Source organism: Aeromonas diversa CDC 2478-85, assembly GCF_000819805.1.
GTDB lineage: Bacteria > Pseudomonadota > Gammaproteobacteria > Enterobacterales > Aeromonadaceae > Aeromonas > Aeromonas diversa.
In genome coordinates this window covers 102924-154920 of the sequence record NZ_CDCE01000011.1, presented here as the reverse complement: position 1 = coordinate 154920, position 51997 = coordinate 102924, and the positions used below count along the sequence as shown (strand labels likewise).

General features: G+C 60.9%; 44 protein-coding genes, 2 tRNA genes and 1 riboswitch. Of the genes, 28 read left to right on the top strand and 18 right to left on the bottom strand.

From position 1 onward, the window contains the following. Positions 1-114: 114 nt before the first annotated feature. A complete protein-coding gene (locus BN1121_RS03235) occupies positions 115-2295 on the bottom strand; it encodes an ExeM/NucH family extracellular endonuclease (protein ID WP_005347621.1) in 2181 nt (726 codons plus the stop codon). 280 nt (positions 2296-2575) lie between these two features. Next, positions 2576-2662, top strand: a riboswitch (cyclic di-GMP riboswitch). A 110-nt stretch (positions 2663-2772) separates the two neighbouring features. On the opposite strand from BN1121_RS03235, the gene BN1121_RS03230 reads away from it, so the two are divergent. Further along, positions 2773-5808, top strand: coding sequence for a glycosyl hydrolase family 18 protein (locus tag BN1121_RS03230; RefSeq protein WP_005347618.1), 3036 nt, complete (start codon positions 2773-2775; stop codon positions 5806-5808). 142 nt (positions 5809-5950) lie between these two features. Continuing rightward, positions 5951-6889, top strand: coding sequence for a chemotaxis protein CheV (locus tag BN1121_RS03225; protein ID WP_005347610.1), 939 nt, complete (start codon positions 5951-5953; stop codon positions 6887-6889). 26 nt (positions 6890-6915) lie between these two features. Here BN1121_RS03225 and BN1121_RS03220 read toward each other — a convergent pair whose 3' ends face one another. After that, the gene (locus BN1121_RS03220; RefSeq protein ID WP_005347608.1) at positions 6916-7524 is read right to left on the bottom strand and encodes an arylesterase; all 609 of its coding nucleotides are present in this window, start codon (positions 7522-7524) and stop codon (positions 6916-6918) included. Between BN1121_RS03220 and BN1121_RS03215 the strand changes: the two genes are divergently transcribed. Together BN1121_RS03215 and BN1121_RS03210 are read left to right on the top strand one after the other, a co-directional pair. After that, positions 7523-8209, top strand: a complete 687-nt coding sequence (locus BN1121_RS03215) for an ABC transporter ATP-binding protein (protein WP_005347605.1) — start codon at positions 7523-7525, stop codon at positions 8207-8209. The genes BN1121_RS03220 and BN1121_RS03215 overlap by 2 nt on opposite strands. Beyond that, the gene (locus BN1121_RS03210; RefSeq protein ID WP_005347603.1) at positions 8206-10641 is read left to right on the top strand and encodes an ABC transporter permease; all 2436 of its coding nucleotides are present in this window, start codon (positions 8206-8208) and stop codon (positions 10639-10641) included. Before BN1121_RS03215 ends, BN1121_RS03210 begins: the two co-directional genes overlap by 4 nt. A 20-nt stretch (positions 10642-10661) precedes the next feature. Here the strand turns inward: BN1121_RS03210 and BN1121_RS03205 are convergent, their stop codons facing one another. The 3 genes from BN1121_RS03205 to BN1121_RS03195 all read right to left on the bottom strand — a co-directional run bounded on the left by BN1121_RS03205 (position 10662) and on the right by BN1121_RS03195 (position 15417). Then, positions 10662-11558 (bottom strand): TIGR01777 family oxidoreductase, encoded by an 897-nt coding sequence (locus BN1121_RS03205; RefSeq protein WP_005347602.1) that lies wholly within the window; start codon positions 11556-11558, stop codon positions 10662-10664. A 420-nt stretch (positions 11559-11978) separates the two neighbouring features. Then, positions 11979-14144 (bottom strand): phosphate acetyltransferase, encoded by a 2166-nt coding sequence (gene pta / locus BN1121_RS03200; protein ID WP_005347600.1) that lies wholly within the window; start codon positions 14142-14144, stop codon positions 11979-11981. 70 nt (positions 14145-14214) lie between these two features. Further along, positions 14215-15417 (bottom strand): acetate kinase, encoded by a 1203-nt coding sequence (locus BN1121_RS03195; protein ID WP_005347597.1) that lies wholly within the window; start codon positions 15415-15417, stop codon positions 14215-14217. Positions 15418-15716: 299 nt separating this feature from the next. Here BN1121_RS03195 and yfbV point away from each other — a divergent pair, with 299 nt between their 5' ends. After that, on the top strand, positions 15717-16154 hold the full coding sequence (gene yfbV, locus BN1121_RS03190; protein ID WP_005347596.1) for a terminus macrodomain insulation protein YfbV: 438 nt from the start codon (positions 15717-15719) through the stop codon (positions 16152-16154). A 50-nt stretch (positions 16155-16204) separates the two neighbouring features. Here the strand turns inward: yfbV and BN1121_RS03185 are convergent, their stop codons facing one another. The 3 genes from BN1121_RS03185 to BN1121_RS03175 form a co-directional block, all read right to left on the bottom strand. Then, the gene (locus tag BN1121_RS03185; protein WP_005347593.1) at positions 16205-16705 is read right to left on the bottom strand and encodes a YfbU family protein; all 501 of its coding nucleotides are present in this window, start codon (positions 16703-16705) and stop codon (positions 16205-16207) included. Between the two features lie 284 nt (positions 16706-16989). Further along, positions 16990-17454: a thioredoxin-dependent thiol peroxidase gene (bcp, locus tag BN1121_RS03180; RefSeq protein ID WP_005347592.1), complete on the bottom strand. Its 465-nt coding sequence runs from the start codon at positions 17452-17454 to the stop codon at positions 16990-16992. Positions 17455-17475: 21 nt separating this feature from the next. Next, positions 17476-18009 (bottom strand): glycine cleavage system transcriptional repressor, encoded by a 534-nt coding sequence (locus BN1121_RS03175; RefSeq protein ID WP_005347590.1) that lies wholly within the window; start codon positions 18007-18009, stop codon positions 17476-17478. A 115-nt stretch (positions 18010-18124) separates the two neighbouring features. On the opposite strand from BN1121_RS03175, the gene dapA reads away from it, so the two are divergent. The 3 genes from dapA to BN1121_RS03160 are packed head-to-tail and all read left to right on the top strand — an operon-like array spanning position 18125 to position 21281. Continuing rightward, entirely contained in the window at positions 18125-19012 is an 888-nt protein-coding gene (dapA, locus tag BN1121_RS03170; protein WP_005347587.1) for a 4-hydroxy-tetrahydrodipicolinate synthase, read from the top strand. Continuing rightward, positions 19005-20120: an NlpB/DapX family lipoprotein gene (gene bamC / locus BN1121_RS03165; protein ID WP_043157099.1), complete on the top strand. Its 1116-nt coding sequence runs from the start codon at positions 19005-19007 to the stop codon at positions 20118-20120. The genes dapA and bamC overlap by 8 nt, the downstream gene beginning before the upstream one ends. A 60-nt stretch (positions 20121-20180) precedes the next feature. Next, a complete protein-coding gene (locus BN1121_RS03160; RefSeq protein ID WP_005347583.1) occupies positions 20181-21281 on the top strand; it encodes a phosphoribosylaminoimidazolesuccinocarboxamide synthase in 1101 nt (366 codons plus the stop codon). A gap of 74 nt (positions 21282-21355) precedes the next feature. On the opposite strand, the gene BN1121_RS03155 is transcribed toward BN1121_RS03160, so the two are convergent. Further along, positions 21356-21961, bottom strand: coding sequence for a short chain dehydrogenase (locus BN1121_RS03155; RefSeq protein WP_005347581.1), 606 nt, complete (start codon positions 21959-21961; stop codon positions 21356-21358). A 111-nt stretch (positions 21962-22072) separates the two neighbouring features. Here BN1121_RS03155 and BN1121_RS03150 point away from each other — a divergent pair, with 111 nt between their 5' ends. Further along, positions 22073-22975, top strand: coding sequence for a LysR family transcriptional regulator (locus BN1121_RS03150; protein ID WP_005347579.1), 903 nt, complete (start codon positions 22073-22075; stop codon positions 22973-22975). 51 nt (positions 22976-23026) lie between these two features. Here BN1121_RS03150 and dxs read toward each other — a convergent pair whose 3' ends face one another. From dxs to xseB, 3 genes are read right to left on the bottom strand one after another with little or no spacing between them, the layout of a single operon-like run. Next, positions 23027-24886: a 1-deoxy-D-xylulose-5-phosphate synthase gene (dxs, locus tag BN1121_RS03145; protein WP_005347577.1), complete on the bottom strand. Its 1860-nt coding sequence runs from the start codon at positions 24884-24886 to the stop codon at positions 23027-23029. A gap of 23 nt (positions 24887-24909) precedes the next feature. Further along, complete coding sequence (gene ispA, locus BN1121_RS03140) at positions 24910-25800, bottom strand: (2E,6E)-farnesyl diphosphate synthase (RefSeq protein WP_005347575.1); 891 nt, start codon at positions 25798-25800, stop codon at positions 24910-24912. Beyond that, the gene (gene xseB / locus BN1121_RS03135) at positions 25801-26052 is read right to left on the bottom strand and encodes an exodeoxyribonuclease VII small subunit (protein WP_005347572.1); all 252 of its coding nucleotides are present in this window, start codon (positions 26050-26052) and stop codon (positions 25801-25803) included. 212 nt (positions 26053-26264) lie between these two features. Between xseB and pomA the strand changes: the two genes are divergently transcribed. The 3 genes from pomA (at position 26265) to greA (ending at position 28525) form a co-directional block, all read left to right on the top strand. Beyond that, complete coding sequence (pomA, locus tag BN1121_RS03130; protein ID WP_005347553.1) at positions 26265-27023, top strand: flagellar motor protein PomA; 759 nt, start codon at positions 26265-26267, stop codon at positions 27021-27023. Between the two features lie 5 nt (positions 27024-27028). Next, complete coding sequence (locus tag BN1121_RS03125; RefSeq protein WP_005347531.1) at positions 27029-27937, top strand: flagellar motor protein MotB; 909 nt, start codon at positions 27029-27031, stop codon at positions 27935-27937. 111 nt (positions 27938-28048) lie between these two features. Next, positions 28049-28525 (top strand): transcription elongation factor GreA, encoded by a 477-nt coding sequence (greA, locus tag BN1121_RS03120; protein WP_005347527.1) that lies wholly within the window; start codon positions 28049-28051, stop codon positions 28523-28525. Between the two features lie 337 nt (positions 28526-28862). Here greA and yhbY read toward each other — a convergent pair whose 3' ends face one another. Further along, positions 28863-29159 carry a ribosome assembly RNA-binding protein YhbY gene (gene yhbY / locus BN1121_RS03115; RefSeq protein WP_005347524.1) on the bottom strand — a complete coding sequence of 99 codons (297 nt, stop codon included), beginning with the start codon at positions 29157-29159 and terminating at the stop codon, positions 28863-28865. 97 nt (positions 29160-29256) lie between these two features. Here yhbY and rlmE point away from each other — a divergent pair, with 97 nt between their 5' ends. The 14 genes from rlmE (at position 29257) to pnp (ending at position 43923) form a co-directional block, all read left to right on the top strand. Then, on the top strand, positions 29257-29886 hold the full coding sequence (rlmE, locus tag BN1121_RS03110; protein ID WP_005347519.1) for a 23S rRNA (uridine(2552)-2'-O)-methyltransferase RlmE: 630 nt from the start codon (positions 29257-29259) through the stop codon (positions 29884-29886). 45 nt (positions 29887-29931) lie between these two features. Continuing rightward, positions 29932-31872: an ATP-dependent zinc metalloprotease FtsH gene (gene ftsH, locus BN1121_RS03105; RefSeq protein WP_005347515.1), complete on the top strand. Its 1941-nt coding sequence runs from the start codon at positions 29932-29934 to the stop codon at positions 31870-31872. A 66-nt stretch (positions 31873-31938) separates the two neighbouring features. Beyond that, a complete protein-coding gene (folP, locus tag BN1121_RS03100) occupies positions 31939-32784 on the top strand; it encodes a dihydropteroate synthase (protein ID WP_005347512.1) in 846 nt (281 codons plus the stop codon). A 16-nt stretch (positions 32785-32800) separates the two neighbouring features. Next, a complete protein-coding gene (gene glmM / locus BN1121_RS03095) occupies positions 32801-34135 on the top strand; it encodes a phosphoglucosamine mutase (protein WP_005347507.1) in 1335 nt (444 codons plus the stop codon). Positions 34136-34345: 210 nt separating this feature from the next. Beyond that, positions 34346-34672: a preprotein translocase subunit SecG gene (secG, locus tag BN1121_RS03090; protein WP_005347504.1), complete on the top strand. Its 327-nt coding sequence runs from the start codon at positions 34346-34348 to the stop codon at positions 34670-34672. An 8-nt stretch (positions 34673-34680) separates the two neighbouring features. After that, positions 34681-34765: transfer RNA gene (locus BN1121_RS03085), tRNA-Leu, on the top strand. A gap of 89 nt (positions 34766-34854) precedes the next feature. After that, a tRNA-Met gene (locus BN1121_RS03080) sits at positions 34855-34931 on the top strand. A 163-nt stretch (positions 34932-35094) separates the two neighbouring features. Further along, positions 35095-35553, top strand: coding sequence for a ribosome maturation factor RimP (gene rimP, locus BN1121_RS03075; RefSeq protein WP_005347502.1), 459 nt, complete (start codon positions 35095-35097; stop codon positions 35551-35553). Between the two features lie 14 nt (positions 35554-35567). After that, entirely contained in the window at positions 35568-37064 is a 1497-nt protein-coding gene (gene nusA / locus BN1121_RS03070) for a transcription termination factor NusA (RefSeq protein ID WP_005347498.1), read from the top strand. A gap of 25 nt (positions 37065-37089) precedes the next feature. Next, positions 37090-39783, top strand: a complete 2694-nt coding sequence (infB, locus tag BN1121_RS03065; RefSeq protein WP_005347495.1) for a translation initiation factor IF-2 — start codon at positions 37090-37092, stop codon at positions 39781-39783. 54 nt (positions 39784-39837) lie between these two features. Next, complete coding sequence (gene rbfA / locus BN1121_RS03060; RefSeq protein ID WP_005347492.1) at positions 39838-40266, top strand: 30S ribosome-binding factor RbfA; 429 nt, start codon at positions 39838-39840, stop codon at positions 40264-40266. A 1-nt stretch (position 40267) separates the two neighbouring features. Then, positions 40268-41221: a tRNA pseudouridine(55) synthase TruB gene (truB, locus tag BN1121_RS03055; protein WP_005347487.1), complete on the top strand. Its 954-nt coding sequence runs from the start codon at positions 40268-40270 to the stop codon at positions 41219-41221. A gap of 122 nt (positions 41222-41343) precedes the next feature. Continuing rightward, positions 41344-41613 (top strand): 30S ribosomal protein S15, encoded by a 270-nt coding sequence (gene rpsO, locus BN1121_RS03050; protein ID WP_005347484.1) that lies wholly within the window; start codon positions 41344-41346, stop codon positions 41611-41613. A gap of 156 nt (positions 41614-41769) precedes the next feature. After that, a complete protein-coding gene (gene pnp, locus BN1121_RS03045; RefSeq protein WP_005347480.1) occupies positions 41770-43923 on the top strand; it encodes a polyribonucleotide nucleotidyltransferase in 2154 nt (717 codons plus the stop codon). Positions 43924-44018: 95 nt separating this feature from the next. Here pnp and BN1121_RS03040 read toward each other — a convergent pair whose 3' ends face one another. The 5 genes from BN1121_RS03040 to BN1121_RS03020 all read right to left on the bottom strand — a co-directional run bounded on the left by BN1121_RS03040 (position 44019) and on the right by BN1121_RS03020 (position 49389). Continuing rightward, positions 44019-46103, bottom strand: a complete 2085-nt coding sequence (locus BN1121_RS03040) for an alpha-amylase (RefSeq protein ID WP_005347455.1) — start codon at positions 46101-46103, stop codon at positions 44019-44021. A 158-nt stretch (positions 46104-46261) separates the two neighbouring features. Further along, the gene (locus BN1121_RS03035; RefSeq protein WP_043157097.1) at positions 46262-47407 is read right to left on the bottom strand and encodes a membrane protein; all 1146 of its coding nucleotides are present in this window, start codon (positions 47405-47407) and stop codon (positions 46262-46264) included. Further along, a complete protein-coding gene (locus BN1121_RS03030; RefSeq protein WP_005347449.1) occupies positions 47407-47778 on the bottom strand; it encodes a GtrA family protein in 372 nt (123 codons plus the stop codon). Before BN1121_RS03030 ends, BN1121_RS03035 begins: the two co-directional genes overlap by 1 nt. After that, complete coding sequence (locus tag BN1121_RS03025) at positions 47775-48758, bottom strand: glycosyltransferase family 2 protein (RefSeq protein ID WP_005347446.1); 984 nt, start codon at positions 48756-48758, stop codon at positions 47775-47777. Before BN1121_RS03025 ends, BN1121_RS03030 begins: the two co-directional genes overlap by 4 nt. A gap of 97 nt (positions 48759-48855) precedes the next feature. Beyond that, on the bottom strand, positions 48856-49389 hold the full coding sequence (locus BN1121_RS03020) for a hypothetical protein (protein WP_005347443.1): 534 nt from the start codon (positions 49387-49389) through the stop codon (positions 48856-48858). Positions 49390-49590: 201 nt separating this feature from the next. On the opposite strand from BN1121_RS03020, the gene BN1121_RS03015 reads away from it, so the two are divergent. Together BN1121_RS03015 and BN1121_RS03010 are read left to right on the top strand one after the other, a co-directional pair. After that, positions 49591-50376, top strand: coding sequence for a substrate-binding periplasmic protein (locus tag BN1121_RS03015; protein ID WP_231552990.1), 786 nt, complete (start codon positions 49591-49593; stop codon positions 50374-50376). 45 nt (positions 50377-50421) lie between these two features. After that, positions 50422-51897, top strand: coding sequence for a L,D-transpeptidase family protein (locus BN1121_RS03010; protein WP_043157096.1), 1476 nt, complete (start codon positions 50422-50424; stop codon positions 51895-51897). Positions 51898-51997: the final 100 nt, after the last annotated feature.

The following is a 51997-nucleotide window of genomic DNA, read 5'->3' as shown; positions in this document are numbered from 1 at the left end:
ATCCCGCGTAGCTCCACCATATCGAAGGCCACCGCATTGCGGTGGCCTTTTTGTTTATCCGCACCTCGCTCAATGAAAGACCCGCCAGATGGCGGGTCTTGTTTTACTGCTTACTTAACGGCGACGGCGCCAGAAGGCCAGCGGCAACAGGGCCAGCATGCCCAGGCCTATGCTGCCACCCCCGCTGCTCTGGGGCTGTTGGGCCTCTTCCAGCTTCAGATCGACGATGATGGGGTCGTGGTCAGAAGCGCTGAAGGGGTTGTCGGACTTGGCCAACGAGCCGGTGTACTTGGTGCCGTATTCGAACAGGTTGCTTTCGAACGAGTTGATATGCCAGTCGGCCACGCCGACGACGCGACGGGTCAGGGCCGGGTTGCCCAAGGCATAGTCCAGGGTACCAAGCTCGCCATCATAGCTATAGGAGATGGCCTTCTCCTTGTTGAACCTGACGTTGAGATCGACAAGACCATAGCTCTTGGTCACCTCGCGGCCCGTTTGTTCGTAGGGGTGCTCGCCGATAAAGGTACGGGATGCAGAGACAATCTTGCGCTCGCTGGTGGCCGGGTTGTAGTCGGTCAGGACGCGGATCGGGTCTTCCTTGGCGTAGGAGTTGAAGTCACCCACCAGCAGTACCTGTCCGGGCAGCTTGCTGACCGCCTCACCCAGCACCTTGGCGGCGGAGACGCGGAACTCGGTGCACTTGCCTTGCAGATCGGCCGGCTCGCTCTTGCCATCGCCGTTTTCAAAGCAACCGGACCCCTTGGACTTGAGGTGGTTGACCACCAGGGTCAGGGGATCCTTGCTGCCCGTAACCATGAAGCTCTGTACCAGGGAGTCGCGCTGGCCGGCGCTCTTGGCGACGCCACCGACCGTGTAACGCTGCTCCGGCATCTTGACGATGGCGGCATCCCCTGCTGGCGTGAGCTTGGCTGGGCGATAGAGCATGGCCACCATGATGGCGTCGCCGCCGAAGAATTTCTCGCCGGTCAGCAGGGCGGCAGGCAGGCGAACATAGGCATAGTGCTTGCTGGCATCCTTCTGCTGTTCGTTGAGACGGGTCACCAGGTTATTGATGGCAGAGTTATCGCCAAAACCGTTGTTCTCCATCTCCATCAGACCGAGCAGATCGGCATCCATCTCTGTGATGGCGTTGGCGATCTTGGTGCGTTGCTTCTCGAACTCGGCCTGAGTCTTGGCGCCGCGGTTACAGCCTTTATCCGTGCCGGCATCCGCCTGGTCCTTGCACAGCACGTTGAGATCGCCGCCAATCTCGGGCGCACTGGTGAAATAGTTGAGCACGTTGAAGCTGCCGACCCGCAGGTCGCTGCCGGGAGCTCGTGCCGGGGCGGCCTGACGGTCCTCTTCCTGGCTACGTAGCAGATTGCCGGCGGTCAGGGTCATATCGTTCGGCACGACCAGGCGGAAGGCGTTCTTGTTGTAGATAACGACCCCTTCCAGGCCATCGAGCTGATCGCCGATACGCAGATAGCCCTGATCCGCATCCAGAGCCGGGAACCAGGGGATAATCCCATCCGGTGCTTTGTAATCAGACTCGACCACCAGGCGGTTGGCACCATTCTTGGCAGCCAGTGCCACGGCATCGGCACCGCTGGCCACATGCAGCTGGGTCGGTTTGATCAAGGGAGCCTTGTGGGAGAGCTCTACGTTGTTGCGATAGACCTTGTAATCGAAACTAAAGTTGCGGGTCAGGCGCAGATCGCTGGTGCTATCGAGGCGAACCCGCATTCCCTCATGGCGATTGAGGGCCTGGGCCAGGGTTTCGCCTTCATTGACTTGCAGTACAGAGGTGGGGATGTTCGCTCCCTGAGCGGTCACTTGCAGGCGGGCTTTGCTCGCTTCGAAGGTCGGCTTGAGCTGAGTGCCGCCGTAATACTCTTCGACATTCGCTTCGAGGCAGAGCTCGGCACCCGGTTTGATGTCCGGATAGTTGGTCGCGAACTTGCTGTCGTTGAGGTACACGAAGATGCCATCGGAGGTGGCCGGATTACCATCGCCTACCGGGTCGGTCAGGTAGAAACCTTTGGTCAGACTTTGACCCAGCGTGGTCACGACACCGCGCACCATGACAGTATCCGGACTGATGGCTCCGGTAATATTGCCATTTTTGTCCGTCACCGTCTTGGTTGCCAGCGCGCTGCTGGAACCCGTTCCCTGGATAGTTGGGATGGTGGTGAGTTGTGCCGGATCAGAAGGGCAGACAAAGGCGGCGTGAGCGCTGGGGGCGGCCAGGGCCAGCCCCACCGCCAGTGAGAGCAGGGTTCGAGTTGCTTGCATGATGATTTCCTTTAATTTTTTCTTAGCATTTCCGTAGCCCTGCCGGAGCAGGGGCGCGAATTGTCACATGACCGTCAGCTCTGACCAGTGATGGGCTGCACACTTTTGCAAGATGGGGAGGTGCTGACCACCTGTTTTATGATGAAGCCAACACTCTGATTTTTATTGCTAAATGGCTTGGGTTTCGAATGAGGAGTGACGGTTTTGGTTGTTTCTTGCCGCGAATAAAGATTGTCGGTGATGTGGACAATTTCTATACTCGATTCGTTCCTGACGGAACCCAGGTTAAGGGCAAACCGATCGAAAGATCGGGACGCAAAGCTTCCGGCCTACCGGTCATATGACCCAGGGTAGCGGGGCCTCCCAGGATCTCATCGGGTGCAGTGGCACAGTCCAATGCCAGTTGTCTGCCTCTGCGTGGACCTGCCGCGTCTGTCCTTGCCTTGGATAACCATGCCAAGAAACAAGGAAGAAAAAATGCAAAACCACTTTGTCCCTACCCGCCTGGCGGCGCTGGTCGCCGTGGCTTTTCTGCCTGCCTGGGCGCAGGCTGCCTATCCTCCCTATGAAGCCGGCAAGAGTTACAGCGCCGGTGACGTGGTCAGCAATGCCGGTGCTCTCTACCAGTGCAAGGAGTTCCCCTACTCCGGCTGGTGTGGCGCCTCTCCCTACCACTACGAGCCTGGGGTCGGCGTCACCTGGGGTGATGCCTGGCGTCTGTTCAATGATGGAAGCCTGCCACCGGCGATTGGTCTGAGTGTCAGCTCACCGGTCAGCGGTGCCAGTGTCAGCGAAGGGGCCGATGTCGCTCTTGCCGTGACCCTGAGCGGGAGTACCACTGGGCTGACCCGGGTGGAGTACCAGATCGATGGCAAGCTGGTGGCGACGGCCACCAGTGCTCCCTGGGGGGCTGCCTGGAAGGCCGTGGGTGGCGGCAGCCATGATCTCAAGGCGCGGGCATTGGACAAGGATGGCAAGGTGCTGGCCGAGAGCAGCAGTCGCTTCACTGTGAGTGCGGTAACGGCTCCGGAAGCCCCCAAGGTGGCGATCGCCAGCCCAGCCGCCGGAGCCAAGGTGACCCTGGGACGCAGTGTGGCGGTTAGCGCCAACGTGACCGATGCCAACAATGACGTGGCCAAGGTGGAGCTGTTCGTGGGTGGCAAGCGGGTCGGCGAGGATACCTCGGCCCCCTGGCAGGTGAGCTGGACTCCGGATGCCAAGGGGAGTGCCGCCCTCAAGCTGGTGGCGACCGATCAGGCCAATCTCTCCGGTGAGTCGGCCGTGGTGACGGTCAACGTCGAAGAGGCCGCCTTACCCCCGACCGGCGGTAACCTCTCCTGCGATATCCGTCAGGTTTATCGTCCCGATGGCTACGAGTGTATGGGGGACGATCATGCCCGCCGGGTCATCGGTTACTTCACCTCGTGGCGTACCGGCAAGAATGGCTTGCCCGCTTACCTGGTGAGCGACATCCCCTGGGGCAAGTTGACCCACATCAACTACGCCTTCGCGGCGGTGGATGAGCAGAGCCACCTCATCAAGGTCGATGATGCCGCAACCAAGATGACCTGGGAGGGCGTGCAGGGTGCCGAGATGGATCCCGAGTTTGCCTACCAGGGCCACTTTAACCTGTTGTCGAAGTACAAGAAGCAGTTTCCGGATGTGAAGACCCTGATCTCGGTTGGTGGTTGGGCCGATACCCGTGGCTTCTACAGCGCCACCACCAAGGGAGATTGCACCGTCAACACGGCGGGGATCAACGCCTTCTCCGATTCGGCGGTGAGCTTCATTCGCCAGTACGGCTTCGACGGCGTCGACATCGACTACGAATATCCCACCTCCATGAAGGATGCGGGCAATCCCAACGACTTCCCCCTTTCGAATCTCTGTCGTGGCAAGCTGTTCGGTAACTACAAGGTACTGATGCAGACCCTGCGCGAGAAGCTTGATGCCGCCGGTGCAGAGGACGGTCGTAAGTACATGCTCACCATCGCCTCGCCGGCCTCGGCCTACCTGCTGCGCGGTATGGAGAACTTCCAGGTCACTCAATACCTCGACTACGTCAATCTGATGAGTTATGACTTCCACGGCGCCTGGAACCACTTTGTCGATCACAACGCCGCCCTGTTTGATAACAAGCAAGACTCCGAGCTGGCCCATTGGGGTGTCTACACCCAGAGTCAGTTTGGCGGCATCGGCTACCTGAACTCGGCCTGGGCGGCCCATTACTTCCGCGGTGCCCTGGCGGCCGGCAAGATCAACATCGGCGTGCCTTACTACACCCGCGGTTGGCAAGGGGTCACGGGCGGTACTCACGGCCTGGGAGGCAAGGCGGCGCTGCCGAGCCAGAATCAATGTCAGCCCGGGACCGGCGGCGGCAATATTCCGTGTGGTAACGGCGCCATGGGTATCGACAACATCTGGCACGATCTCGACAAGAGTGGCAAGGAGATAGGTGCCGGCGCAGTGCCCATGTGGCATGCCAAGAACCTGGAACATGCGGCCGACCTCGGTATCACCAGCATGCCAAGCTACGGTCAGGCCTGGGGACTCGATCCCAACGATCCTCAGGATCTGATCCAGGGCCAGTATGTGCGCTACTTCGACGACAAGGCCAAGGTTCCCTGGCTTTGGAACGAGCAGAAGAAGGTGTTCCTCTCCACCGAAGATGAGCAGTCCATGGGCCACAAGCTCGACTACATCGTCAAGCAGGGCCTGGGTGGCGTCATGTTCTGGGAGATGGCCGGTGACTATGCCTTCGATCCGGTCAAGAAGGAGTATGTGATTGGGGATACCCTGACCACCCTGGCCTATGAGAAGTTTGCCAAGGCAACTCCCTACAACCCCCGCCAGAACGCGCTGCCGGCACCCACCACTCAGCTTGATATCGGCGTCAGCCTGACTGGCTTCAAGGAGGGGGACTCCAACTATCCCATCAACCCGACCCTGAAACTGACCAACCGCTCGACTCAGACCATACCGGGCGGCGCGCGCATCGAGTTCCTGGTTCCCACCTCGACCTCGGATACCATCACAGATCAGAGTGGCATGGGTCTGAAGGTGGTAGAGAGTGGCGGTAACAAGAACTCCGACGGTATCGCCAATGAGAAAGACTTCCACAAGGTAGCCATGACACTGCCGAGCTGGAAGGCCTGGACTCCGGGCAGCGATGTGGAAGTGGCGATGACCTATTATCTGCCGGCCGCCGGCGTGCCGAGCGGAGTTCGGATCGTGAGCGGTAGCCAGACCATCGGTCTCAAGAGTGACTTCCCGGGCTTGCCTGAGGCGGTCATGGGGAGCAGTGGTGGTGGTGAAACCCCGGGTGGTACCACCTGTAGCAGCCAAAAGATCGATCCTGCTGCCTACAAGGCATATCCCAACTGGCCAAGTGGGGATCATGCCAACAGTGGTGACCGTATGACCAACGGCAAGGCGGTCTGGCAGGCTAACTGGTGGACCAGCAGTGAACCCAAGGCCGGCGACGGCAGCTGGAAACAGCTCTGCACTTATTAATAGTTAAATCAAATAGATAGGCGGGGACTTTGTCCCCGCTTTTTTTTCATGGCGCAGGGGAGATGATGGAAAAAGCGTCTGACTTTCGTGCGCAGGGGACTCTATACTAGAGACTGTCATGAGCCCGGATGGAAGTGATTGTATGGCAAGCATATTGGATTCAGTGGATCAGCGAACTCAACTGGTCGGGGAAAATCGCCTGGAACTGCTCATGTTCCGGCTCGGCTCTCACCAGATGTTTGCCATCAACGTCTTCAAGGTGCGTGAGGTGGTCAAGCTTCCCCCGCTCAACAAGATGCCCGGTTCTCATCACAACATCTGTGGGGTGGCCAATATCCGGGGGGCCTCGATCCCCGTCATCAATCTGCGCGGCGCCATCGGTCTGCGTCCCATGCAGACCGATACCGAGTCCAATCTGATTATCACCGAGTACAACCGGACCGTGCAGGGCTTTCTGGTCGGCCAGGTGGCCCACATCGTCAACATGACATGGAAAGACATCCTGCCTCCACCGCGCACCGCTGGCCGCTCTAACTACCTCACCGCGATCACGCGGGTGCGAGAGGGAGACAAGGAGCAGATCGTCGAGATCATCGATGTGGAGAAGGTGCTGGCCGAGATCCTCACCTATGACGTCACCATCTCCGAAGAGGTGCTGGATCGGGAGATCCTGCCCGAGATGAATGGCCGCAAGGTATTGATCGTGGATGATTCGAGCACGGCGCGGGCCCAGGTGCGTGATACCCTCAGCCAGCTGGGGCTACAGGTGATCGAGTGCCAGGATGGGCGGCAGGCGCTCGACTTGCTCAAGGGGTGGTGCGACAGCGGCAAGAAGGTGACCGACGAGATCCTGCTGATGATCACCGATGCCGAGATGCCCGAGATGGATGGCTATCGCCTCACCGCCGAGGTGCGCGGCGATCCCCGCATGTCCGATCTCTTCATCACCCTCAACACCTCACTAAGCGGTAGCTTCAACGAGGCCATGGTCAAGAAGGTGGGGTGTGATCGATTCATCTCCAAGTTCCAGCCCGACCTGCTGGTGCAGGTGGCGCAGGAGCGGCTGCGGCAGATCATGTGAAGAGGGGGCGATAAGCCCCCTTCGTTTTATGGGGCCAGAAGGGGAGCAAGAAACTCGGCGACCCTGTCCCTTATCTGTGGCTGTGCCTCGGCCTTGGGATGGATGCCGTCATTCATCATGAGTTCAGGCCTTAATGCTATTTCATCGAGGAAGAAGGGGAGGAGCGGGAGGCGGTAAGCCTGTGCCAGCTCGGGATAGAGCTGTTCGAATTGCCGGGTGTAGCGGGCACCATAATTGGGCGGGAGCCGGATCTGGGTGAGAACAACCTGGGCACCGGATTGTTGGCTATCCCCGATCAGCGTCTTGAGGTTGCGCCTGGTCACGGGGGGAGGGAAGCCGCGCAGGCCGTCGTTTCCGCCCAGCGCGATCAACACCCAGTCCGGTTTGTGCTCCTCGAGCAGGCTTGGCAGCCGGGCCACGGCCCCCTGAGTGGTCTCGCCACTGATGCTGACATTGATGACTCTATGGGCCAGCCCCTCGCTCTGCCAGCGGCTCTGGAGCAGGGCTGGCCAGCTCTTCTCCACGGGCATCTGATAGCCGGCACTCAGGCTGTCCCCCAGAATCAGCAGACTCTGCGCCTGGACCAGTGCGATGGATCCCCAATAACAGAACAAGGCAATCAGGATACGCCCCATGACATTGACTCCCATTATCGAAGCTAGACGTGTTGAAAAGACGGTCTCCCTCGGGCAGGAGCGCCTCACCATCCTTGAGGGGATCTCCTTGCAAGTCAAGGCAGGAGAGACGGTCGCCCTGCTCGGGGCCTCCGGCTCGGGCAAGTCGACGCTGCTCGGGCTGCTGGCGGGGCTGGATCTGCCGAGTCGGGGTGAGGTGCTCATCAAGGGGCAGGACCTCGGCGCCCTTGACGAGGAGGGGCGGGCGCGCCTGCGCGCAGAGCAGCTGGGATTTGTTTTTCAGTCCTTCCTGCTGCTGCCGACCCTGACGGCCCTCGAGAACGTGATGCTTCCCGCCGAGCTACGGGGGGAGCGGGATGCCGAGCCCCGGGCTCGCACCCTGCTCGAACAGGTGGGCCTCGGCGCCCGCTTGCATCATTTGCCACCACGCCTATCCGGCGGGGAACAGCAGCGGGTCGCCCTGGCGCGCGCCTTTATCGGCCAGCCAGAGCTGCTGCTCGCCGACGAGCCGACCGGTAACCTCGATAGCAAGACGGGCGAGCGCATCATAGATCTCCTGTTCGAACTTAATCGGCAACACGGCACCACCCTGTTGGTGGTGACCCATGATCCCGCGTTGGCGCAGCGTTGTGGCCGCCGTCTGGAGATTGCAGCCGGCCGACTCGTCGCACAGGAGGGAGCATGACCCAGCCGTTGGCCTTGCGTCTGTTGTGGCGAGAGGGGTGGCAGGGAGAGCTGCGCTGGTTTGTGTTGGCGCTGGCCCTGTGTGTGACCTGCGTGGTGAGCGTGGCGCTCCTGGCCGACCGGCTGGATGCGGGTCTCAAGGCCTCGGGACGCGAGTTTATCGGGGGCGACAGAGTGCTGGTCAGCCCCAGAGCACTCCCTCAGTCGCGACTCGATGGTTGGCAGCAGGCGGGGACTCGGGTGCAGACCACGGTGAGCTTCAACACCATGCTGTTTCACCAAGAGGCGTTCCAACTCGCCTCTCTGCGTGCCGTACCGTCAGGATTCCCATTCTACGGCTCGCTCAAGCGGGACCCCGTCGTCACGCTCGCACCGGGAACTATCTGGTTGTCGCCCCGCCTGATGCCGCTGCTCGGTGCCCGCGTGGGCGATCGGGTCGAGGTAGGCAATGCGACCCTTACGGTGGCGGCCACCCTGCTGGAGGAGCCGGATCAGGGCTTCAGCCCCTTCCAGTTGGCGCCACGTGCGCTGGTGCATGAGGCCGACCTGGTGCGTATCGGCGCCCTGCTGCCGGGAAGCCGTCAGGAGTGGCGCTATTTGCTACAGGCCGGGCGTGACCAGCTGCCCGCACTGGATCGAACGCGGCCCAAGGAGGCAGGGATAAGCTGGCTCACACCCGAGAGTGGCGATAGCCGCAGCGGCAGAACGCTCGCCAATGCCGAACGCTTCTTTCGTCTGGCCGCTCTCACCGGTGTCTTGCTCGGCGCACTGGCCATGGCCATCGCCGTCCGCCACTTCGCCGAGCGCCAGACCGGCATGGTGGCCCTGCTCAAGACCCTGGGGGCAACGCGCGCCACCTTGTGGCGCCTGCTCGGCGCTCTGTTGCTCGGCCTGACATTGATCGGCGGTGGCATAGGGTTGTTGCTCGGGCTGGTGGTGCAGGGGATAGCGCTGATGACGTTGCAGGGGCTGCTGCCTGCCGAGCTGCCACCGCCCTCGTGGCGGCCCTTCGCCCTGGCCATGGCGGTGGCGCTCTTCATCACCCTGATGCTCTCCCTCATTCCCTTCTTGCGCCTGCTGCGCATTCCCCCGCTACGGGTGCTGCGTAAAGAGGTCGAGGCCGACATCGCGGGCCATTGGGCCATCCCGGTGGGACTGCTCGGCCTGTTCCTGTTGGTGTGGGGATTGATGGGAGACGGTCTGCTTGCGCTGGGTCTCATCGGTGGCATGGCACTGCTGATGGGACTGCTGGCTCTGCTGGGGCTGCTATTGCTGCGGTTAGGGCGAGGGGTCGGTGGGCCGCGTTCTCTGCGCCTGGCGGTGGGGCGCATGGCTCGCGAGCGCGGACGCGGCCTGTTCCAGTTGGCCGGTTTCTCCCTCGCCCTGCTGCTGCTGGGGCTGCTGTGGGCGGTGCGCAGTGACCTCATCGGTGACATTGACCGCCATCTGCCGGCCGATGCCCCCAACCGCTTCCTGGTCAACCTGATGCCAGAAGAGCGCATCCCTGTGCTGGCTCTGCTCAAGGAGGCCGGCGCCAAGACCTCAGATTTCTACCCCATGGTGCGCGGCCGCCTGACCAGCATCGCCGGCGAGGCGGTGGCCTCGGGGGGCAAACCCGGGCGCGAGGGTATAGAGCGCGAGCTTAACTTCACCACCACAGAGACCCTGCCATTTGGCAATCGCATCACGGCCGGGGAGTGGCGACATGGCCCAGGCCAGGTGTCGGTGGACGCCGAGGTGGCGGCCAGGCTCGGCATCCGGCTGGGGGATACTCTCGGCTTCACCATAGAGGGGCGTGCCTTCACGGCCACAGTGACCAGTTTGCGGGCCATCCGCTGGGATTCCTTGCGTCCCAACTTCTTCATGATCTTCTCACCGGATCTGCTGGCGCCCTTCAACCTCACCTGGATGGGCAGCTATCGGTTACCCGCTGGAGCGCAATCGGCGGAGCTGGAGCTGGTGCGCCATTATCCGACCGTCAGCCTCATCGATGTGGAGGATCTCATCACGCGGCTCTCTGCGGTCTCGGCTCAGGTGAGCCGGGCCTTGGCGCTGATGCTGGGGTTGGTGACGGTCGCCGCCTTGCTGGTATTGCTGGCCCAGACCCAGGCATCCCTGGCGGCGCGGCGCGGTGAGCTCATCCTGATGCGCACGCTTGGTGCGTCGGGGCCCTTGCTCTCGGGCATGCTGAGTTGGGAGTTGATGATAACGGGCGCCGTTGCAGGACTGTGCGCCGCCCTGATTGCCGAGGGCGGCGTGCTCTTCCTGCAGGTGTGGTGGTTCTCTGGCTCGGCCACCTGGCACCCCGAGATCTGGATGGGATTGCCCCTGCTGGGGGCGCTGCTGGTGACCCTGGTCGGTCAGGGGTGGCGCCGCCATCTGCTCGGCGGCACCCTGAGTGGACGATTACGTACTATGGGACAGCCGCTCTAACTGCGCGGTCTCTACCGGGTTCAGGCCAACAGCTCGGTGAGGGCGGGTGCCAGCTCGGGATAGTTGAAGCGAAACCCCGCCTCCTGCAGCCGGGTTGGCAGCACAGCCTGACCGGTCAGCAGTAGATCGCTCGCCTCGCCCATGGTCAGGCGCAGCAGGGTGGCCGGCACGTGCAAGAGGTGGGGACGGTGCAGCGCGGTGGCCAGGGTCTTGCTAAATTGTCGATTGCTCACCGGATGGGGCGCCGTGCCGTTGTAGATCCCCTGGCACTCCTCGTGCTCGAGCAGAAACAGGATGGCACGTACGAGATCCAGCTGGTGGACCCAGCTCATCATCTGCTCCCCCGAGCCCATGGGGCCGCCCAGTCCCAGCCGGTAGGGTAGCAGCATCTTGGCCAGCGCCCCTCCCTCTTTGCCGAGCACGATACCGATCCGCAGCACACAAACCCGGGTCTGCCTGCTGCGCGCCTGCAGGGCAAGGGATTCCCAGCGTTGGCAGAGCTGATGGGTGAACTCGAGGTGAGGCTGCTGGCACGACTCATCGATGGGGGCTGCGCCTTGTCGGCCATACCAGCCGACGGCAGAGGCGTTGATCAAGACGCGAGGGGGGATCTCGGAGAGCTGGATCAGATCGATCAGCTGCTCGGTCAGCAACCAGCGGCTGTCACACAGCAGCTGCTTGCGCTCTTCACTCCATCGCCCGGCGGCGATGGGTTCACCGGCCAGGTTGATCACGGCGTCGAAGCCATCCAGATTGTCGAGGCGATCCAGGTTGTCGATGATATCGAGATCGTGGCCGAGTAATTGCCAGGCGCGTGGGCGATCCCGACTCAGGATCACCAGATCGTGCTGTTGCTTGAGTAGGGCGACCAATTTACGGCCAATAAAACCGGTTCCTCCGGTGATCAGGATCTTCATGTCGGCTCCTTTACCTCTGTGCCCATTACTCTAGTCATTCCCAAAAAAGGGAACAAGTTGTTGTATTACTTGAGCTTGTTTGGCTCTGACCGAGGTGGCGGGCGGGGCCTTGGTGCGAGGCTTGTTGACGTTATTTTCTTTCAAAAGATCTGAAAACTATCCACAAAATCTGTGGAAAACTCTGTAGATTAGCCGTGTTTCTCTTTTTATTTGTATGATTTATATGAAGATTTTATTTCTGTTTCAGAATGTGGCCTCCTTGTGCAAGGGATTGCCGGTGGGTGAGTGATTGCTCTTTCCTTAGGCCTCGGGGGACAAGGGGGCGCAGGATCCTCTCGCGGATCCACCATGTTGATCCCTGAGATCAAACGAGCATAAAAAAACCCCGCCGAAGCGGGGTTTATACCGTCACTGAGGTGATCAGGCCTGGGCTGCGTCCTGTTGGGCAGCCTGGATCCCGGTCAGGGCGATGGTGTAGACGATATCGTCTACCAGGGCGCCACGGGAGAGGTCGTTGACCGGCTTGCGCATGCCTTGCAGCATGGGACCGATAGAGACCAGCTCGGCGGAGCGCTGTACCGCCTTGTAGGTGGTGTTGCCGGTGTTCAGATCCGGGAACACGAACACGGTGGCCTTGCCGGCAACCGGGGAGTTCGGAGCCTTGGACTTGGCCACGTTCTCCATGATGGCCGCGTCGTACTGCAGCGGGCCATCGATCACCAGATCCGGGCGCTTCTCCTGGGCGATGCGGGTTGCTTCGCGTACCTTGTCCACATCGGCGCCGGCGCCAGAGGTACCGGTCGAGTAGGAGATCATGGCCACGCGTGGCTCGATGCCGAAGGCGGCGGCCGATTCGGCGGACTGGATGGCGATCTCGGCCAGCTGCTCGGCGCTCGGGTCCGGGTTGATGGCACAGTCACCGTAGACCAGCACCTGATCCGGCAGCAGCATGAAGAAGATCGAGGAGATCAGGGAAGAGCCCGGGGCTGTCTTGATGATCTGCATCGGCGGACGGATGGTGTTGGCGGTGGTGTGTACCGCGCCGGAGACTAGGCCGTCGACTTCGTTGCGCTCCAGCATCATGGTGCCCAGCACCACGTTGTCTTCCAGCTGCTCGCGGGCGACCACTTCGGTCATGCCCTTGTTCTTGCGCAGCTCGACCAGGCGGCTCACGTAGCGCTCGCGCACTTCTACCGGATCGAGGATCTCGACGCGATCGGTCAGGATCACGCCTTGCTGATCGGCGACGCGACGGATCTCTTCCGGGTTACCCAACAGCACCGGACGGGCGATGCCACGCTCGGCACAGATGGCGGCGGCCTTGATGGTCCGCGGCTCTTCCCCTTCCGGCAGCACCACGCGCTTGTTGGCCTGGCGAGCCAGCTCGGTCAGCTGGTAACGGAAGGCCGGCGGGCTCAGGCGGCGGGAGCGGGTTGACTTGGCGGAGAGAGACTCGATCCAGTGCTTGTCGATGTGACCGGCCACATAGTCCTGCACCAGCTCGATACGCTCGCGGTCATCTTCCGGGATATCGACGTTGAAGTTCTGCAGGCTGACGGCGGTCTGCCAGGTGTTGGTCCCAATCATCATGATCGGCAGGCCGGTGGCCATGGCCTGTTGGCACAGGGCCATCACCTGCGGCTCCGGATGGTAGTTACCGGTCAGCAGCAGAGCGCCCAGCTTGGTGCCGTTCATGGCGGACAGGCAGGCGGAGACGATCACGTCGGAGCGGTCGCCGGAGGTCACCAGCAGACTGCCCGGACGGAAGTGCTCGACCATGTTGTGAATGGAGCGGGCGCAGAAGGTCACGGTCTGCAGGCGGCGAGCGTCGAGCTCACCCTTGTTGATGATCTTGGCGGCCAAGTGCTTGGCGAGATCCTTGGCGCGCGGGGCGATCAGCTGGGTGTTCCAGGGGATGCAACCCAGGATGCGCAGCGGGCTCTTGCCGAAGACTTGCAGCACTTCCAGGTTGTGCGCCGGATCGGCACCCTGGTGGTGAGCTTCGAACATCTCGGTCAGATCGGGGCGGGTTACGCCGTGCTCGTCAACCGGTGCACCGACCTTGTTGATGATGCAGCCGACGATGCGCTTGTTGGCGACGCCGCCGAAGTTGGAGCAGGCCAGCTCGATGCGCTCTTTGAGCTTCTGGCTGGAGTCGTTGCCCGGATGGGTCACGAATACCATGTCGGCGTCCAGCGCCTTGGCGACATCGTAGTTCAGCTTGTTGGCAAAGGGTTGCTTGTCGGTCGGAACCAGGCCTTCGACCACCACCACTTCCGCGCCGCTGGCTTTCACGTGCTCTTCGAAGCGGGCCACGATCTCTTCCAGCAGGATATCGGTGTTGCTGGTGGTGATCATGTTCTCGGCGTAGGAGAGAGCGAACGGCTCGGGCGGATTGATGTTGGCGGCGGCGCGGATGACGGCGCTGGAGCGCTCGGGTCCGGTTTCGCCCGGACGCGGTTGGGCGACCGGCTTGAAGAAGCTCACGTTGACACCGTGACGCTCCATGGCGCGAACCACGCCGAGGCTCACGGAAGTCACGCCGACACCGGTGCCGACCGGGATAAGCATAATAGTGCGTGCCACTTTATACCCCTTGATTGTTTTGGGATCAGGAAAAGGCCGCCCTGAGGCGGCCTTGCTTTACAGCTAAATCTTAGGCGCCGACCAGTTCCAGCGCGTCGTGGGCGATGACCCACTCTTCGTTGGTCGGGATAACCAGAGCCTTGGTGGAGCCAGCCTTGGTGATCTCGCCGCCCTTGCCGAAGCGTGCGGCCAGGTTGGCGTCGTGGTCGACGTCGAAGCCCAGCAGGCCCAGCTTGCCCAGGGTGATCTCGCGGATCGGGGCGGAGTTCTCACCGATACCACCGGTGAAGACCACGGCGTCGAGACGACCGTCCATGGCGGCGGCGTAGGCACCGATGTACTTGGCCAGACGGTAGCAGTACACGTCCATGGCGCGCTTGGCTTCTTCCTTGCTGTCGTAGTTGTCTTCAACGAAACGGCAGTCGGAGGTGACTTCGGTCAGACCCATCAGGCCGGACTCCTTGGTCAGCATGGCGTTGATCTGATCGACGCTCATGCCCAGCTTGTCGTGCAGGAAGAAGATGATGGCCGGATCGATGTCACCGGAGCGGGTACCCATCACCAGGCCTTCCAGCGGGGTCAGACCCATGGAGGTGTCGACGGACTGGCCGTTCTTGATGGCACAGACGGAGCCGCCGTTGCCCAGGTGGCAGTTGATGATGTTCAGTTCTTCCACCGGCTTGTTCAGCTGCTTGGCCGCTTCCAGGCTGATGTAGTAGTGGCTGGTACCATGGGCGCCGTAGCGACGGATGCCGTTCTCTGTGTAGAGCTTGTACGGCAGGGCATAGAGGTAAGCCTCTTGCGGCATGGTCTGGTGGAAGGCGGTATCGAACACGGCGACGTTCTTGTCGGCCAGCTCGGGGAATACCTTCATGGCGGCGCGGATGCCGATCAGGTGAGCCGGGTTGTGCAGCGGCGCGTAGGGGATGGCGGCTTCGATGCCGGCGATGACGTCGTCGCAGATCACCACGGAGGAGGTGAAGCGCTCGCCGCCGTGCACGACGCGATGGCCGATGGCAACCAGGTTCTTGGCCAGCTCGGGGTTGAGCGGCAGGATCTTGTGAACGATAAAGTCCAGGGCCTCCTGGTGAGCCGCACCGGCTCCCAGATCGGCGTTGCCCTTCTCACCGTTGAGCTTCCACTTGATGCGGGCATCCGCCAGGTTGAAGCACTCGGCCAGGCCGGAGAGCAGGTCATCACCGGTGTTGGCGTCGATGACGGCGAATTTGAGGGAAGAGCTGCCACAGTTAAGAACAAGAACCAGCTTACTCATGAATTAATCCTATCGCAGAATGGTTATACAGGCGTCCGACTCGGGCGCGGGGCGACTGACGGTTCAGGTGTTGGGTCATCGGGAGAGTTGGCATTTTTCAGCCTTCGCCTTGTATAGTGATAACAAGGCTCCGATGACAGGCGTGAACGGCGTGGCCGGCACGCAAAAAAAGGCGCACAAAGGATAACCCGTTTGTTGGAAAATAACAAAGTCATCCTCAATCATTGTTGGCTTACATCAAAAAAAGTTGAGGTTTTGCGATTTAAGTGGTGGTCTGGTCGACATAGAGGAGCCCTGTGATGGATTTTTTTGGAAGTAAATTACAGATTGGCCGCCGCTACCTCGCCGTGTGGCCGCGTCGTGCCGAGCTCAATTCCCTCTTCCCGGAAAACCGGGTGATTCATGCCATCGAATTTGGTGCCAGGGTGCTGCCCCCCGTCGTGGTCATCTGCATCATGCTGCAGTACCAGTTTGGAGACGGCCTCTATTGGCCCTCCGTCATCACCACAGTCCTCTTCATGCTAAGCCTGCCTCTGCAGGGTTACTACTGGCTTGGTCGGCGTGCCGTCACGCCGCTGCCGCCGTCACTGGCGAGCTGGTATCGCGAGATCAACGGTCGCATGAGTGAGCAGGGTGGCCCAGCCCGTCGACTGGTGGCCAATCCCCGCTATCAGGAGTTGGCTGAGACGCTCAGGGCGGCTTTCGACCAACTCGATAAGTCCTTTCTCTACGAATAATCCAACCCGGATAGCATAAAGGCGCCCGCAGGCGCCTTTGCTGATCCCGATCAGGCATTGAGGATTTTTCGCAGCTCCTGCACCGAGAGCTTGTAGTGGCGCGGACACGCTCGCCAGGCCGTGAGCATGCGCTGATACTTGCCGCGCATGGCCACATCACTGGAGAGCTCTTCGCAGGGGCAATCGACTTCGGCAAAGCGTTTCTCCACCTCGAGCAGGAAGCAGACGTAGTCGGCCAACTCACCCTCGTGGCTGCGGCTGTACCCGATGAAGCGCAGGCGCGCCTGCGGAATCTCGGCATGCTCCTCGGCGGCGAGGTTCTCCCAGGAGACGGCCATGGCGTGGTGCATCTCCAGGGTATCGATCACCTCCTGGCAGGTGTCCCGGTCGAGGTGCCCGAGCCCTTTTTCCAGCTCCAGCAACTGCAGGGCGTAGCCGCGCTCGACGATGGTCTTGGCGCGCAGATAGGTCTCGGCCTGCTGCGGGTTGAGCTTGGCCAGGATCTCGTACTGGTTGCTGAGGATCAGGCGCTCGGAGTGGCTCATGTTCATGGTGCGGTCTCGCTCGAAAGATACTGGGGCCACCATAACCTATCTGTGGAATGAATTTTTTGATCTGGGCAGGGGGATGACGGGGATACCGGAAAACAGCCTGCGATGAATTAATCGTTGGTGGGACTCTTGCGGGCGCCTGTAAAACGGTTGACACTGTGGCGGTCGCCCAGTGCGATCCACCACCAAGGCAGTCTCTTTTCAGCATCTCGCGGTGCTGCAATAACAAAAAATAGCGGGGCCGGCATTTGCCGGCCCCGCGTCATTTTCACCTGACTCGCGGCTTAACCGGCCAGGTAGTCGAGCACCACCTGGTGGTGATCGCTGGTTTTGAACTTGTTGAAGACGTGGGCCACCTTGCCCTGTTCGTCGATGAGGAAGCTGATGCGGTGAATGCCGTCATACTCCTTGCCCATGAACTTCTTCGGACCCCATACGCCGAAGGCGTCAGCCACGGCATGATCTTCGTCCGCCAGCAGGGTGAAGTTGAGCCGATCGCGCTCTTCAAATTTCTTCAACCGTTTGGCGCTGTCCGGGCTGATGCCGAGCACCACCAGGTTGTGGGCGGCCAGATCGGCCTGAACGTCACGCAGGCTGCAAGCCTGGGTGGTGCAGCCGGGGGTCATGGCCTTGGGATAGAAGTAGACCAGCACTTTCTTGCCGCGCAGGTCCTGAAGGGATACCGGGTTGCCGTTTTGATCCGGCAGGGTGAAGTCGGGAGCCTGGGCTCCGGCTTGCAGCATCTGCATGGGTGCTCCTTGTGGTTCGATTCAGGCGTGTCGTTGGTTGAAGGCGATGCGAAACGACTGGGCGCCCAGCTCGCGACAGAAGTCGGCGAAGGCCTGTTCATGCTCGGTCGTGCTCTGTCCCTCGGCCAGCATGAGTGCGAAGTTGACCTTGAGCAGGTTATAAGGAGTCTGCTCCAGGGTCTCGGACTGCATGGCGTGAATGTCCCAGCCGCCGGCGCTGAAGTACTGGGTACAGCGTCCGACGATACCCGGCTCGTCACGGATCAGGATTTCCGCCTCGGCCGAAAGGGGGTAATCGCGGGTCTGATGGCGCTCGGTGCGCTTCATCATGGTAATAAGGTCCCACTCCTGGCTACGCAGGGGCAGGGTGATCTCGAGTTGCATCAGGCTGTTCCAATCGCCGGATAGCAACATGATAAAGGTGAACTCCTGTCCGAAGATCCCGAGCCTGCTGTCGACTATGTTGCAGCCACAGTCGGTTACATGGCGGGTCACTTCATTGACGATGCCGGGCCTGTCGGTGCCGATGGCGGTCACTACCAGGTAGTGGGTCATGGGTCATCTCTCGTCCTGAAATTTTCGCCATGGTATCACGCTTGCGGTGGGGGCTCCTTGTTTTTGCAACTGCCGCGCCTTACCATTACGGCCCTGAATTTCAGGAGAAAAATCCATGCTGCGCGGTAGTATCGTTGCCCTTGTCACCCCCATGTCACCGAGTGGTGAGGTGGACTGGCCCAGCCTCTCACGTCTGGTCGAATATCATGTGGCAAGCGGCACCAGCGCCATCGTCGCCGTCGGCACTACCGGCGAGTCGGTGACCTTAAGCGGGGCCGAGCACATCGCCGTGGTCGAGCGCTGCGTCGAACTGGCTGCCGGGCGTATCCCGGTGATCGCCGGTTGCGGCTCCAACAACACCGCCCACGCCATCGAACTGGCCCGCCGGTTTGAACAAAGCGGCGTGGTGGCAGGTCTCAGCGTCACTCCCTATTACAACAAACCCACCCAAGAGGGGCTCTATCGCCACTATTGCGCCATCGCCGAGGCTAGTGGTCTGCCCCAGATCCTTTATAATGTGCCCGGTCGCACCGGCTGTGATCTCAAGCCGGAGACGGTGGGTCGCCTGGCCAGCCAGGCCGGCATTATCGGTCTCAAGGAGGCCACCGGCGATCTGACCCGTACCCCGCTGCTGCGTGAGCTGTGCGGAGCGGATTTCGCCCTCTACAGTGGCGATGATGAGACCGGATGTGATTTCATGCTGCAAGGCGGCGACGGCGTTATTTCCGTCACCACCAATATTGCGGCGGCCCTGATGGCCGACATGTGTCGCGCCGCCCTGGCCAAGGAGGCCGATGTGGCTCAGGCCATCAACCAGAGGTTGATGGCCCTGCACCGGACCCTGTTTATCGAACCGAGCCCGATCCCGGTCAAGTGGGCCTGTGCCCAGCTCGACCTGATCGCCTCGGCCACCCTACGCCTGCCGCTCACCGACCTGACCCCGGAGGGGGAGGTGGCGATGCGTCAGGCCCTGAAGAGTGCGGAGTTGATTGCGAGTGTCTAAAGCAAATGGAAGAGTACGCGCTGCACGCCTGACCCTGGGCGTCATCAGCATGGCCATGCTGGCTGCCTGCAGCAGCCCGCAAGAGCGGAAGATGGCCAATCGCGGCTTCGAGTATGAGGAGGCCAAGCTGGAAGGGCGTGCCTTCCTCATCCCGGCAGGCCTGCAATCCCCGCGCTTCAGCAGCGACTATGATGTGCCACCTCTCCCCGAGTCGAGCCGCGACGGGGTGACCGGAGCCAAGGTCGATGTTCGTCCGCCAGCCCAGCTGTTGACTGTGGTTCCGGGCAGCCAGATCGTGCAGGGCGCCGGCGAACCCACCATCGCCTACTATGCCCTGAGCACCTCTCAGGATGTGGGGTCCGATGCCTGGGCTTTCCTGATGAACTTCCTGGCCAAGTTTGGTGTGACCACCGAGCAGCTGGATCGCAACGCGGGTACCCTGGAAACCGGCTGGTTCACCAATACCGCAGCCCTCGACGGCTGGGGTGAAGAGGATGACGATTATCAGATCCGTCAGCGTTATCTCTTTACCCTCAAGCGTGACGATGTGCGCCACTCGGTCAACGTCTCGGTTCGCGTACTGCAGCACGAGGAGGAGATGGATGGTGAGAAGAGCACGACGCTGAGCCAGGATGAGGCACGTCGTTATGCGGTGCGCGCCCTCAATCAGTTCAGCCTCTACTATGACCAGCAGCTCAAGAGCCGTGAGCAGCATAAGTCTGCGACCGGCATGGGCCTCGCCCTTGGCTTTGACAACAACGAGCTGAGTGCCTGGGTGGCCGATGCGCCGTTTGAACAGGTATGGCTGCGGGTGAACCGCCTGTTGCCCGGCTACGGCTTCACCATCAAGGATACCCAGCAGTCTCTGGGCTGGATCGATGTCGAGTACGACGATCCGGGCAAGGAGTTCTGGCAGCAGGCCGGTGCCGAGCCGTTCAATCTCGAAGAAGGGAAGTACCGCTTCCAGCTCGGCGAGATGACGGGCGGCAAGACCTCCATCACCCTCTTCGACGAGGACAAGAAGCCGGTCAAATCGAGCGTGGTGTCGCAGATGCACATCACCCTCTCCAAGGCCTTCGCCAAGGCCATGGCAGACAAAACCGAATAAGAAACAGGGGCCTAGTGCCCCTGTTTTGTTATCCCCCCACAACAGGAAGTGTTACCAACCATGAGTCTTGCAGATCAAGTACTGGCGGTGAATGATGACCTGCCGATCCGTACCGACCGTCCCGTCCACTCCGGTAAGGTGCGCAGTGTTTACTGGCTGACCGCTGCCGACAGCGCTCGCCTCATTCGCGAGAAGGGGTACGACGTACCGGCCAACACGCCGCTCGCCATCATGGTGATCAGCGATCGGATCTCCGCCTTCGACTGCATCTGGCAAGGGGAAGAGGGGCTGGCCGGTGTGCCTGGCAAGGGCGCGGCCCTGAATGCTATCTCCAGCCACTGGTTCAAGTTGTTCCGGGAGCAGGGTCTGGCCGACAGCCATATCCTCGACATCCCGCACCCCTTCGTCTGGATCGTGCAGCAGGCCAGCCCGGTGCGCGTCGAGGCGATTGCCCGTCAATACATCACCGGCTCCATGTGGCGTGCCTATCAGAGCGGTGAGCGCGAGTTCTGCGGCATCACCCTGCCCGAGGGGCTAAAGAAAGACCAGAAGCTGCCGGATCTGCTCATCACGCCTTCCACCAAGGGGGTGCTGTGCGGACTCGAGGGCGTGCCCGAAGCCGATGACGTCAACGTCTCCCGCGCCGATCTGGAGCGCCACTACCAGGCTTTCGGCTTCCGCTCACTGGACGACATCGCGCGCTACGAGACCCTGCTCAAGGAAGGGTTTGGGGTGATTGGCGAGGCGCTGGCCAAGATCGATCAGGTCTTCGTCGACACCAAGTTCGAGTTCGGTTACGTGGCCGATGCCGCCGGCAACGAGAAGCTCATCTACATGGATGAGGTGGGTACCCCCGACAGCTCCCGCATCTGGGACGGTGCGGCCCATCGCGACGGCCAGATCGTCGAGCAGTCCAAGGAAGGCTTCCGCCAATGGCTGCTGACCCACTTCCCGGACCCGGACATCCTGCTCAACAAGAACCGGATGGACGAGCGCTTTGCCCTGGCACACAACAACAAGCTGCCGGTCGAGGTGATGATGGATATCTCTCGCACCTACCTCGGCATCGCCGAGAAGGTGGTGGGCCACCCGATCGCCCTGAGCGCCAACCCCAAGCAGGAGATCATCGAGGTGTTGACCGATTACGGCCTCATCGAGTGATTTTTTGGCTTTAGCTGCCAAACGTTTGCTTTGGCTGATGCGAGTAGGGGCCTCCACCGGGAGGCCCCTTTTTATTATCCAAATACGGGGTAGACGCGCCCGCTCTGGATCCCGAGCACCGATTTGCGGTAGGCCTGGGCAACCCGCTCGGCGGGCACCGGCACAAACCCCGGGAAGAAGGGGGCGTATTTGTCCATCGATTCGCTCAGCACGGTCGGGCTCACCGCATTGATGCGCAGGCCCCGTGGCAGCTCGCAGGCGGCCGCCTGCACGAAGTGGTTGATGGCGCCATTGATGGTGCAGGCACTGCTGCCAGATGCGATGGGCTCGTCGCTCAGGATGCCGCTCACCAGGGTGATGGAGCCGGCGTCGCGCAGGTGCGGGATGGCGGCGCGGGTCAGGTTGATTTGACCCATCAGCTTGCTGGTGAGGCCGTGCTGCCACTGGGCGTCGCTCATCTCGGTCAGTGGCGCGAAAGCCACCTCACCGCTGGCGACCACCAGGGCGTCGAAGAGACCGATACGGGCGAACAGATCGCGGCAGGCCTGGCTGTCGGTCATGTCGACCCGCTCCTGGCCGCGGCTGCGGCCGACCGTGATGATCTCGTTGCCTTCGGCCAGTGCCGCGTGTACGGCGCGGCCCAGGGTGCCGGCGGCGCCGACGATGACGATGCGTTTCATGATGAGCTCCTTGTTGGGGACGAACGATTGGGGATGAACCACATCATAGAGGAACCAATCTGGTGAAAAAGCGCTTAACATGAACGCATTGTTGCGAATTTGGAGTTAATCGTGGATATCGCCCAGCTCGAGAGTTTCTATCAGGTGGTGCGCCACGGCAGCTTTTCAGCCGCCGCCGACGCCCTCGACGTGAGCAAGGGCGCCCTGAGCCGCCATGTCACGGCTCTGGAGGCCTCGCTCTGTGCCCAGTTGCTGCAGCGCACCACTCGCCGCCTGGTACTGACGGAGGCCGGCCAGAGTCTGTATGCCCAGGCGGGGCAGATCTTCGCTCTCAAGCTACAGGCCGAGCAGAGCGTGCGAGCCCTGACCGAGGAGGAGAGCGGGGTGCTGCGTTTCACCGCGCCGGTCAGCACCGGCGAGCGCCTGGTGGCGGATCTGGTTGCACGCTTCGGCCAGCTCTGCCCGCAGGTGCGCCTCGAGCTCGATCTCAGCAATGCCCCTCAGGATCTCTCCCTGGGGCAGAGCGATCTGGCCCTGCGCGCCATGGAGCGGCTACCGGAGGATCTGGTGGCGCGGCACATTGGTCGCCTCAAGGATCTGGTGGTGGCGAGCCCCGCCTTGCTGGCCCGGGTTGGTGCGCCGCAGACGCCATTCGAACTGGCGGCGCGCCCTTGCCTGCTACAGGGCAGCAACCCGGCCTGGGACGAGTGGTGCTTGTTGCGTCAGGGGGAGGAGGCGCGGGTGACGGTGCAGGGCACGGTGCGGGTCAACCACTATGGCAGTGCACTGCGCCTGGCCGAGGCCGGGGTGGGGTTGGCCAAGGCGCCGCTGCTGCTGGTCGAGGAGGCGCTGGCGGCAGGGCGTCTGGTGCAGGTTCTGCCCGAGTGGCACGGCGCCCTGCACCCCTTGTATCTGCTGCATGCCCCCCAGCGCCCCCTGCCGGCCAAGCTGCGCCGCTTCAAGGAACTAATTCTGGCCTGGTTCGAGGACCATCCCCACTACTGGGTGCCCTGAGGCGGCATAAAAAAACGGGCCCGTGGGGCCCGTCTTCGTGCATCCGGCCAATCAGGCCAGGTAGCGCTCGATGGCGGTGCGAATGCCGTCGCCGTCGAGGCCGAGCAGGGCGTAGATCTCCTCCTGGGTGCCCTGCTCGACGAAGCGATCGGGCAGGCCCAGGTTGAGCACGGGGCGCAGCAGTCGCTCGCGCATCAGGAATTCGTTGACCGCCGAGCCGGCGCCGCCCTGAATGGCGTTATCCTCGACCGTCACCAGCACCTCGTGACGCTCGGCCAGATCGCGCAGCAGTGCCTCGTCCAGCGGTTTGACGAAGCGCATGTCGACCAGGGTGGCGTCCAGCGCCTCGGCGGCGATCCGGGCCTGGGAGAGCAGGGTGCCGAAGGCCAGGATAGCGATCTTGCCGCCCTCTCGTTCGATGCGCCCCTTGCCGATGGGAAGGGTGTCGAGATCCTCTCCGGCAGCGATGCCGGTGCCACTGCCACGCGGGTAGCGCACTGCGGCCGGGCCGTTGTGGCGGTAGCCGGTGCAGAGCATCAGGCGACACTCGCGCTCGTCGGAAGGCGTCATTATCACCATGTTGGGTACGGTACGCAGGAAGCCGATGTCGAACGCCCCCTGATGCGTCGGACCGTCGGCGCCGACCAGACCGGCACGATCGATGGCAAACAGCACCGGTAGATTCTGCAGGGCCACGTCGTGGATCACCTGATCGTAGGCGCGCTGCAGGAAGCTCGAATAGATGGCCACTACCGGCTTCTTACCCTCGATGGCGAGGCCGGCGGCAAAGGTCACCGCGTGCTGTTCGGCGATGGCTACGTCGAAGTAACGGCTCGGATACTGCTGGCTGAATTTGACCAGCCCGGACCCTTCACGCATCGCCGGGGTGATACCGATGAGGTGTTCATCTTGCGCAGCCATGTCACACAGCCACTGGCCAAAGATGGCGGAGAAGCTTGGTTGGCCACCACTCTTGGGCAGGGCGGACGCGTCCGGGTTGAACTTGGGCACGCCGTGATAGCCGATGGGATCTTTCTCGGCGGGCTCGTAGCCCTTGCCCTTCTTGGTCTTGACGTGCAGCAGCTGAGGCCCCTTGAGACTGCGCATGTTGCGCAGGGTCTCGATCAGGGCGTCGATGTCATGGCCGTCGATGGGGCCTATGTAGTTGAACCCGAACTCCTCGAACAGGGTGCCCGGCACCACCATCCCCTTGAGGTGCTCCTCGGCGCGCTTGGCCAGCTCTTTCACCGGTGGCATGCCGGAGAGTACCTTCTTGCCCCCCTCGCGGATGGTGGTGTAGAGCTTGCCCGACATGAGGCGTGCCAGGTTGTTGTTGACCGCCCCCACGTTCTCGGAGATGGACATCTCGTTGTCGTTGAGAATGACCAGCATGTCCTTGTGCACGTCGCCGGCGTGATTGAGCGCCTCGAATGCCATGCCTGCGGTGAGGGCGCCGTCGCCGATGATGGCAACCACCTTGCGTCCCAGCCCCTCTTCCTCGGCGGCGACGGCCATGCCCAGCGCGGCGCCAATCGAGGTGCTGGAGTGGCCAACCGACAGCACGTCATACTCGCTTTCACCGCGCCACGGGAAGGGGTGCAGGCCATCCTTCTGGCGGATGGTGTGCATGCGATCCCGTCGCCCGGTCAGGATCTTGTGAGGATAGGCCTGGTGTCCCACGTCCCACACCAGCCGATCGAACGGGGTGTTGTAGACGTAATGCAGGGCCACCGTCAGCTCGACGGTGCCGAGCCCCGAGGCGAGATGGCCGCTGGAGCGGCTCACCGAGCGCAGCAGGTACTCGCGCAGCTCGTTACAGAGCAGGGGCAGGCGCTCGCGGGGGAGGGATCTCAGCTCGATCGGGGTATCGGCCAAGGCCAGGTTGGGATAGTGGTTGATGTCGACGCTCATTTTATTTGAATCGTGTCCAGCGTTCAGTGGGTTCGTTCGACTATGTAGTCGGCGAACGCTTCCAGAATGTCCGTATTGTAGGGCAGGGAGTGCAGCGCCGTTAAGGCGCGCTGGTGTAATTCGCGGGCCAGCTCACGGGCCCCTTCTATGCCAATCAATGAGGGATAGGTGCTCTTCTCATGGGCAAGATCGGAGCCTTGTGGCTTGCCCAGGGTGGCTGTGTCGCCGATGATGTCGAGGATGTCATCCTGCACCTGGAAGGCGAGGCCGATAGCGGCCGCATAGTCACGCAGTGCGGTCAGTGTCGCTTCGTCCATATCGGGGCGGCACAAGGCGCCCAGCGTGACGGCGCAGCGGATCAGTGCGCCCGTCTTGTGGCGATGGATCGTCTCCAGCTGGGAGAGCCCCAGCTGTTGGCGCTCCCCTTCCATGTCCAGCGCCTGGCCGCCACACATGCCGGCATAGCCGGAGGCGCGGGCCAGCTCGGAGAGCATGCGAACCCGGTTCGGCAGCAGCTCGGGGCCCATGGGGTGATCGGCCAGGATGGAGAAGGCGAGGGTCTGCAGGGCATCCCCCGCCAGGATGGCGGTCGCCTCATCGAAGGCCTTGTGGACAGTCGGTTGGCCGCGGCGCAGATCATCGTCGTCCATGGCCGGCAGATCGTCGTGAATGAGCGAGTAGGCGTGGATGCACTCGACGGCAGCGGCAGGGCCGTCCAACACCTGTGGGTCGACCCCGAGCATTTCGCCCACGGCGTAAACCAGGAAGGGGCGTACCCGTTTGCCGCCGAGCAACAGGCCGTGGGACATGGCCTGCTTGAGACGCGGAGCTGTCAGCGGCAGGGTATCGAGGTGGTGTTGCAGTGCCTGATCGATGCGGGCCCGGTGTTGTTCGGTAAAGGGTTCCAAAGACACTCAATCCTCTCCTTGTCCAGGCTTGAACTCGGCCAGCGACGCCTGACCGTGGCTGTCGTTCATCAGGATCTGGATCTTCTGCTCGGCTTGTTCCAACTTGGCCTGGCCGGCGCGCACCAGATTGATGCCCTGTTCGAACTGCTTGAGCGCGTCTTCGAGGGGCAGGGAGCCCTGCTCCAGTTGTTGAACTATGGCTTCCAACTCCGCCAGGGTGGCATCAAAACTCAGGCGGTCACTCTTCTTGCTGGCCATCTTGGTCCTCTGGGGGGTGGAAAACGCCTTATAGTAACACCAGAGTGGACGTCGGGGGAGGATGAAAGCGGCGTGCGGGTTAAACTCAGAAAGCTTGGTGCCGATACAGGTGAGCCAGCTGGGACAGAGGCGACAGGGCTTTGTCACCTGTTGTACATTACGCAGTAAATTCAAATAACTACTGTTTTTCTTGGGCCGACAGGAGCAGCGACGTGGATCTGGGCAGTTTAATCGGGGTAGTGCTGGGATTTGGGGTGGTGATCTACGGCATGCTGCTGGGGGGGCCGGTGAGCATGTATGTGGATATACCCTCCGTCATGATCACCATCTTCGGTTCACTCTTCATCGCCATGATGAAGTTCAATCTGGGTCAGTTTCTGACTTCATTCAAGGTCGCCGGTAAGGCCTTTATGTACAAGAGCGACAAGCTCGAGGAGCTTATCGCCAAATCGGTTGAGCTGGCTGACGCCGCCCGTAAGGGGGGCTTCCTGGCTCTGGAGGCCGCCGAGATCCCCAACTCTTTCATGAAGAAGGGGATCGACATGCTGGTCGATGGCCATGATGCCGAAGTGGTGCGCTCTGTGCTGGAGAAGGATATCGAGCTGACGGCCGAGCGCCACTCCATTGCCATCAAGGTGTTCAAGACCATAGGTGACCTCGGTCCTGCCATGGGCATGATAGGTACCCTGGTCGGCCTGGTGGCGATGCTCTCTAACATGAGCGATCCCAAGTCGATCGGCCCGGCCATGGCGGTCGCCCTGTTGACCACCCTTTATGGCGCTATCGAGGCCAACATGCTGGCGCTGCCGATTGCCGACAAGCTGGACCTGCGTAGTGGCGAGGAGAAGTTGTCCCGCTGTCTCATCCTCGACGCCGTGATGGGGATTCAGGATGGCCAGAACCCCAGGGTCATCGAAGCCATGCTGAAAAACTATCTCAACCAGTCCAAGCGTGATGTGGGCGGGGAGTAAGAAATATGGCCGACTGTAAGTGCCCACCGCCCGGCCTGCCCTCTTATATGGGTACCTTCGCCGATCTGATGTCTCTGCTCATGTGCTTCTTCGTGCTGCTGCTCTCGTTTGCCGAGATGGATGTGCAGAAGTTCAAGCAGATTGCGGGCTCGATGGAGAAGGCATTCGGCGTGCAAAATATTCTGGAGGTCAAAGACATCCCCAAGGGGACCTCGGTCATTGCCCAGGAGTTTCGGCCCGGTCGTCCCGAACCAACCCCTATCGATACTGTGATGCAGCAGACGGTCGACCTGACCCAGACCGAACTCGATTTCCAGCCCGGTAAAGAGGATACCTCGGGCGGACAGAAGAATCAGGATGGCTCCGAGGCCGGTGGGCGAGGCAAGGAAGTCGCTGCCAGCGCCAGCAGCAATGCCGAGGCGCAGGCGCAATCCAATGCCTTGGCCCAGCAATTGGCGCAGCAGCTTAACGATCAGATCAAGGACGATTCCATCGAAATTGAGGCGCTGGGACAGCAGGTGATCATTCGCATTCGTGAAAAGGCAGCCTTCCCGGCCGGCTCTGCCTTCTTGCAGCCTCAGTTTTGGCCGGTGATCACCAAGGTTGCCAAGTTGCTCAAGGATGTGCCGGGGGAGATTACCGTTTCTGGCCATACCGATAACAGCCCGACGTCTAACGAGCTCTACAGCTCCAACTGGGATCTTTCAACCCAGCGAGCGGTCGCGGTCGCTCATCAGATGATCAAAGTGCCGGGGTTTGGCGAGAATCGCCTGATTGTCCAGGGAATGGCCGATACTCACCCGCTGGTACCCAATACCACCATTGAGAACAGGCGCATGAATCGGCGTGTGGAAATTGCCATCATGCAGGGCAAGCCCAAGGTCAGCGAGCCTCTCTCTGTGCCCGCAGAGTGACCGTTCGACTTGGATTTGTGGGAGCGACATATTAATATGCCCTCCCACAACCCATGACAGTGGCGGGTTTCCGGCTGCTGTCTCTGTCTTTATGTAACCCAGGTTTCGACTATGAATCATACTCCGATGACTGTGCGCGGCGCCGAAAAGCTGCGTCAAGAGCTTGAACATCTCAAGACTGTGTTGCGCCCGCAGATTATCGAAGCCATTGCCGAAGCGCGTGAGCACGGTGATTTGAAAGAGAACGCCGAATATCATGCAGCCCGGGAGCAGCAGGGGTTCTGCGAAGGGCGCATCCAGGAAATCGAGAGCAAGCTCTCCAACGCTCAAGTCATCGATGTGACCAAGATTGCCAACAATGGTCGTGTCATCTTCGGGGCGACTGTCACCCTGCTTAAAGTGGAAGAGGACGAAGAGGTCATCTACCGCATCGTGGGTGACGATGAAGCAGATATCAAACAGAACCTTATTTCGGTCAATTCCCCCATCGCGCGGGCCTTGATCGGTAAGGAAGTGGACGACGTGGCCGTGGTCAAGACACCGGCCGGAGATGTGGAGTACGAGGTACTCGACGTTCAGTATCTCTGAGTCGATAGAGAGTGATACGGGGAGCCCAGGCTCCCCGTTTTGATTGCTAATGGCGCTGTCCATCAGGATATGCTACCGATACTGCAAACGCGGTGTTTGCAAAGAATCCCGCAGGTTGCGGATGAGGGGCTGAGGTGTGGCCAGGCGTTGGGGCGTGATAAGCGTCTCCGGACGCCCACGACCCCCCTGTACAGCAGAATCCATCTGTTTGTGGTGTGTGCTGCGCCCTTAATGGTCGCCTCTCACTCTGTATTCATCACAGGTTAAGAGGCGCGACGCTAGCTTGGTCGCCTGCTTCATGCAGGTCGCAGGGTGAGGAGAGAGCCAGGCTCTCTCTTTATTTGCGGGGCAGGGAGATCTTGGGTTCTTGCGCCTGACGATAGATGGTCAGGATATGGCCCATGGTCTGCACCTTGATGGCTCCGGTTTCGCGCACAATGGCGTCGAAGATCAACTGCTTGGTCTCACGATCTGAGGTCGCTACCTTGACCTTGATCAGTTCGTGATGCGCCAGGGCGACATCGATCTCGGCCAGCACGCCTTCGGTCAGGCCATGTTGCCCGAGCAGTACGACCGGCTTGAGGCTATGGGCGAGTCCTTTCAGATACTGTTTCTGTTTGTTGTTCAGCGTCATGGCAATTTCTTCGTCAATCAGGGTTGAAAGGGGCGTATTCTAACCCCACTTAGCCCTCAATAGTAATAACCCTCGCGGTTTTTTGAAGTCGGAAATCATGACCCAAAAGAAACGTTCCGCCAGCTCGACACGCTGGTTGAAAGAACACTTTGATGATCAATATGTTAAAAAGGCCCAGCAGAGGGGACTGCGCTCGCGCGCCGTATTCAAGCTGGAAGAGATCCAGGGTAAGGATCGCTTGCTCAAACCCGGTATGACGGTGGTGGATCTGGGGGCGGCGCCCGGTAGCTGGTCCCAGTATACCGTCGATCTGGTGGGTGAGCGGGGGCGTGTCATCGCCTGTGACATTCTGCCTATGGATCCCATCGCCGGTGTCGATTTCCTGCAGGGGGACTTTAGGGAGGATAGTGTTCTCTCTGCCCTGCTGGAGCGGGTTGGACCCGATAAGGTGGACGTGGTCATGTCTGACATGGCGCCCAACATGAGTGGCGCGCAGCAGGTGGATCAGGCTCGCTCCATGTATCTGGTCGAGCTGGCCCTGGACATGTGCCATCAGGTGCTACGCCCCGACGGCGCCTTCGTGGTCAAGGTGTTTCAGGGGGAGGGGTTCACCTCCTATCTGGATGAAATGAAAAAGATTTTTAAGGCCGTCAAGATTCGCAAGCCAGACTCATCAAGAGCCCGTTCACGGGAAGTCTACATTGTGGCTACCGGTTTTAAACTGTAGTACCCTAACTTTTGTCGTTAACTGTCAGTCTGCGAGGTTACGGATTTGAGTGACATGGCGAAAAATTTAATCCTGTGGCTGGTTATCGCCGTCGTATTGATGTCGGTGTTCAACAGCTTCAGCCCCAGTGATACCGCCGGGCGACAGCTGGATTACACCAGTTTCGTCAAGGAAGTGACCCAGGAGCAGATCCGTGAAGTGCGGATTGACGGCAAGGTCATCAACGGGGTCAAGCGCAGTGGTGAGCGCTTCCTGACCGTGATACCGGCTCAGGACGATCAACTGCTCAACGACCTCATCAATCACAATGTGAAGGTTGAGGGTGTCAAACCCGAAGAACCTTCCCTCATCACCTCTATCTTCATCTCCTGGTTCCCCATGCTGTTGCTGATCGGGGTCTGGGTATTCTTCATGCGTCAGATGCAGGGCGGTGGTGGCAAGGGCGCCATGTCGTTTGGCAAGAGCAAAGCGCGCCTGATGGGTGAAGATCAGATCAAGACCACCTTTGCCGATGTCGCGGGCTGTGACGAGGCGAAGGAAGAGGTCAAGGAGCTGGTCGATTACCTGCGCGATCCCAGCAAATTCCAGAAGCTGGGCGGCAAGATCCCGACCGGCGTCTTGATGGTCGGTCCTCCCGGTACCGGTAAGACCCTGCTGGCCAAAGCCATCGCCGGTGAGGCCAAGGTGCCCTTCTTCACCATCTCGGGCTCCGACTTCGTCGAGATGTTTGTCGGTGTGGGTGCATCCCGTGTCCGCGACATGTTTGATCAGGCCAAGAAGTCTGCCCCCTGCATCATCTTCATCGATGAGATCGATGCGGTTGGTCGCCAGCGTGGCGCTGGTCTCGGCGGTGGACACGATGAGCGTGAGCAGACCCTGAACCAGATGCTGGTTGAGATGGACGGCTTCGAAGGCAACGAAGGCATCATCGTCATCGCCGCGACCAACCGTCCGGACGTGCTGGACCCGGCGCTGCTGCGTCCCGGCCGCTTCGACCGCCAGGTCGTGGTAGGCCTGCCGGATGTGCGTGGTCGTGAACAGATCCTCAAGGTGCACATGCGTAAGGTGCCGTTGGCCGATGACGTCAACCCGGCCCTGATCGCCCGTGGTACCCCCGGCTTCTCCGGTGCCGATCTGGCCAACCTGGTGAACGAGGCTGCCCTCTTCTCCGCCCGTGAGAACCGCCGTGTGGTCTCCATGGCCGAGTTTGAAAAAGCCAAGGACAAGATCATGATGGGCGCCGAGCGCCGCTCTATGGTCATGAAGGAGTCTGAGAAGGAGATGACCGCCTACCACGAGGCAGGCCATGCCATCATAGGTCGCCTGGTGCCGGATCACGATCCTGTCTACAAGGTTTCCATCATTCCCCGTGGCCGCGCGCTCGGTGTGACCATGTATCTGCCGGAGCAGGATCGCTGGAGCCACTCCAAGCAGCATCTGGAGTCCATGATCTCCAGCCTGTATGGCGGCCGTCTGGCGGAAGAGCTGATCTACGGTGCCGAGAAGGTGTCCACCGGCGCCTCCAACGACATCGAACGCGCCACCGAGATCGCTCGCAAGATGGTGACCCAGTGGGGCATGTCCGAGCGTCTCGGTCCCATGCTCTATGCCGAGGAGGAAGGTGAAGTGTTCCTCGGTCGCAGCATGGCCAAGGCCAAACACATGTCCGACGATACCGCTCGCATCATCGATGCCGAGGTCAAGCAGGTCATCGATCGTAACTACGATCGTGCCAAGCAGATGCTGGTCGATAACATGGATATCCTGCACTCCATGAAGGATGCCCTGATGAAGTACGAGACCATCGATGCCAAGCAGATCGACGATCTGATGGCGCGTCGTGAGGTCCGCGCTCCCAGCAACTGGCACGATGAGCATGGCGATACTCCCCAGGGAGGGGCGCCTGCCGATGCCGCACCTGTCGCGCAAGAGAGCGCCAAGCCGGATGCGGACATCAACAAGGCCAACGATCTGCCGGCCCAGTAAGTCGCACACCACAAACCCCGGGCTTGCCCGGGGTTTTCTTTTTCCTGAATCTACAGAAGGAGTCGTATGTTGCTGGAAAGCAAGGGCATGAGCCTCTCCCTCGAGCGCCCGCATGTGATGGGCATCCTCAATGTGACGCCGGATTCATTTTCCGATGGTGGACGCTGGCATCATCTGGACATGGCCCTGGCTCACGCCCGTGAGATGGTCGCCCAAGGCGCCACCCTGATCGATGTCGGTGGTGAGTCGACCCGCCCCGGCGCACCCGATGTCAGCGAGCAGGAGGAGCTCGACCGCGTCATCCCGGTAGTGGAGCGGCTGAGCCGGGAGCTGGAGGTGATGATTTCCCTCGACACATCCAAGGCCGTCGTGATGCGTGAGGGTTGCCGTGCCGGTGCCCACCTTATCAACGATGTGCGCGCCTTGCAGGAGCCGGGCGCGCTGGTGGCGGCGGCCGAAGCTGATGTGCCCGTCTGCCTCATGCATATGCAGGGGCAGCCGCGCACCATGCAACAGGCTCCTCATTACGCGGATCTACTGGGGGAGGTGGCCGACTTCTTTAACGCCCGTATCTCGGCCTGCCTCGATGCCGGGATGCCAAGGGCTAGCCTGCTGCTCGACCCCGGTTATGGATTTGGCAAGAGCCTCGAACACAATTACCAGTTGCTGGCGAGACAAGATGAGTTGCTCGCCCTGGGGCTACCTCTCTTGGTGGGCATGTCGAGAAAGTCTATGATAGGCAACCTGCTTGAGCGCCCTGTTCCGGAGCGTCTTCCTGGTAGTCTGGCCTGTGCCATTCTGGGTATGCAGAAGGGGGCTCGCATCATCCGTGTGCATGATGTGCAACCGACCCTGGATGCCCTGCGGGTGGCCTGGATGACCATGACGGGCCGCGATTTCTATTTTGAGTAAGACGAGTACAACAATAATGGCAAGAAAATATTTTGGCACCGATGGCGTGCGCGGGAAGGTAGGTGACTATCCGATCACACCCGAGTTTGTGATGAAGCTGGGGTGGGCGGCCGGTAAGGTGCTTTCCAAGAAAGGGACCAAAAAGGTATTGATCGGCAAGGACACCCGCATCTCCGGTTATATGCTGGAGGCGGCGTTGGAGGCGGGACTCTCCGCAGCTGGCCTCAAGGCGACGCTGCTCGGCCCCATGCCAACGCCTGCCGTTGCCTATCTGACTCGCACCTTCCGCGCCGAGGCGGGGATCGTCATCAGCGCTTCCCACAACCCCTATTACGACAACGGCATCAAGTTCTTCTCCGCCGATGGCACCAAGCTACCCGACGAGGTGGAGCTGGCTATCGAGGCCGAGCTGGATCATCCCCTCACCTGTGTCGACTCGGCCCTGCTGGGCAAGGCGGTACGAATCGAGGATGCCGCCGGTCGTTACATCGAGTTTTGCAAGAGCACCTTCCCCTCCAAGCTGAGTCTGGATGGGCTGCGCATCGTGGTGGACTGTGGCCACGGGGCAACCTATCACATCGCGCCGTCCGTGTTTCGCGAGCTGGGGGCCGAGGTGATCGCCATGGGCTGTGAGCCTAACGGTCTCAATATCAATGACGGCGTCGGCTCCACCGCGCCAGAGGCGCTTGCGGCCAAGGTGATCGAGAGCAAGGCCGATCTTGGCGTCGCCTTCGACGGTGACGGTGATCGCCTGGTGATGGTCGATCATACGGGTTACATCATCGACGGGGACGAGATCCTCTACATCATCGCCCGTGATGCCCTGCGTAATGGCCGCCTCAAAGGCGGTGTGGTCGGCACCCTGATGGCCAACATGGGCCTCGAGCTGGCGCTGCAGACCCTCGGCATTCCGTTTGCTCGTGCCAAGGTCGGGGATCGCTATGTCCTCGAGATGATGGAGGAGAGGGGGTGGCGTATCGGAGGCGAGAACTCAGGTCACATCATCTGCCTCGACCAGACCACCACGGGTGACGGTATCGTGGCTGCCCTGCAGGTGCTGGGGGCCATGCGTGCCGCCGAAATGCCCCTGGCCAAGCTGCGCTCCGGCATGTCCAAGTTCCCACAAATCTTGATTAATGTGCGTTATGGGGAAGGGCAAGATCCGCTCTCTTCCGAGGCGGTACAAGGCGAAGTCACCTTGGTCGAACAGGAGCTGGCTGGACGCGGTCGTGTGCTGCTGCGCAAGTCGGGCACCGAGCCACTGATCCGCGTCATGGTGGAAGGCGAGCACGAAGATCAGGTGCGCGTGATGGCAGAGCGGATTGCCGAACGGGTTAAATCGGCTATCTAATCATCAATCAAGGCGGCTTTTTAGTCGCCTTGATTGTATCTTGTTCAAACGATTCAAAAACTTCAAAAAAGTGCTTGTCAGTGAAGTAGGTGGTCGATATTATCAGCCTCGCTTTCGCAAGGGAGTGAGGATTCAAGCCTGCCGCGAGTAAGCGACGAGGCGTTGAAAACCTGGTAGGGCGGTGACCCTCCTTGCTAAAAGGTAAGTGAAATGTACGAAATTCTGCTGGTTCTTTATCTGTTGGTGTCGCTGGCTCTGATTGGTCTGGTGATGGTTCAGCAAGGTAAGGGAGCTGATATGGGTGCCTCTTTTGGCTCCGGTGCGTCGAATACCATCTTCGGCTCATCAGGTTCAGGCAACTTCCTGACCCGTACAACTGCGATTTTGGCTACCGTGTTTTTCGTGATTAGCTTGGTGCTCGGCAACATGTCTACTCACAAGGTGAAACAGGGTGGTGATTGGGAAAACCTGCAACAACCTCAGCAGGTTGAGAAAACTGAAGCGCCGGTAAAGAAAGACGCTGACGTGCCCAACTAAGAGTTTATGCCGTGGTGGTGAAATTGGTAGACACGCTATCTTGAGGGGGTAGTGCCCTAGGGTGTGCGGGTTCGAGTCCCGCCCACGGCACCAATTGAAGTGACCTCAGCCTGAGGGTTGAGGAAGCCAGTCAAATCTTGAAGCTAAGTTTTGATGTGGCTATAATCTCGCACGATTTCGGACGCGGGGTGGAGCAGCCTGGTAGCTCGTCGGGCTCATAACCCGAAGGTCGTCGGTTCAAATCCGGCCCCCGCAACCAAATTTCACGCATCCCTTTGCTCAGGATGCGGTCGCTGCGAGGCGACAATCAGGGTAAAGCGCCAAGCCCCGATTTGATATCGGGGCTTTTTGTTATGTGCGTTTTACGCTGAATAGATCAGACCTGGGCTTTATGCCCTTTTTTTGTTTTTCGGAGGGTGACTTTGGCTACGTTGGAACAACGTTTGACCGAGCTGCTCGAGGCGCCGATCCAGGCCTTGGGCTTCGAGTTGTGGGGCATCGAGTTTGTGCGCGCCGGCAAGCACTCCACCTTGCGTGTCTACATTGACAGCGAGAATGGGGTTTCTGTCGAAAACTGCGCCGAGGTGAGTTATCAGGCGGGGGCTCTGCTCGATGTGGAAGACCCCATCAGCGAGGAGTATTACCTCGAGGTTTCTTCACCTGGGCTTGATCGACTCCTTTTCAAGGTCGCCCATTTCGAGAAATACATTGGCCAGGAGGCGGCGGTAACGCTTCGGATGGCAACAAATAACCGCCGCAAGTTCAAAGGCGTAATCAAGGCTGTCGAGGGCGATATGATCACCTTGACGGTAGATGGTAAGGACGAAGTGCTGGCTTTCACCAACATCCAGAAGGCCAACATAGTTCCGCACTTTGGTTAACGAGGCTTTTCCACATGAATAAAGAGATTTTGCTGGTCGTTGACGCCGTATCCAACGAGAAGGCCGTTCCCCGTGAGAAGATCTTCCAGGCGCTGGAGACTGCCCTGGCCACCGCGACCAAGAAGAAGTACGAAGGCGAGATCGAAGTGCGTGTCGCCATCGATCGCAAGACCGGGGATTTCGACACCTTCCGCCGCTGGAAAGTCATTGCCGACCAGGCCGAGATGGAAAACCCGTACGCCGAGATCACCCTGGAAGCCGCTCAGGTCGAAGAACCCGAGATCCAGGTGGGGGAATATGTCGAGGATCAGATCGAATCCGTCACCTTCGACCGTATCACCACCCAGACTGCCAAACAGGTGATCGTGCAGAAAGTGCGCGAGGCCGAGCGTTCCCAAGTCGTTGAGCAGTTCAAGGACAAGGAAGGCACCATCATCAGCGGTGTGGTCAAGAAGAGCAACCGCGACAACGTGGTGCTGGATCTCGGTAGCAACGCCGAAGCCGTGATCTTCCGCGACGACATGCTGCCGCGCGAGACCTTCCGTCCGGGTGACCGCGTTCGTGGCCTGCTCTACGCCGTTCGTCCCGAGGCTCGTGGCTCCCAGCTGTTTGTCAGCCGCTCCAGCCCCGACTTCCTCAAAGAGCTGTTCCGCATCGAAGTGCCGGAGATCGGCGAAGAGATGATTCAAATCATGGGCGCCGCCCGTGACCCGGGTTCCCGCGCCAAGATCGCGGTGAAGACCAACGATCGCCGCATCGATCCTATCGGTGCCTGTATCGGCATGCGCGGTGCCCGTGTGCAGGCCGTCTCTGCCGAGCTCGGTGGCGAGCGTGCCGACATCGTCCTGTACGATGACAACCCGGCCCAGTATGTGATCAACGCCATGGCGCCGGCCGATGTGGCCTCCATCATCGTCGATGAAGATAACCATACCATGGACATCGCCGTGGAAGCCGCCAACCTGGCCCAGGCCATCGGCCGTAACGGTCAGAACGTGCGTCTGGCTTCCCAGCTGACCGGTTGGGAGCTTAACGTCATGACCGTAGAGGACATGCGTACCAAGCACCAGGCCGAGAACGACCGCATCATGAACCTCTTCACCAGCACCCTCGATATCGATGACGATTTCGCCGAAATGCTGATGGAAGAGGGCTTCTCCACCCTGGAGGAGATCGCCTATGTACCGGTTAACGAGCTGCTCGCCATCGACGGTCTGGATGAAGACATGGTCGAAGAGCTGCGTAGCCGTGCCAAGGCAGCCCTGACCACCAAGGCCCTGGCCAGCGAAGAGTCTAAAGAAGCCGTCGAGCCGAGCGAAGAGCTGCTGGCTCTGGAAGGGCTCTCCACTGCCGTCGGCTACGCCCTGGCGGGCCGTGGTATCGGCACCCTGGAAGACCTGGCCGAGCAAGGCATCGACGACCTGGCTGATATTGAAGGGCTGACCGCCGAGAAGGCTGGTGAGCTGATCATGGCTGCTCGCAACATCTGCTGGTTCGGAGAGCAGTCCTAAGTACGAGATCAACGGAGGTATATGAATGGCAGACGTATCAGTAAAACAACTTGCCACTGACATCGACACGCCGGTTGATCGTCTTCTCCAGCAATTTGCTGCGGCCGGTATCGACAAGAGCAAGGCCGATGACATGGTCAGCGACTCTGAGAAACAGACTCTGCTGGCTCATCTGAAGAAGCAACACGGTGAAGAGGCGAGTGCCGCCCCTGCCCGCATGACTTTGCAGCGCAAGACCAAGAGCACCCTGAGTGTTCCGGGTACTGGCGGCAAGAGCAAGGAAGTGCAGGTTGAGGTGCGCAAGTCTCGCACCTATGTAAGACGCTCGGCGCTGGAAGACGAACAGCGTCAGGAAGCCGAAGAAAAAGCGCGTTTGGAAGCGGAAGAGAAGGCTCGTCGCGAGGCCGATGAAAAGGCTCGCAACGAGGCGGAAGAGAAGGCTCGCCGTGTGGCTGAGCAGGCTCGCCTGGAAGCTGAGGAAAAGGCGCGTATCGAGGCAGAGAAGAAGGCTCGCCAGGCTCAACAGCAGCCAGCGAACGCAGCCGATAGCAAAGCTCAGCAAGAGGCAGAGAAGATGGCCAAGCGCGAAGCAGAAGAACTGAAGCGCCAACAAGAAGCGACCGCCCTTCAGAAGGCGGAAGAACTGGCAGCCAAGAAGGCGGAAGAAGCCCGCCTGATGGCTGAAGAGAATGCGGCCCGTTGGGCCGAGGAAGAGGCCAAGCGTGCCACCGAGAGCGGTGACTATCACGTCACTACCTCCATGCATGCCCGCGCCGCCGAAGACGAGCAGGACAGCAAGGAAGAGAGCCGTCGCCGTAGCGCCGCCGCCGCCAAGGGGCCGAAGAAAACCGGCCGCCGCGACGACGACCGCGACGATCGCAACCCGCGCGCTCGCAAGGGCAAGCGTGGCAAGATGGCTACCCCGAACGCCATGAAGCACGGCTTTAACAAGCCGGCTGCGGCCGTCAACCGTGACGTCATCATCGGCGAGACCATCACTGTGGCCGAGCTGGCCAACAAGATGGCCGTCAAGGGCGTTGAAGTCATCAAGGTGATGATGAAGATGGGGGCCATGGCCACCATCAACCAGGTGATCGACCAGGAGACCGCTCAGCTGGTCGCCGAGGAGATGGGTCACAAGGTGGTGCTGCGTCGTGAGAACGAACTGGAAGAGGCGGTGCTGTCCGATCGTGACGAGACCTCCGAAGCCAAGCCGCGCGCGCCGGTCGTGACCATCATGGGTCACGTTGACCACGGTAAGACCTCCCTGCTGGACTACATCCGTAAGGCCAAGGTTGCCGCAGGCGAAGCCGGTGGTATCACCCAGCACATCGGTGCTTACCACGTTAAGACCGAAAGTGGCATGATCACCTTCCTGGATACCCCGGGTCACGCGGCGTTTACCTCCATGCGTGCTCGTGGTGCCAAGGCGACCGACATCGTGGTCCTGGTCGTTGCGGCGGACGACGGCGTGATGCCGCAGACCATCGAAGCCATCCAGCACGCCAAGGCGGCCGGTGTGCCGCTGGTTGTGGCGGTCAACAAGATCGACAAGCCCGAAGCGGATCCGGATCGCGTCAAGACCGAACTGGCCCGTTACGACGTCATGTCCGAAGACTGGGGCGGTGACTGCCAGTTCGTGCACGTCTCTGCCAAGTCTGGTCAGGGCATCGACGACCTGCTGGAAGCCATTCTGGTCCAGTCCGAAGTACTGGAGCTGAAGGCCGTGGTTGACGGCATGGCCAACGGCGTGGTCATCGAATCCTTCCTCGATAAGGGTCGTGGTCCGGTTGCCACCGTACTGGTGCAGGAAGGTACCCTGCGTCAGGGTGACATCGTGCTGTGTGGTCTCGAGTACGGCCGTGTGCGCGCCATGCGCGACGAGCTGGGCAAAGAGATCAAAGAAGCCGGTCCGTCCCTGCCGGTGGAAATCCTGGGTCTCTCCGGTGTTCCCTCTGCCGGTGACGAAGCCACCGTCGTGCGTGACGAGAAGAAGGCCCGTGAAGTGGCTCTCTACCGTCAGGGCAAGTTCCGCGAAGTCAAGCTGGCTCGCCAGCAGAAGGCCAAGCTGGAGAACATGTTCGCCAACATGACCGAAGGCGAAGTCTCCGAAGTGAACGTGGTCATGAAGGCCGACGTACAAGGCTCCGTGGAAGCGATCTGCGACGCCCTGGTCAAGCTCTCCACCGACGAGGTGAAGGTGAAGATCGTCGGCTCCGGTGTCGGTGGTATCACCGAGACCGACGCCACCCTGGCGGCCGCGTCCAGCGCCATCCTGGTGGGCTTCAACGTCCGTGCCGACGCCTCTGCCCGTAAGGTGATCGAGGCCGAGAGCCTGGATCTGCGCTACTACTCCGTCATCTATGATCTGATCGACGAAGTGAAGCAGGCCATGAGCGGCATGCTGGCACCGGAGTACAAGCAGGAGATCATCGGTCTGGCCGAAGTGCGCGACGTGTTCAAGTCGCCCAAGTTCGGTGCCGTTGCCGGTTGTATGGTCACCGAGGGCGTGGTCAAGCGCTCCAACCGTATCCGTGTGCTGCGTGACAACGTGGTTATCTATGAAGGCGAGCTGGAGTCCCTGCGTCGCTTCAAGGATGACGTCAACGAAGTCAAGAACGGCTACGAGTGCGGCATCGCGGTGAAGAACTACAACGACGTCCGTGTCGGCGACCAGATCGAAGTGTACGAGACCGTGGAAATCAAGCGCTCTCTGTAATTCGAAGGTTCAAGATGGGGGGCTGCGGCCCCCCTTTATCGCAGGTGTAAAAACATGGCGAGAGAATTCAGTCGGACCCGTCGGGTCGGACAGCAGATCCAGCGTGAAATCGCGCTGATCCTGCAACGTGAGGTGAAAGACCCGCGTTTTGGCATGGTGACCGTCTCTGACGTAGAGGTCTCCCGTGACCTTAACTATGCCAAGGTATATGTCACCTTCCTGCAGCTCGACAACGATCCCGAGCGCATCAAGGAGGCCCTGACCGCCCTCGGCGAAGCCGCCGGCTACATCCGCAGCCTGCTGGGCAGCGCCATGCGTCTGCGCGTGGTGCCCGAGCTGCGCTTCTTCTACGACGAGACGTTGGTGGAAGGGATGCGCATGTCCAACCTGGTGACCAACACCATCCGTGAGGACAAGCGTCGCATGGCCGAATCCGGTCGTGAAGACGATGTGGCGGATGACACAACTGAGGATAACGCCTGAGATGTCTCGTAGACGTCGTTTCAAGGGCCGTGAGGTACACGGCATCCTGCTGCTCGACAAGCCGACCGGCCTGACCTCCAACGATGTGTTGCAGAAGGTCAAGCGTATCTATAACGCCGCCAAGGCGGGCCACACCGGTGCCCTGGATCCCCTGGCGACCGGCATGCTGCCCATCTGCCTCGGCGAGGCGACCAAGTTCTCCCAGTTCCTGCTGGACGCCGACAAGCGTTATCAGGTGACCGCCAAGCTCGGCGTGCGCACCAATACCAGCGATGCGGACGGGGAAGTGGTCAGTGAGCGTCCGGTCAATGTCGCCACCGGTGACATCATAGAGGCGCTGGACAAGTTCCGCGGCCCCATCATGCAGGTGCCGTCCATGTACTCGGCGCTCAAGCACAACGGTCGTCCGCTCTATGAGTATGCCCGCGAAGGCATCGTCATCGAGCGCGAGGCTCGCCCCATCACCATCTATGAGCTCAAGCTCATCAGCGTGGAAGGGGACGAGATCAAGATGGAGGTGCACTGCAGCAAGGGCACCTACATCCGCTCTCTGGTGGACGATCTCGGCGAGCTGCTCGGCTGTGGCGCCCACGTCACCGCCTTGCGTCGCACCCAGGTGGCCAGCTATCCGTACGATCGAATGCTGACCCTGGAGCAGCTCGAGTGCATCCTGGAGCATGCCCGCGCCCAGACAGTGCCGCCGCGCGAGCATCTGGATCCGCTGCTGCTGCCGATGGATACCGCCGTGGCCTCCCTGCCCGAGGTCAACCTGCTGCCGGCCGTGGCCGCCTACGTCAACCAGGGCCAAGCGGTCCAGGTGGCGGGCGCCCCGCAGAGCGGTCAGGTACGCATGACGGTCGGGCCGGAGCGTGAGTTCATCGGCGTCGGCGAAATCGACGACGATGGCCGTGTGGCTCCCCGTCGTCTGGTTCGCCTCGGTGGTGACGAAGAGTAATACCCGGCAGGTGTCATGCAGCGTTGCCAAGCGTGGCAAAGATGGTATGATACCGCCCTCATTTCACGGCTGAATTAGAGATCGGCTGTGAACCTTTAAACACTCTTAGCTGGAGTAGACTCATGTCTCTAAACGCTGAAATCAAGGCTCAAATCGTAGCCGAACACGCTCGTGGCGCCAACGACACCGGTTCCCCGGAAGTTCAGGTTGCCCTGCTGACCGCTCAGATCAACCACCTGCAAGGCCACTTCAAGCAGCACGCCAAAGACCACCACGGTCGTCGCGGTCTGCTGCGCATGGTTTCCCAGCGTCGTAAGCTGCTGGACTACCTGAAGCGCAAAGATTCCGAGCGTTACGCCGCTCTGATCGCCAAGCTGGGTCTGCGTCGCTAATCGACGGCAAGATTTCACGCAAAAAGGGGAACCGCAAGGTTCCCCTTTTTTCGTTGCTGCACGCACAAGCCCCCGGTTGCCCCGCTTACCTTTTAATTCGAATCAAGTATACTTGTGCGCGAATTTGAAAGGCCAAATTGATAAAAGGAAATTCACGTGAATCCTACCGTTAAGTCATTCCAGTACGGTCAACACACCGTCACTCTCGAAACCGGCATGATGGCCCGCCAGGCCACCGGCGCGGTCATGGTCAGCATGGACGACACCTGCGTGTTCGTCACCGTGGTGGGCAAGAAGGAGGCCGACTCCGGCCGCGACTTCTTCCCGCTCACCGTCAACTATCAGGAGCGTACCTACGCCGCCGGTCGTATCCCGGGTGGTTTCTTCCGTCGTGAAGGCCGTCCGAGCGAAGGCGAGACCCTGATCGCCCGTCTGATCGACCGCCCGATCCGTCCGCTGTTCCCGGAAGGCTTCCTCAATGAGGTTCAGGTAGTAGCCACCGTGATGTCCGTGAACCCGCAGGTGTCTCCGGACATCGTTGCCATGATCGGCGCCTCCGCCGCTCTGGCCGTTTCCGGCATTCCTTTCAACGGCCCGATCGGCGCAGCCCGCGTCGGTTACATGAACGGTCAGTACCTGCTGAACCCGACCATGAAGGAGCTGGAAACTAGCCAGCTGGATCTGGTCGTTGCCGGTACCGCCAGCGCCGTGCTGATGGTGGAATCCGAGGCCTCCGTGCTGCCGGAAGACGTCATGCTGGGCGCCGTGGTCTATGGCCACGAGCAGATGCAGACCGTCATCGCTGCCATCAACGAATTCGCCGCCGAAGCCGGTGCCAAGCCGTGGAACTGGGTGGCTCCGGCCGTTAACCAGGCCCTGAAGGACAAGGTTGCCGAGCTGGCCACCGCCGAGCTCGGCGAAGCCTACCGTATCACCGAGAAGGCCGTACGTTACGAGACCATCGGTGGCATCAAGCAACGTGTCATCGAGCAGCTGATCGCCGCCGACGAGACCCTGGATCCGAAGAAGATCGGCGAAGAGTTCCACAACCTGGAAAGCCGCATCGTCCGTGGTCGTGTGGTTCGTGGCGAGCCGCGTATCGACGGTCGTGACCCGCACATGGTGCGTGCCCTGAACGTGGCCACCGGCGTGCTGCCGCGTACCCACGGCTCCGCCCTGTTCACCCGTGGTGAGACTCAGGCTCTGGTCGTCGCCACCCTGGGTACCGAGCGCGATGCCCAGAACATCGACGAGCTGACCGGCAACCGCGCCGATCGCTTCATGCTGCACTACAACTTCCCGCCCTACTGCGTCGGCGAGACCGGCATGATGGGCAGCCCCAAGCGCCGCGAAATCGGCCACGGTCGTCTGGCCAAGCGTGGCGTTGCCGCCGTAATGCCGAGTGCCGACGAGTTCCCGTACGTGGTGCGCGTTGTGTCTGAAATCACCGAGTCCAACGGCTCCTCCTCCATGGCCTCCGTCTGTGGTACCTCCCTGGCCCTGATGGATGCCGGTGTGCCGATCAAGGCCTCCGTTGCCGGTATCGCCATGGGTCTGGTGAAGGAAGAAGACGGCTTCGTCGTGCTGTCCGACATCCTGGGTGACGAAGATCACCTGGGTGACATGGACTTCAAGGTTGCCGGTACCACCGAGGGCGTGACCGCCCTGCAGATGGACATCAAGATCGAAGGCATCACCAAGGAGATCATGGAGATCGCCCTGAAGCAGGCGCGCGACGCTCGTCTGCACATCCTGAAAGTGATGGACCAGGCTATCAACGCCCCGCGCGACGAGATCTCCGATTTCGCCCCGCGTATCCACACCATCAAGATCAACCCGGAGAAGATCAAGGACGTCATCGGTAAGGGTGGCTCTGTGATCCGTGCCCTGACCGAAGAGACCGGCACCAACATCGAGCTGGATGACGACGGTACCGTACGCATCGCCGCCGTGGATGGCGACGCCGCCAAGGAAGCTATCCGTCGTATCGAAGCCATCACCGCCGAGGTGGAAGTAGGCCGTATCTACGAAGGTAAGGTTGTTCGTCTGGCCGACTTCGGCGCCTTCGTCAACATCCTGCCGGGCAAGGATGGTCTGGTACACATCTCCCAGATCACCGAAGAGCGCGTGCAGAACGTGGCCGACTACCTGAACATCGGTGACATGGTCAAGGTGAAGGTACTGGAAGTGGACCGTCAGGGTCGTGTACGCCTCTCCATCAAGGAAGCCAACGCCGACGCCGCTGCTCCGGCCGCTGAAGTCGCACCTGCGGCTCCTGCCGCTGCTGCCGAAGAGCCGGCCGCCGAATAAGGCCCGCTCATGAGAAAGCCGCCCATCGGGCGGCTTTTTTTATGTCTGCTGGTTGTGTATCTGCCTGAGAGAGGGGCCCACGAGCCCCTCCTGGCTTATGAGCGGCCGGCGAAGACCACCACCACCTTATCTTCTCCCTTCTCTCGCACGAAGGCGTAGGGCGCGTCTGAGAGCTTTTGGTGGCTGCCGGCGGCGATGGCCGGATGCGTGGCACGGAACTGGCCGAGCTTCTGCCAGTGGCGCAGCAGGCCCGCCTTCTCACCCTGGCCGAGTTCGCCCCAGTTCATGTCGGCGCGCAGGGCCTGATCGAACACGCCCCCATCCTTGGCCAGACCTCGGCCCGATTCGTCCCCGTAGTAGACCTGTACCCCGCCCGGCAGTAGCAGGAAGCTGTTGGCGACCCGCTTCTGCAGACCCACATCCTGATAATCCCCGAAGAAGAGCTTGGTGTCGTGGGAGGAGATGTAGCTCAGCACGTTGAAGTCTGGATCGCCGTTGATGCGCTTGGCATAGGAGGCATAGGTCTCCTCGGCCTGGCTCATGCACTGGGCGTGAGTGAGGGCCCCTTCTCTCTGGTAGTCGAAGTTGATGACAGAGTCGAAGCCGTTGTCGTACCAGAGATCCTTGCTCACTCCGTGATCCCACACCTCACCGACCAGATAGAAGGGGAGATCGTCGATCTTCTTGTCGGGGTTGGCCGCTTTCCACTCCTTGAGCGCCGCGCTGCCCGCCTGTTTCAGCTTGGCCCAGACGGCGGGCTCCAGGTGTTTGACCGTATCGCCTCTGAAGCCGTCAATGCCAAAGCGGCGCACCCAGTCGGTGTGCCAGGCGATGAGATAGTCGCTCACGCTCGCATCGGGGATAAATTTGGCGCGGGTGTCGGCCTTGTGCTTGAGAAACTCGGGCAGATCCACCGCCTTGGTGGATTCGGTGAGAAAATCGGGCAGCCCGGCCACCGATCCTTGCACGTCGTCGCTACCTGGCTTGGGATAACCGGGCAGATCGGCCCGCACCCAGTCGGCTCCCCACCACTTGCTCCAGTCATTGGACTGGTAGTTGATGAACTGGTTGTAGCCATGCCAGTTGAGGCCGCCACTCGGGGTCCAGCTGTTCCAGCGCTCCGGCAGCTTGCCACTTTGCTCAGTGAGGGAGGAGAGGCCAAGATCCTGCAGGTCCCCTAGGGTGGCGTAACCGGCGTGGTTCATCACCACGTCCAGAATGACCCGAATGCCGCGTTTGTGGGCCTCGTCCACCAGGGTGCGCAGGCTCTCCTCATCCCCGTAGTTGGGATCTATCTGGGTGAAGTCGAGGGCCCAATAGCCGTGGTAGGCGTAGAAGGGGAAGCTCCCCTGCTCGCCGCCGCCGATGAAGCCGTGGACCTGCTCCACCATGGGGGTGATCCAGATGGCGTTCATGCCGAGGCTCTTGATGTAGTCGAGCTTCTCGGTCAGCCCCTTGAAGTCGCCGCCGTGCCAGGTGGCCACCTCGTCCTTGCCATCTTTCTGGCGGCCGAAGCTGTGGTCGTTGCCCGGGTCACCGTTGTGGAAACGGTCGGTCAAGAGGAAGTAGACGCTGGCCTGATCCCAGCTGAAGGGGGCCTTCGCCGCCTGTTTGACCGGCTCGAGCAACAGCACGCCCTCGCTGCTGGCCGACGGGGTCAGGGTGAGCTTGCCCCCTTGTACGACCCCCTCCTGGCCGGAGTAGGCATCCCGCAGCCGGGTGCCCTCTGGCCATACCCCCTTCAGAGAGACGGTCACCGGTCCCCCGTCCCACTTACCGCAGGTGACCTCGGGTGGGGTGCGCTTGACGACCGTCTTCTTGGTGGCGCGCAGCACCTTGAGGGTGGCGTGCTCCTGATCGAAGGTGAACTCATACTCCCCGGGCAGCATGACCCGCAGCGTGAAGCTCTGATCCTTGGCGCAGTCGCTCATGGCTTGAACCGTGCCGAACGGGAGCGGGGCACTCTGGCTCGGGCCATAGGTGCTGCCACAGCTGCGCCCGGCATCGGCAATCTGGATGCGGTAGCTGCCCTTGGCCAGGGCGTGAACCAGCTTGCCCCCCTTAAACGGAGTGGCAACCTGAGTGCCGTCCATGGTCAGAAAGAGAGGCGTCTCGGCATGAGTTGCGGCGGGCAGGGCCGTCAGCAGGGCCAGGCAGAGCGGGGTGAGTGAGGGGCGCATAGACCATCCTTTGAGCAGGCGATAAACGGGATTGCGCCCATTCTAGGCAGGCCAAAGGCAAGGGGGGACAGGCAGGATGCGGAACTGTGAGCCGCCTTGAAATGACAACGGTTTCAAGGGGATATAAAAAAACGGGGCCGCAAGGACCCCGTTTCGATTTAGACCGTAAAGAATTTGGCGTTGACGAAGGCAACCGCGATGAAGGAGGCCACCATGCCGCTCACGGCCAGCACGGCGGGGCGCATTGCCGGCCAGCGATCCGTGATGAGCACGATCGCCAGCAGGGTCGGGTAGAGGCCGAACATGTAGCGCGGTATGGCGTTGAGGCCCGTCATCAGGGGGATGGTGCAGCAGATGAACATCAGCGCCGCCTCGGCCCAGCGTTTTTGACTCAGCAGCCACAGGTTCAGTGCCCAGCCAAACATCACCATGATGGAGAGGTACATCTTGCGCCCGCCCAGCTCGAAGCCACTCAGCCACCAGTCGATGGGGTTATCCATGCCCCGTCCCCAGGCCACCTGAATGTGCTTGAAGGCGAAGGCATCGCCGGTCAGGTGGTAGAGATAGAACATGTAGGCAAACAGGCCAAGCGGGATCAACCAGAGGGCGAGCACCACCTTGAAGGCATTCTCGGTGAAGCGGAAGAACTCGCGCCAGCCGTACGCCTGCAGGGCCAAAATCAGCACAGGGAAGACCATCATGACACCGAGGTTGCGGGTGCCGGAGATGAGGATCCCGATCAGGCCGACCAGGATCCACTGCTGCCGGTAGGCAAACAGGAACATGAGCAGCATGAAGAGCATGAACATGGGTTCGGTATAGCCCGAGACGAAGTAGGCCGAGAAGGGGGAGAAGGCGAGCAGCCAGACCCCGAAACGGGCACTGCCCTCGCCGAGCTTGAGCTGGCGCAGCACCAACAGCATGGCGGGCAGCGTGAGGAAGAAGGCGATGTTGGCCACTATCATCAGGGCGGTCAGGGTGTCGCCCCCGAGCAGGTCGGAGACCAGGCTGCTCAGCATGGGATAGAGGGGCATGAAGGCCCAGTTGGCGGCATTGCCCTTGCTCAGCCAGCGCGGATAGAGATCGTAGCCGTTCTCTATGATGCGCATGAACCAGACGCAGTCGAACTGACAATAGGCCTGGAAGGGGCCCAGGTCCGGATTTCCATAGAGCTGGACGCCGGCGTAGGCCAGCCCGTAGAGGGCGATGCGGCTCAGCAGGAAGGCGGCGATCACCAGCCACCAGTCCTGGGGGCTGAGTCGCAGCGAGGGGCGGTAGGGCCCCATAGGTACACTAGTACTCATCAGGCAAATACCCAGATTCGGGAGAGAAGATAGGTCAGTATGGTCACGGTCAGGGTTGCGATCACCACCGGCAGCAGGCCGGCCAGACCGCCCCACAACAGGGCGCTGAGGATCACGTTACGCACCGCCAGAGAGAAGAGGGCGACCAACAGAAACTTGCTGGCGGCACCCTGCTTCTGGAAGGTGATGTAGCGATGACCGAAGAAGGAGAACCAGAAGGCGACGCCAAACGCCGCCGTGGTTACCAGGTGCTCCGAGATGCCGGGCCAGAGGCGGAAGAGGGCAAACGAGGTGCCCAGATCCACCAGGGTGGCGCCGCCACCGACAAAGCCAAAGCGCACCAGACGCCAGAACTCATCACGGGAGATCATGCGGCGCTCTCATCCTTCTCGGCAGCGCGGCGGGCATACTCCCCGTAGACCCCCTCGATGAGGTAGACCGGGCGCTGCTTCACCTCGACAAACATGCGACCTATGTATTCGCCGATCACCCCGAGGGAGATGAGCTGGATGCCACCGAGGAACAGCACCACCGACATGAGGGAGGCGTAGCCGGGCACATCGACACCGAAGAAGAGCACCTGGGTGACAATCTTGATGATGTAGAGGAAGGCAAACAGGGAGATGGTGACCCCCACATAGCTCCACACGCGCAGCGGCCAGCTGGAGAAGCTCAGCAGACCGTCGAGGGCGAAGTTCCACAGCTTCCAGTAGTTAAACTTGGTCTCACCGGCATGGCGAGCCGGACGCTCGTAGGGGACGCCGACCGAGCGGAAGCCTGCCCAGGCGAACAGCCCCTTCATGAAACGGTTGCGTTCCGGCAACTGCTTGATCGCCTCGACCACGCGGCGATCGATGAGACGGAAGTCCCCCGCGTTCTCCGGCAGCTTGGTCTGGGTAGAGAGGGCGTTAAAGAAGCGGTAGAAGCCACCGGCGGTCACGCGCTTCATGGGGGTGTCGGCGCTGCGATCGACCCGGATGCCGTAGACGGTGTCATAGTCGCCGGTCTGCCACAGCTTCACAAATTCGAGAATGAGGGCGGGGGGATCTTGCAGATCCACGTCCATCGGGACCACGGCGTCACCCTGGGCATGGTGCAGGCCAGCAGTCAGGGCCGCTTCCTTGCCGAAGTTACGGGCCAGGTTAACCAGGGTCACGCGTGGGTCGCGGGTTATGGCCTGCTCGACCACTTCGCGGGTACGGTCACGGCTACCATCGTTGACGAAGACGATTTCGAGCTGATCCTTGAGAGGCTCAAGCTCGGCATCGATGGCGGCGATGAAGGCATCGATACTCTCTTCCTCGTTATAGACGGGCACGACCAAGGAGAGTCGGAAAGAAGTATTCGACATGAAGATATCCTTATTGTGAGGCGAGTGACGCTTATTGTGCGACGTTCAATGAAACAGTGTGAAGTAGGTCGGCCTCAACACGTGAGGCCGACAGGATTTATTGGGCCACTTGCATCTGCACCGAGTGGACGTTGAGAGGCTCGGGGGTGGAGATGGCCAGGAAGTTGGGGTGTTTGGGATCGGCGCTCAGCAGGTTGCCCGGCAGGCTGAGACGAACCTCATTGAGGCCCTCTTTGGCCAGCTTGACCGTGGTACTCCAGTCGTGGCCAAGGGCAACCTTGATCAGGGTGCCGGCCTTGGGGCTGTCTACCTTGGCGAGGACGGTCAGCGCCTCCGGCTGGGTGGGCAGCACGAAATAGAGACCACCTTGCCCTTCGAGCTGGGTACCTGCCGCGTTCGGCTTGGTGGCCCATCCCTCACGGGAGAGGAAGCGACTCGGTTGGCTCAGGTTGAGCTCATTACCGGCGTGGTAGACCATGTCGGAGTTGTGTTCCCAGAAGCGGGTCTTGCCTTCCATATAATAGAGACGATAGGAGAGGCTGACCTGAGGGTGGGCGGCCAGGTAGAGGGTGTAGAGATAGAATCCGCTCAGGGCCAGGATGGCAGAGGCGAAGCCGGCTTTTCTGTACATGACAACTCTCGGTTACTTTCTATACCCACAAGGGCTTTCAGCGCACATGCTAATCAATTTGTGGAAAAAGCATAGTGGATCACAAAAATAAATTTTGCTCGCGCTTTAACCAACATATTGTGTCATTGAGAGGCGCTGGATAACACGCAGTTTGGCCTGATGGCGTTACCAGGGATGGCCAGGGAGGCGGAGAGGAGAGGGATGGTAAGAGTCATCAAAAAAGGGGTCGTATGGATGCTGCTGTGGGGCTGCATCCTCCCCCGGGCATGGGCGCTGTGCGACACCCCCTGGCGGGTGGGGTATGACCAGTGGCCTCCCTATCACTTTCGCGCTGCCGACGACGCCATGAAAGGCTATGGGGTTGAGGTACTGCAAGGGGTGGCCAGGCGACTGGGATGCGAGGTGATCTTTGTCGAGCGCCCCTGGAAGCGCAACCTGCAGGAGCTGGAGCTCGGCGAGCTCAGCATCGCCATGGAGGCCTTTATCACCGACGAGCGCGCCCGTTATGCCTGGTTTTCCGAGCCCTACAGCCCCGGCAAGACCTTGCTCTGGGTTCGGCGAGATGACCTGCACGACTATACCTCTCTGTCCGCCTGGTTGGCCGAGGGACGCAGACTGGGCCTGACCAAGGAGTTTTACTACGGTGAGGAGGTGGCCCGGCTCGCGGCGCATTACCCTCATCAGGTGAGTGCCCTGGTGGATGAGTCACAAAATTACGGCAAGTTGCTGCGTGGGCGCATAGACGGTTTTCTGGGGGATGCCTTGGCCACCCGCTGGGCGCTGGAGCAGGAGGGGCTGCTGCGCAAGATAGTTCCCTTTGCGGCGCCCGTGTTTGTCACGCCGGCCCGATTCATGATGAGCAAGCAGCGTTTTAGTCCCTCTGATGTGGCCCGCTTCAATCAGGAGCTGGCTGTCTTTATGGCGAGCCCGGAGTATGATGCGCTCTTGCATCGTTACGTCCCCGAGGCGCTGCGATCCGAACCGTGACGGCAGGAATCCGTCGCGGTCCCATTGTGTGTTGTTGAGGTATCTATGGGAATGAGGTTTTGGCTGACCCTGCTCAATCTGCTCTGGTTGGGGGGATGGCCTGCCGCTGCCGCTTTGGCGGATGAGACATCACCCGTGGTCGAGGCGGCAGAGCGTCTCTCCCACAACTGGGGCGCCGAGGATGAGGCGCGTGAGGAGCTGCAACAGCAGCTGTTTGAGGCCGCCTTGGCGCAGCTTCACCCCGATTTCGTCCGCCTCTGGCGGCAGCTGGCCACCACGCCGGAGGCGCGCAGAGGCCCCGTCTATGACGAGGCATTCATCAAGCTGAGTCGATTCCAGCAGATCTGGCGTGGTCTCGACTTCGTATCGCGCGAGCAGATTGGCAGCATGACGCTGGATCTCTCCAAGCCTGTGCCCCGTGCACCGGGTCAGAGCCTGCAAGATGGGGTGCTGGCTCTGCGTCCCGCCGTTGCCGAGTATGAGGCGGTGCGCCGTGAGGTGCAGAAGCTGGTGGCCATGCCCCTGGCGGGTGACTGGCCCCGTGTGGTTATCCCTACTCTGCGTGAAGGGGAGAGTTCCCCTTCCTTGCCCGAGATCCGCAAGATCCTGGTGGAGCTTGGCGATCTGCCCAGTTCCCATGTCTCAGAGGAGTTGTACAGCGGCGACACCCTGCAGGCGGTCAAGGCGTTTCAGTCCCGCCATGGGCTGACCGTCGACGGCGTCATCGGTCGGCAGACCCAGCAGTGGCTCAACACGGACCCCGAGTCCCGAGCCCGTCTGCTGCTGCGCAATCTGTGGCGACGGGACGTGGTCGATCGCCTGCCCGATCAGCGTTATGTACTGGTCAATATTCCCGATTACCGCCTGAGCGTGGTGGAGAAGGGCAGCGAGATCTTCACCAGCCGGGTCATCGTCGGCCAGCAGCTGAGGGCCACGCCGATCCTGGCCAGCGAGATCCGCTCCGTGGTGATCAACCCCGCCTGGCATGTGCCCCGCTCCATCATGAAGAAGGACATACTGCCCAAGCTGGCCAAGGATCCGGACTATCTGGCCAAGCAGCAGCTCGAGGTGATCGATGGCGAGGGGAATCCTGTGGTCCTCTCCCCCGAAGGGTGGAGCCATGCCATCGCCTCCGGTTTCCCCTATCGCCTGCGTCAGAAGCCCGGTGATCACAACGCCCTGGGACGCTACAAGTTTTACCTGCCGAACAACGACGCCATCTACCTGCACTCGACCCCCAAGATGGGGCTGTTCGAGCAGGGGGCTCGTGCCCTGAGCTCGGGTTGTGTGCGGGTGGAGAAGGCCGAGCACCTGGCCGAGCTGCTGCTGGCGCCGACCCCGCGCAAGATGGAGGAGATCAAGGGGCTGCTCAAGGAGACCACCACCCGTTGGATGCCGCTGGCCAATCCCATTCCTGTCTTCACCGTCTACTGGAGCAGCTGGGTCGATGGTGAGGGAGTGCAGCACTTTCGCAACGACATCTATGGCTTTGACAAGGGCAGCTTCAAACGAATTCTCTAAGCCGAGAGGGGCGTGAGGGGATTCACACTTCGAGACACCCGGGGTTACCCGGGTGTCGTTTTTTGAGCGGTCGGTTTGACACTGCGGCGGGGGGGGGGGG

Coding starts and splice junctions, on each gene's coding strand:
- dapA (WP_005347587.1), top strand. CDS start 18,125: ATGCTGCGCGGTAGTATCGTTGCCCTTGTCACCCCCATGTCACCGAGT.
- BN1121_RS03125 (WP_005347531.1), top strand. CDS start 27,029: ATGGCCGACTGTAAGTGCCCACCGCCCGGCCTGCCCTCTTATATGGGT.
- yhbY (WP_005347524.1), bottom strand. CDS start 29,159: ATGACGCTGAACAACAAACAGAAACAGTATCTGAAAGGACTCGCCCAT.
- glmM (WP_005347507.1), top strand. CDS start 32,801: ATGGCAAGAAAATATTTTGGCACCGATGGCGTGCGCGGGAAGGTAGGT.
- BN1121_RS03030 (WP_005347449.1), bottom strand. CDS start 47,778: ATGATCTCCCGTGATGAGTTCTGGCGTCTGGTGCGCTTTGGCTTTGTC.
- BN1121_RS03230 (WP_005347618.1), top strand. CDS start 2,773: ATGCAAAACCACTTTGTCCCTACCCGCCTGGCGGCGCTGGTCGCCGTG.
- folP (WP_005347512.1), top strand. CDS start 31,939: ATGTTGCTGGAAAGCAAGGGCATGAGCCTCTCCCTCGAGCGCCCGCAT.
- BN1121_RS03025 (WP_005347446.1), bottom strand. CDS start 48,758: ATGTCGAATACTTCTTTCCGACTCTCCTTGGTCGTGCCCGTCTATAAC.
- BN1121_RS03010 (WP_043157096.1), top strand. CDS start 50,422: ATGGGAATGAGGTTTTGGCTGACCCTGCTCAATCTGCTCTGGTTGGGG.
- BN1121_RS03185 (WP_005347593.1), bottom strand. CDS start 16,705: ATGAACATGAGCCACTCCGAGCGCCTGATCCTCAGCAACCAGTACGAG.
- yfbV (WP_005347596.1), top strand. CDS start 15,717: ATGGATTTTTTTGGAAGTAAATTACAGATTGGCCGCCGCTACCTCGCC.
- infB (WP_005347495.1), top strand. CDS start 37,090: ATGGCAGACGTATCAGTAAAACAACTTGCCACTGACATCGACACGCCG.
- BN1121_RS03035 (WP_043157097.1), bottom strand. CDS start 47,407: ATGAGTACTAGTGTACCTATGGGGCCCTACCGCCCCTCGCTGCGACTC.
- bcp (WP_005347592.1), bottom strand. CDS start 17,454: ATGCAGATGCTGCAAGCCGGAGCCCAGGCTCCCGACTTCACCCTGCCG.
- BN1121_RS03195 (WP_005347597.1), bottom strand. CDS start 15,417: ATGAGTAAGCTGGTTCTTGTTCTTAACTGTGGCAGCTCTTCCCTCAAA.
- rpsO (WP_005347484.1), top strand. CDS start 41,344: ATGTCTCTAAACGCTGAAATCAAGGCTCAAATCGTAGCCGAACACGCT.
- BN1121_RS03155 (WP_005347581.1), bottom strand. CDS start 21,961: ATGAAACGCATCGTCATCGTCGGCGCCGCCGGCACCCTGGGCCGCGCC.
- truB (WP_005347487.1), top strand. CDS start 40,268: ATGTCTCGTAGACGTCGTTTCAAGGGCCGTGAGGTACACGGCATCCTG.
- BN1121_RS03040 (WP_005347455.1), bottom strand. CDS start 46,103: ATGCGCCCCTCACTCACCCCGCTCTGCCTGGCCCTGCTGACGGCCCTG.
- dxs (WP_005347577.1), bottom strand. CDS start 24,886: ATGAGCGTCGACATCAACCACTATCCCAACCTGGCCTTGGCCGATACC.
- BN1121_RS03215 (WP_005347605.1), top strand. CDS start 7,523: ATGACATTGACTCCCATTATCGAAGCTAGACGTGTTGAAAAGACGGTC.
- BN1121_RS03020 (WP_005347443.1), bottom strand. CDS start 49,389: ATGTACAGAAAAGCCGGCTTCGCCTCTGCCATCCTGGCCCTGAGCGGA.
- BN1121_RS03015 (WP_231552990.1), top strand. CDS start 49,591: ATGGTAAGAGTCATCAAAAAAGGGGTCGTATGGATGCTGCTGTGGGGC.
- greA (WP_005347527.1), top strand. CDS start 28,049: ATGAATCATACTCCGATGACTGTGCGCGGCGCCGAAAAGCTGCGTCAA.
- rlmE (WP_005347519.1), top strand. CDS start 29,257: ATGACCCAAAAGAAACGTTCCGCCAGCTCGACACGCTGGTTGAAAGAA.
- secG (WP_005347504.1), top strand. CDS start 34,346: ATGTACGAAATTCTGCTGGTTCTTTATCTGTTGGTGTCGCTGGCTCTG.
- xseB (WP_005347572.1), bottom strand. CDS start 26,052: ATGGCCAGCAAGAAGAGTGACCGCCTGAGTTTTGATGCCACCCTGGCG.
- BN1121_RS03235 (WP_005347621.1), bottom strand. CDS start 2,295: ATGCAAGCAACTCGAACCCTGCTCTCACTGGCGGTGGGGCTGGCCCTG.
- BN1121_RS03210 (WP_005347603.1), top strand. CDS start 8,206: ATGACCCAGCCGTTGGCCTTGCGTCTGTTGTGGCGAGAGGGGTGGCAG.
- BN1121_RS03175 (WP_005347590.1), bottom strand. CDS start 18,009: ATGACCCACTACCTGGTAGTGACCGCCATCGGCACCGACAGGCCCGGC.
- BN1121_RS03205 (WP_005347602.1), bottom strand. CDS start 11,558: ATGAAGATCCTGATCACCGGAGGAACCGGTTTTATTGGCCGTAAATTG.
- rbfA (WP_005347492.1), top strand. CDS start 39,838: ATGGCGAGAGAATTCAGTCGGACCCGTCGGGTCGGACAGCAGATCCAG.
- BN1121_RS03225 (WP_005347610.1), top strand. CDS start 5,951: ATGGCAAGCATATTGGATTCAGTGGATCAGCGAACTCAACTGGTCGGG.
- BN1121_RS03220 (WP_005347608.1), bottom strand. CDS start 7,524: ATGGGGCGTATCCTGATTGCCTTGTTCTGTTATTGGGGATCCATCGCA.
- nusA (WP_005347498.1), top strand. CDS start 35,568: ATGAATAAAGAGATTTTGCTGGTCGTTGACGCCGTATCCAACGAGAAG.
- BN1121_RS03160 (WP_005347583.1), top strand. CDS start 20,181: ATGAGTCTTGCAGATCAAGTACTGGCGGTGAATGATGACCTGCCGATC.